Source organism: Aporhodopirellula sallentina SM41, assembly GCF_000346505.1.
GTDB classification, from domain to species: Bacteria; Planctomycetota; Planctomycetia; order Pirellulales; family Pirellulaceae; genus Rhodopirellula; species Rhodopirellula sallentina.
Window position 1 is genome coordinate 1 of sequence record NZ_ANOH01000334.1, and the last position, 57,671, is coordinate 57,671.

45 protein-coding genes and 2 pseudogenes (1 of these 47 running past the window's edge) are annotated in these 57,671 nt (G+C 58.2%); 20 read left to right on the plus strand and 27 right to left on the minus strand.

The features are described 5' to 3' along the window. The 6 genes from RSSM_RS21935 to RSSM_RS21965 form a co-directional block, all read right to left on the minus strand. Nucleotides 1-1,379 (minus strand): AMP-binding protein (locus RSSM_RS21935; RefSeq protein ID WP_044303264.1); only part of this gene is annotated, 1,379 nt, incomplete at its 3' end. Between the two features lie 394 nt (nucleotides 1,380-1,773). Continuing rightward, on the minus strand, nucleotides 1,774-2,799 hold the full coding sequence (locus RSSM_RS21945) for an alpha/beta hydrolase family protein (RefSeq protein ID WP_008684169.1): 1,026 nt from the start codon (nucleotides 2,797-2,799) through the stop codon (nucleotides 1,774-1,776). A 129-nt stretch (nucleotides 2,800-2,928) separates the two neighbouring features. Beyond that, nucleotides 2,929-3,660: an ABC transporter ATP-binding protein gene (locus RSSM_RS21950; protein WP_008684171.1), complete on the minus strand. Its 732-nt coding sequence runs from the start codon at nucleotides 3,658-3,660 to the stop codon at nucleotides 2,929-2,931. Next, entirely contained in the window at nucleotides 3,657-4,523 is an 867-nt protein-coding gene (locus RSSM_RS21955) for an ABC transporter permease (protein WP_008684173.1), read from the minus strand. The genes RSSM_RS21950 and RSSM_RS21955 overlap by 4 nt, the downstream gene beginning before the upstream one ends. Nucleotides 4,524-4,704: 181 nt before the next feature. Beyond that, a complete protein-coding gene (gene modA, locus RSSM_RS21960; protein WP_144060028.1) occupies nucleotides 4,705-5,568 on the minus strand; it encodes a molybdate ABC transporter substrate-binding protein in 864 nt (287 codons plus the stop codon). 256 nt (nucleotides 5,569-5,824) lie between these two features. Next, on the minus strand, nucleotides 5,825-7,033 hold the full coding sequence (locus RSSM_RS21965; RefSeq protein ID WP_008684179.1) for an exonuclease/endonuclease/phosphatase family protein: 1,209 nt from the start codon (nucleotides 7,031-7,033) through the stop codon (nucleotides 5,825-5,827). 259 nt (nucleotides 7,034-7,292) lie between these two features. On the opposite strand from RSSM_RS21965, the gene odhB reads away from it, so the two are divergent. After that, on the plus strand, nucleotides 7,293-8,636 hold the full coding sequence (gene odhB / locus RSSM_RS21975; protein WP_008684181.1) for a 2-oxoglutarate dehydrogenase complex dihydrolipoyllysine-residue succinyltransferase: 1,344 nt from the start codon (nucleotides 7,293-7,295) through the stop codon (nucleotides 8,634-8,636). Nucleotides 8,637-8,734: 98 nt separating this feature from the next. After that, complete coding sequence (locus tag RSSM_RS21980; RefSeq protein WP_008684184.1) at nucleotides 8,735-10,588, plus strand: arylsulfatase; 1,854 nt, start codon at nucleotides 8,735-8,737, stop codon at nucleotides 10,586-10,588. A gap of 106 nt (nucleotides 10,589-10,694) precedes the next feature. Here the strand turns inward: RSSM_RS21980 and RSSM_RS21985 are convergent, their stop codons facing one another. From RSSM_RS21985 to RSSM_RS22020, 8 genes are all read right to left on the minus strand, one after another. After that, nucleotides 10,695-12,494: a sulfatase-like hydrolase/transferase gene (locus RSSM_RS21985; protein WP_008684189.1), complete on the minus strand. Its 1,800-nt coding sequence runs from the start codon at nucleotides 12,492-12,494 to the stop codon at nucleotides 10,695-10,697. 207 nt (nucleotides 12,495-12,701) lie between these two features. Further along, a complete protein-coding gene (locus tag RSSM_RS21990) occupies nucleotides 12,702-12,998 on the minus strand; it encodes an FmdB family zinc ribbon protein (RefSeq protein WP_008684191.1) in 297 nt (98 codons plus the stop codon). Between the two features lie 84 nt (nucleotides 12,999-13,082). Then, nucleotides 13,083-13,691, minus strand: coding sequence for a nucleotide exchange factor GrpE (gene grpE, locus RSSM_RS21995; protein WP_008684193.1), 609 nt, complete (start codon nucleotides 13,689-13,691; stop codon nucleotides 13,083-13,085). Between the two features lie 2 nt (nucleotides 13,692-13,693). After that, entirely contained in the window at nucleotides 13,694-14,842 is a 1,149-nt protein-coding gene (gene dnaJ / locus RSSM_RS22000) for a molecular chaperone DnaJ (protein ID WP_008684196.1), read from the minus strand. 173 nt (nucleotides 14,843-15,015) lie between these two features. After that, nucleotides 15,016-16,638: a chaperonin GroEL gene (groL, locus tag RSSM_RS22005; protein ID WP_008684198.1), complete on the minus strand. Its 1,623-nt coding sequence runs from the start codon at nucleotides 16,636-16,638 to the stop codon at nucleotides 15,016-15,018. Nucleotides 16,639-16,690: 52 nt separating this feature from the next. Next, nucleotides 16,691-16,996, minus strand: coding sequence for a co-chaperone GroES (gene groES / locus RSSM_RS22010; protein WP_008684200.1), 306 nt, complete (start codon nucleotides 16,994-16,996; stop codon nucleotides 16,691-16,693). 177 nt (nucleotides 16,997-17,173) lie between these two features. After that, the gene (gene groL / locus RSSM_RS22015; RefSeq protein ID WP_008684202.1) at nucleotides 17,174-18,895 is read right to left on the minus strand and encodes a chaperonin GroEL; all 1,722 of its coding nucleotides are present in this window, start codon (nucleotides 18,893-18,895) and stop codon (nucleotides 17,174-17,176) included. Between the two features lie 667 nt (nucleotides 18,896-19,562). Next, the gene (locus tag RSSM_RS22020) at nucleotides 19,563-20,723 is read right to left on the minus strand and encodes a transposase (RefSeq protein ID WP_173403175.1); all 1,161 of its coding nucleotides are present in this window, start codon (nucleotides 20,721-20,723) and stop codon (nucleotides 19,563-19,565) included. A 155-nt stretch (nucleotides 20,724-20,878) separates the two neighbouring features. Here RSSM_RS22020 and RSSM_RS22025 point away from each other — a divergent pair. Beyond that, a pseudogene (locus tag RSSM_RS22025) lies at nucleotides 20,879-21,607 on the plus strand (ISAs1 family transposase); the annotation flags it as partial. Between the two features lie 202 nt (nucleotides 21,608-21,809). Here the strand turns inward: RSSM_RS22025 and hisG are convergent. The 4 genes from hisG to RSSM_RS22045 form a co-directional block, all read right to left on the minus strand. Then, complete coding sequence (gene hisG, locus RSSM_RS22030; protein WP_008684214.1) at nucleotides 21,810-22,670, minus strand: ATP phosphoribosyltransferase; 861 nt, start codon at nucleotides 22,668-22,670, stop codon at nucleotides 21,810-21,812. 24 nt (nucleotides 22,671-22,694) lie between these two features. Continuing rightward, nucleotides 22,695-23,033 carry a phosphoribosyl-ATP diphosphatase gene (gene hisE, locus RSSM_RS22035; protein WP_008684217.1) on the minus strand — a complete coding sequence of 113 codons (339 nt, stop codon included), beginning with the start codon at nucleotides 23,031-23,033 and terminating at the stop codon, nucleotides 22,695-22,697. Between the two features lie 140 nt (nucleotides 23,034-23,173). After that, the gene (gene mutM / locus RSSM_RS22040) at nucleotides 23,174-24,097 is read right to left on the minus strand and encodes a bifunctional DNA-formamidopyrimidine glycosylase/DNA-(apurinic or apyrimidinic site) lyase (RefSeq protein ID WP_008684219.1); all 924 of its coding nucleotides are present in this window, start codon (nucleotides 24,095-24,097) and stop codon (nucleotides 23,174-23,176) included. Then, nucleotides 24,097-25,173 carry a retropepsin-like aspartic protease family protein gene (locus RSSM_RS22045; RefSeq protein ID WP_044303266.1) on the minus strand — a complete coding sequence of 359 codons (1,077 nt, stop codon included), beginning with the start codon at nucleotides 25,171-25,173 and terminating at the stop codon, nucleotides 24,097-24,099. Before RSSM_RS22045 ends, mutM begins: the two co-directional genes overlap by 1 nt. Before the next feature lie 199 nt (nucleotides 25,174-25,372). Between RSSM_RS22045 and yacG the strand changes: the two genes are divergently transcribed. The 3 genes from yacG to RSSM_RS22060 all read left to right on the plus strand — a co-directional run bounded on the left by yacG (nucleotide 25,373) and on the right by RSSM_RS22060 (nucleotide 27,041). Then, nucleotides 25,373-25,579 carry a DNA gyrase inhibitor YacG gene (gene yacG, locus RSSM_RS22050; protein WP_044303275.1) on the plus strand — a complete coding sequence of 69 codons (207 nt, stop codon included), beginning with the start codon at nucleotides 25,373-25,375 and terminating at the stop codon, nucleotides 25,577-25,579. A 154-nt stretch (nucleotides 25,580-25,733) separates the two neighbouring features. Next, a complete protein-coding gene (greA, locus tag RSSM_RS22055; RefSeq protein ID WP_044303276.1) occupies nucleotides 25,734-26,213 on the plus strand; it encodes a transcription elongation factor GreA in 480 nt (159 codons plus the stop codon). Nucleotides 26,214-26,387: 174 nt separating this feature from the next. Beyond that, on the plus strand, nucleotides 26,388-27,041 hold the full coding sequence (locus RSSM_RS22060; RefSeq protein WP_008684228.1) for a hypothetical protein: 654 nt from the start codon (nucleotides 26,388-26,390) through the stop codon (nucleotides 27,039-27,041). An 881-nt stretch (nucleotides 27,042-27,922) separates the two neighbouring features. On the opposite strand, the gene queA is transcribed toward RSSM_RS22060, so the two are convergent. From queA to glgA, 3 genes are all read right to left on the minus strand, one after another. After that, nucleotides 27,923-29,026: a tRNA preQ1(34) S-adenosylmethionine ribosyltransferase-isomerase QueA gene (queA, locus tag RSSM_RS22065; RefSeq protein ID WP_008684229.1), complete on the minus strand. Its 1,104-nt coding sequence runs from the start codon at nucleotides 29,024-29,026 to the stop codon at nucleotides 27,923-27,925. Nucleotides 29,027-29,050: 24 nt separating this feature from the next. Further along, complete coding sequence (locus RSSM_RS22070) at nucleotides 29,051-30,865, minus strand: galactose-1-phosphate uridylyltransferase (RefSeq protein ID WP_008684231.1); 1,815 nt, start codon at nucleotides 30,863-30,865, stop codon at nucleotides 29,051-29,053. 152 nt (nucleotides 30,866-31,017) lie between these two features. Further along, the gene (gene glgA / locus RSSM_RS22075) at nucleotides 31,018-32,505 is read right to left on the minus strand and encodes a glycogen synthase GlgA (protein WP_008684233.1); all 1,488 of its coding nucleotides are present in this window, start codon (nucleotides 32,503-32,505) and stop codon (nucleotides 31,018-31,020) included. 477 nt (nucleotides 32,506-32,982) lie between these two features. Between glgA and RSSM_RS22080 the strand changes: the two genes are divergently transcribed. Continuing rightward, the gene (locus RSSM_RS22080; protein WP_008684237.1) at nucleotides 32,983-36,522 is read left to right on the plus strand and encodes a serine/threonine-protein kinase; all 3,540 of its coding nucleotides are present in this window, start codon (nucleotides 32,983-32,985) and stop codon (nucleotides 36,520-36,522) included. 688 nt (nucleotides 36,523-37,210) lie between these two features. Next, nucleotides 37,211-37,543 carry a HesB/IscA family protein gene (locus tag RSSM_RS22095; protein ID WP_008684243.1) on the plus strand — a complete coding sequence of 111 codons (333 nt, stop codon included), beginning with the start codon at nucleotides 37,211-37,213 and terminating at the stop codon, nucleotides 37,541-37,543. Nucleotides 37,544-37,864: 321 nt separating this feature from the next. Here RSSM_RS22095 and RSSM_RS22100 read toward each other — a convergent pair whose 3' ends face one another. Beyond that, entirely contained in the window at nucleotides 37,865-39,343 is a 1,479-nt protein-coding gene (locus tag RSSM_RS22100) for a DUF389 domain-containing protein (protein ID WP_044303277.1), read from the minus strand. Between the two features lie 93 nt (nucleotides 39,344-39,436). After that, the gene (locus tag RSSM_RS22105) at nucleotides 39,437-40,759 is read right to left on the minus strand and encodes a hypothetical protein (RefSeq protein WP_044303278.1); all 1,323 of its coding nucleotides are present in this window, start codon (nucleotides 40,757-40,759) and stop codon (nucleotides 39,437-39,439) included. Between the two features lie 202 nt (nucleotides 40,760-40,961). Here RSSM_RS22105 and RSSM_RS22110 point away from each other — a divergent pair, with 202 nt between their 5' ends. The 6 genes from RSSM_RS22110 to RSSM_RS22135 all read left to right on the plus strand — a co-directional run bounded on the left by RSSM_RS22110 (nucleotide 40,962) and on the right by RSSM_RS22135 (nucleotide 47,585). Then, nucleotides 40,962-42,191, plus strand: coding sequence for a M24 family metallopeptidase (locus RSSM_RS22110; RefSeq protein WP_008684252.1), 1,230 nt, complete (start codon nucleotides 40,962-40,964; stop codon nucleotides 42,189-42,191). 288 nt (nucleotides 42,192-42,479) lie between these two features. Beyond that, nucleotides 42,480-42,809, plus strand: coding sequence for a FliM/FliN family flagellar motor switch protein (locus RSSM_RS22115; RefSeq protein WP_008684254.1), 330 nt, complete (start codon nucleotides 42,480-42,482; stop codon nucleotides 42,807-42,809). A 180-nt stretch (nucleotides 42,810-42,989) separates the two neighbouring features. Continuing rightward, nucleotides 42,990-43,979, plus strand: a complete 990-nt coding sequence (locus tag RSSM_RS22120; RefSeq protein WP_008684256.1) for an adenosine kinase — start codon at nucleotides 42,990-42,992, stop codon at nucleotides 43,977-43,979. Between the two features lie 3 nt (nucleotides 43,980-43,982). Further along, nucleotides 43,983-44,366 carry a response regulator gene (locus tag RSSM_RS22125; RefSeq protein ID WP_008684258.1) on the plus strand — a complete coding sequence of 128 codons (384 nt, stop codon included), beginning with the start codon at nucleotides 43,983-43,985 and terminating at the stop codon, nucleotides 44,364-44,366. Beyond that, nucleotides 44,351-45,976: a TrkH family potassium uptake protein gene (locus RSSM_RS22130; protein ID WP_008684260.1), complete on the plus strand. Its 1,626-nt coding sequence runs from the start codon at nucleotides 44,351-44,353 to the stop codon at nucleotides 45,974-45,976. The genes RSSM_RS22125 and RSSM_RS22130 overlap by 16 nt, the downstream gene beginning before the upstream one ends. A gap of 1 nt (nucleotide 45,977) precedes the next feature. Further along, on the plus strand, nucleotides 45,978-47,585 hold the full coding sequence (locus tag RSSM_RS22135; RefSeq protein ID WP_008684262.1) for an NfeD family protein: 1,608 nt from the start codon (nucleotides 45,978-45,980) through the stop codon (nucleotides 47,583-47,585). A 54-nt stretch (nucleotides 47,586-47,639) separates the two neighbouring features. On the opposite strand, the gene RSSM_RS22140 is transcribed toward RSSM_RS22135, so the two are convergent. Continuing rightward, nucleotides 47,640-49,649 carry a leucine-rich repeat domain-containing protein gene (locus RSSM_RS22140; RefSeq protein WP_201767222.1) on the minus strand — a complete coding sequence of 670 codons (2,010 nt, stop codon included), beginning with the start codon at nucleotides 49,647-49,649 and terminating at the stop codon, nucleotides 47,640-47,642. Nucleotides 49,650-49,794: 145 nt separating this feature from the next. Between RSSM_RS22140 and RSSM_RS22145 the strand changes: the two genes are divergently transcribed. Beyond that, a complete protein-coding gene (locus tag RSSM_RS22145) occupies nucleotides 49,795-51,279 on the plus strand; it encodes a sulfatase family protein (protein WP_044303269.1) in 1,485 nt (494 codons plus the stop codon). Between the two features lie 52 nt (nucleotides 51,280-51,331). Here the strand turns inward: RSSM_RS22145 and RSSM_RS22150 are convergent, their stop codons facing one another. Further along, nucleotides 51,332-52,756: a DUF6666 family protein gene (locus RSSM_RS22150; RefSeq protein WP_008684268.1), complete on the minus strand. Its 1,425-nt coding sequence runs from the start codon at nucleotides 52,754-52,756 to the stop codon at nucleotides 51,332-51,334. A 362-nt stretch (nucleotides 52,757-53,118) separates the two neighbouring features. Here RSSM_RS22150 and RSSM_RS22155 point away from each other — a divergent pair, with 362 nt between their 5' ends. The 4 genes from RSSM_RS22155 to RSSM_RS22175 all read left to right on the plus strand — a co-directional run bounded on the left by RSSM_RS22155 (nucleotide 53,119) and on the right by RSSM_RS22175 (nucleotide 55,668). Next, complete coding sequence (locus tag RSSM_RS22155) at nucleotides 53,119-54,435, plus strand: hypothetical protein (RefSeq protein ID WP_008684271.1); 1,317 nt, start codon at nucleotides 53,119-53,121, stop codon at nucleotides 54,433-54,435. A gap of 290 nt (nucleotides 54,436-54,725) precedes the next feature. After that, nucleotides 54,726-54,893, plus strand: a complete 168-nt coding sequence (locus RSSM_RS32655; protein WP_044303270.1) for a DUF1328 domain-containing protein — start codon at nucleotides 54,726-54,728, stop codon at nucleotides 54,891-54,893. 78 nt (nucleotides 54,894-54,971) lie between these two features. Continuing rightward, entirely contained in the window at nucleotides 54,972-55,322 is a 351-nt protein-coding gene (locus tag RSSM_RS22170) for a hypothetical protein (protein WP_008684278.1), read from the plus strand. A gap of 46 nt (nucleotides 55,323-55,368) precedes the next feature. Continuing rightward, nucleotides 55,369-55,668, plus strand: a complete 300-nt coding sequence (locus RSSM_RS22175) for a Rho termination factor N-terminal domain-containing protein (protein WP_008684281.1) — start codon at nucleotides 55,369-55,371, stop codon at nucleotides 55,666-55,668. A gap of 25 nt (nucleotides 55,669-55,693) precedes the next feature. Here RSSM_RS22175 and RSSM_RS22180 read toward each other — a convergent pair whose 3' ends face one another. Together RSSM_RS22180 and RSSM_RS22185 are read right to left on the minus strand one after the other, a co-directional pair. Continuing rightward, complete coding sequence (locus tag RSSM_RS22180) at nucleotides 55,694-56,338, minus strand: hypothetical protein (protein ID WP_144060029.1); 645 nt, start codon at nucleotides 56,336-56,338, stop codon at nucleotides 55,694-55,696. A gap of 57 nt (nucleotides 56,339-56,395) precedes the next feature. Further along, a complete protein-coding gene (locus RSSM_RS22185) occupies nucleotides 56,396-57,286 on the minus strand; it encodes an SDR family oxidoreductase (protein WP_008684285.1) in 891 nt (296 codons plus the stop codon). 207 nt (nucleotides 57,287-57,493) lie between these two features. Between RSSM_RS22185 and RSSM_RS22190 the strand changes: the two are divergent. After that, nucleotides 57,494-57,671 (plus strand): annotated as a pseudogene (locus RSSM_RS22190) (alpha/beta hydrolase) (its annotated part continues 177 nt past the right edge of the window); the annotation flags it as partial.

Here is a 57,671-nt window from a genome sequence, read left to right on the forward strand (position 1 = left end):
TTCCAATAACCGAGCATCACCTGCGGGCCGCGAACGATCATTTCGCCAACCACGCCGCAGCCTAAATCGTCGAGTCCGCCGTGTTCATCAACGATCCGGCACTGCGTTTCCGGCAGTGGCAATCCGATCGTGCCATAACACGGTTCGTCGAAAAGGTCGCCGACATGAGTCACCGGGGAGGCTTCGGACAATCCGAAACCTTCGACAACTAAGGCGTCACTGTGTTGGGAGAAGGTTTCGGCGATTTGCGCGTCGAGCGGTGCACCGCCGGAGATCACCCATTTGAGCGAACTGAGATCACTCGGATACTCATTGAGACGATCGTTCATCGCCGACAGCATCGCGGGAACGGCGTGGAGCACCGTTGGTCGGTGTTGCACCATCAATGCGATTGCCTGTCGAACATTGAACCGATGGTGCAGGACCAAAGTCGCACCCATTGCGGCACCGCCCATCACCATCGCCGACACGCCGTAGCTGTGAAAGAACGGCAACACCGCGAGCATTGTGTCTTCGGCGAAACGGCGATCCGTCCACATCAATTGTTGCCACGCATTGGCGACCATATTCTCATGGCTCAACGTGACCGCTTTGGGGGCACCCGTCGTGCCTCCGGTGGGCAATATGTAGGCCGCATCGGTTTGAGGTGCGATCGGCACGGATCGCCATTCACGCCGCGTGATCGCGATTTCTTCACGCAACCAATGGTGGGCCGTGTCCGATGGTAGTGACCACGTGCCGACGCGTTGTTGCCGCATCCACAGGTAACCCAACTGTTTGAATGCGGGCAGGTGTTCTCGGATCGAAACGTAGAATGTGTGGTCGAGCTTCTCATGACTCGGCGCTAGCAAGTGCGCCAACATGTCGAGCGTGATGATTACTCGACATTCCGTTTCGTCGACGAGTTTGTCGATCTCGTTCGCGGCCGAAAGAGGGCTCAGCGCGACCACAATCGCGCCGGCCCTCCAGATCGCATTCACGGCTACGATGAACTCAGGAACGTTCGGCAGGAGGACACCGACACGGTCGCCCGGTTGGACGCCATAGCCCTGCAGCATCGCGGCGCAGCGAACGATGTCAAAGTTCAGCTCTTCGTACGTCCAACTCTTCTCGCCATAGACCACCGCCATTCGATGCGGAATGACTTCGGCGGCGTGGCGAACCAACCCGTAGGCGGGCAGACCTTTGTAATGTTCGATCGCGTTGGCGTTGGGTGCCGGTTCCACCGGAATCCCGTTGTCGGTTTGCGAACCGAAACGGATCGATGGTGGCGCGGCTGGACTGCGCAGACCCGATGCGGCAGTCGCATCGTGTGAACCGGTGATCGACGCCCCGTGCGAAGTTGGAGATGTGCTGGAAGCAGGAAGAACCTCACCCATCACTCGACTCCTTGTTGAAGCCAGGCTTAGATTTCCTCCGTGAAGTTATGCGGCCACCCGAGAGCGTCTTATCGATGCCCTGGTCCGCTCCTACGGTGGTGGCCGCAGGTTCGAAAACGGCCTGGTTCAATAGCGGGAAAGATAAAGAGTTCGCGGGCCACTTCGCAAAAAAAAAAGAGTGCGAAATCACCTCGCGGATCAGCAAACCGAACCGGATAAACCGAACCCTGTTGGTTCGATCGGCCGAACACCCAAGTATAGGTCGTGTTGCCTGTAAAGTGAAGTGATGTGCCTGTAAAAACTTTTAAGGGGTGATGGGGTTCCCTTGAGGGGTGTTTCTACTGCCGTTTTGCCAGGCCCGAGTCTTCGAGAGGGAAAGCCCGTTTGCCGGTGGTCATTTCGTCTGCCATCGATCGCGTGGCTCGAGAACGGCCTTCACCGAGTCGCTTTGCAGCCACGCCAACGCCTCTTTGCTCTGGTTCAGATAGGCGTCCCAGAACGCAGTGCTGATCGAAAGGATCGCGACGTGGTGATTCGGATTGCGTGGCAACTGATCCGAGGGAAGGCTCCGGTCACCGAACGCAGAATGTTCCGCTTTGTCGAGAACGAGTTCGTACTTGTCGCCTTCGGGAAGGTTCGGGAAAACCGCCAAACGTGATTCGACGGTTTGTCCGCCGATCGGTGCGCTATCGTGGGTACCCGTCATCAGCATCCACGGGATGGAGACATTCGAGAAGGCGGTTTTGGCGTTTCCGATCCGCGGCGAACTGGGGCTCATCATGAGTGCGGCTTTGATCCGCGTGTCGGTTGCGCGTGAGCGGAACCGGCCGGCCGACTGGCCCGCGACGGATTGCGTCGTGACCGCACCGAACGAGTGCCCTGACATCCCGACACGATCAAGGTCGAACTTTCCCGCGAGGGCGTCTGAGGCCTCTTTGTTGATCTGTTCGAGATGATCGAGAACGGCCCGCACGTCTCCGATGCGACTGAACAGGTTTTTTCCCGAGGCGGCTTCTTGCATCGCGGACATGCGATTGCGGATTGGTTGATCCTTCCATACCCCCGAGTCGCTGCCGGCGTGCTGCAGGAAGACCACCACGTAGCCGCGTGCGGCCCAGTGATTTCCCAAATACGGGTTTCCTTCGCGGTCACCTCCGAGTCCGTGGCTGAACAACACGACGGGTGCGGACGCATTGGAATCGGGTAGGTAGAGCTTGATCGGAATGTCGCGGTCTCGGTCGGAATCGTTGATCTTTCGCAGTATGGTTTTCGCTTTGAATCCATCCGAAACCGCCATCGGGTCGTAGTCGTCCGCACACAAGGGCGAGCCCAACGCGAAACAACAGAGCATCACGCCCGAGAGCAGTACGCGAATCGCCGGGAACGTTGGACGCATCGGAGTCGTTTGACGAGTGTTCATGGTCAACCTTGAAGAGAGCCGTGCGAGAGGAAGAGATTCGTTGGAACCCTGGCGGTCTAGCCAAGTTTCGGTTCGATGATCCCGAAACGCATATCCAATGGCTTTGCCGACCGAGTCAAACGACAGGGCCTAGTTGCACGACTTGGCGGGGACCTTCGAGGATCGCAGCGACTGGGATACATGCGACTGGGATACGTGTGATTGAGACGCCTGCGAAGAGGATGGCGGGCTCTGGATGACGGAATCGTCGAGTTGGTAGCGAAGGTCGGCGAGGCGGTCGGCTTCGTGACCGCTGTGGGTGACGTGCAGCGTCGTCATGCCGGTGATGACTTTGATCGATTGCAGCAGGTCGATCATTTCGTCGCGGGTGTCGTCGTCGAGAGCGCTGAGGGGTTCGTCGAGCAACAGCACCGACGGTTCGACCGCCAAGGCTCGCCCCAACGCAACTCGCTGCGCCTCGCCGCCGCTGAGTCCGGTGACGCCGCGAGCCAGCAAGTGGGTGATCCCGAGCATCTCTGCCGTCTCGTCGCGGCGTTGTTTGATTTGGTGCGGCGTGGCTCGGCGAAGCTTCAATCCGAACTCGAGATGTTCGGACACATTGAACGTCGGGAACAGTGCGACGTCCTGTGGCACGTAACCGATTTGTCTGTCACCGGGGGCGTAGTGCGTGACATCAACATCCTGCACCCAAACGGAACCGGCCGAGGTTTGTCGCAAACCACAGATGGTTTCCAAAATCGAGGTTTTCCCGCAACCGGTTTTTCCCATCAGGACCGCGTACTGTCCCTTCGGTATGAGGATGGAAATATTCGACAACTCGAAATTTCCTGCGCGGATCGAAACGTTGTCCAATCGGATCATCGGTGAAGGTCTCCGTTGAGTGGTCCCCGCTGACCGCGGCCTGTGCCCAACGCTCGCAACGCGAAGAGCACCGCCATCGCGATGGCGACCATGAGCAGCGAAACCGCAACAGCAGAGTTGAGATCGCCTACGCTCATTTCAAGAAAAACGGATGTCGAAAGAACTTCGGTGCGCATCCGTGTCGCACCGGCAAAAACTAAAATAGGGCCGAACTCGCCGAGAGACCGCGCCCATGCGATGGTCAGGGCCGCGATCATGCCACGGCCTGATTGGGGCAGTGCGACATGTAAAAACGCCTGCATCCGTGTGCAGCCGAGCGTCCTCGCGACGTCTTCGGCGCGTGGGTTGATTTGATCAAAGGTAACACCCATTGTTCGGACAGCGAATGCACAGGCGACGATGAATTGGGCGAGCACCACGGCAGGCCAACGATAAGTAACAGGAAAGCCGACATCGTTACTGAGCCAGGCTTCGAGTTCCCACCCGCTCCGGCCGATCGGCAGATGAAACAGGATGAGCAGACTCAGACCCAGCACCAACGGGGGTAAAACGATAGGGATGTCGACCAGCGTGTCAATTAGAAAATGTCCACGAAATCGAAACCGCGACAGCAGGTAGCCCAGCGGGATCGCCACCAACAGCGAAAGGATCGCTGAGACGCTGCACGAGAGCAGTGTCAGGCGGATCGAAGCGCGGATCTCCGGTTTCGATAAAACCTCGCGAAAATCGGCGACAGAAGTGAACGCGACATCGGCGGCGATCAACAGCACGACCAAAAGCAAAAAACACGAGGAAATCCCTCCCATCCAAAGAAAGAATGGGACGTCGCTGCGGCGGCGTGGCACGAGCGGTCGGGAGGACACGTGGCTGACGATTAGGTGTGGGCGAAAAGGGTGGGCGAAAAGGTGAGAGCGAAAAGGTGAGAGCGAAAAGGTACAGAGAAGATAAAATTGCCGAGATAGTGAAACGGCTCTGATCGAAAACCGACAGCGAGGGTAACGGCAGACGACACCGGTGAGATGTCCAGCGGCATCGGTACGTCAATCAATCCTCGGGGTTATTCGATCCTCTCGGTCCGTTGTCCGAGCGGTCCAGAGGGACGTCGAATCCGAACTCGCGATAGCGTTTTCGGCCGTGTTGGTCCGCGGTGAGGTATTCCACGAACCGTGCGGCCGATTGTTTTCGCGGCGAAGTGGAGATGATGCCGATTTCGACATTCGAAACCGCGTCGTCGAGTTCTGGCACGCTGACCGGGTGAAGGTCAGGATAGTCGTGCAGGATCGCATCGTAAACGATGCCCGCGTCGGCGGAACCGACCACGATGTCGTTGGCCACCTCCGTCACGTTGCCCCGGTACGCCGTCGTCGCCCTGTCGACTCGATTCCAGATTCCCAGGGCGTCCAATGCGGACCGCGTCAGGTGACCGATCCCCGCCGCGTCCGAGTTGGCCTGAACGAATCGGATTTGGGGTCGCAGGCAGTCGGCGAGTGAGCGGATGGCTTTCGGGTTGCCCGATGGCACGGCGATGACAGCTCGCATGCGGGCCACAGGGATCGTTTGTGATAACAAACCTTTCGATCGCGCAGCCTCGAGGAAGCTGGCGTCGGCGGGCATGAACAAATCGCCGGTGCGGCTGGCTTCGATTTGCGACAGAAGGCTCTGCGAAGATCCAAAGTTGACATACACCTCGCTGTCAAAATCTCGCCGGTAGTCTTCGACAATCTTCTGCACGACGGCTTGGTTGCTCGCGGCGCAGAACAGTGTGATCGCGCTGCGTCGTTCAGAAGTGGGATCCGTGTCGGCCAAAGAATCCCGCCCGGATTCGACCGAATCGGTTCTCGCGAGTTGGAGGAGCAGGATCGGCAGGGCGACGATCAGTGCAATCAATAAAACGAAAACGCGGTTCATGAACGTGTGCCGATCGGAAGCATTCGTTTGAGAGCGTCGCGGCGAAACGTTGCCGGCGGGCGCGGTGCCGGCGGACGCATCGCTAGTGGCCTGTTCAGTTAGTGGCCAGTTCCGCAAGTTGCCAGTTCCGCTAGTTCCAAGTTTGCTCGCGATGGCAAGTCGACTCACACGGCGAACGCGTGGGCGTAGGCGTAGGCGTAGGCGTAGGCGTAGGCGTAGCCGGGGCCGTGGCCGGGGCCGTGGATTCTAGCACGAATCAGTGTGGCGTCGTTGCCGGGGCAACCGCTTGGTGGACGAGAGCCGAACCTTCCAATGGAGTGAACTCCGCGTACACGGGCAGGTAGCTCGAGACGGCCTGCGCCTGTGCCACGCTGAGGTTGTAGACGCGCAGGAAATCGTACACGCCGCCGCGGCCGATGGCTTCGGCGGTGAGTTCGCGATCGTAGAGCACGTTGCTCGTTTGGTGTCGGCCGAAGATGTCCGTTGGTGTGCTCGTGACGGAGGCTCGCACGTTGGGGCCGGCGATGACGGGCAACAGGTACGCGTCGTCGGCTTGGAACAAACCGGCGAGCACAACGTCGTCCTCTCCACGTCCATCTTCACGCACGGACTTGAGCAATTGTCCGAGCAACGCGACCTCACGCGGGGCACGCGACAAATCGATTCGCACGTTGACCAAACTGAACGTCCACGCTTCGCTGACGGGCGGTTCGGCGGCGCGAAACCACGCCACGAGTGGGTCGTACGTCAATTGGTTATCGGGGTCCGCAACCGTGTAGGTTTGTGTCCGGTCGACACGCACGCGATCCGGATTGAACAGAATCGCCATCTGCTCGCCACGGTCTTCCGGGCCGGTCGGTGGTCCGAGGACGTAGTCATACAGCGGAGCGCCCCCGCCGAGCGAGCTTTCATTGATCGCGTCGACGATCCGCGGGACGAGGTCCATCTGCAACGAGGAGATCTGCTGCACGGCGATAATGTCGAACTGCCGCACGACGCGGACCAGGTTCTTCCGAGCCAGGTCGCTGGCGAGTTTCGTCGGCCCGAACCCGTCCAACGCCCACGCGGCGACGCGTAGGTGTGCCGGAGCGTACCGGGTCCGGCGGCCAAACTCCCCACTCGGGCTGCGTCGGTGGAGATCGCTCGGGCTGGAGATGATCGGATCGGCTTCAAAGTCGGGATCCGCTGGTCTCGCCGCGGTCAGGGACTCACCGGATGCGAACGGATCGCCCGCAAAGCCACCGGTGCCGGGCCGTTTGGATCCAGGGCTTTCGATGGTGGTCGACGATGTGAACGTGAAGGGATCGCCCATCTCGCCCAATCGGCTCTCGTGTTTCGGCGAAATCGAAACCCCGTCCAAGCCGTCGACGTTGTAATGACGAAAAAAATACCAGCCGCCCCCGACCAGACACAGCACGATCAGCCCAGCTTGAAGCGGGTGTCCTCCACTGGATTCTTGGGACATGGGATTGTTTGAACTTCCGTGTTCGGGGCAAATCTCAACACAGCAGCAGGGAAAACAAAAGGAATCATCCGATCTGTTTAAAGAAAACGGTTTTCCCGGCTATTCGACTTCATCGGCTCAAACACTCGCCGGTTTCAAACAATTTTCCGAAAACGCACGTTCCCGATCGGGTCCACTGACATGTGGACGCGCGATCGTTATCTTGGTGGTTCGTTTCCGCTACCTCGCAACACCCTCTTTTTAAGTAGAAAACGTTTCCGTGAGCGAAATCATTCCAGTCGATGTCCCGACCGTCGGTGAATCCATCAGCGAAGTCCAGATCGGCACTTGGCTGAAAAACGATGGCGATTGGGTGGAAAATGGTGAGGATCTGGTTGAGATCGAAACCGAGAAGGCATCGGTGCAGATCCCTGCCCCCTCGAGCGGCTTCCTGCAAGGGATCCTCAAACAAACCGAGGAGTTCGCGGAAGTCGGCGAAACCATTGCTAGCATTCGAGTCGGCGAAAAACCTGAGGGTGGTGGTGGCGGATCCAACGCGCCGGCGGCATCCAGCTCACCCGCACCGGCTCCGGCGGCCAGCACGCCGTCGCCTGCCGCGACTCCCGCCGCCAAGAACGGTGGCGGATCCGCGGCGTTCGTGATGCCCGCCGCACAACGTTTGCTCGATGAGCATTCTTTGTCCGCTTCGGATGTCCCGGCGACCGGACCAGGTGGACGATTGCTCAAGGAAGATGTGCTCGCTTACATTCGCAGCGGTGCGTCCCGGCCGGCTGCCCCTGTGGCGGCTCCTGCCCCGTCCGCTCCTGCTCCGGCACCATCTGCTCCTGCAACGCCTCCGCAAACCATGACGGCCCCGCCCGCGATGGACGCACCCCCGCATTCGTTGATGACCGAAGGCGCGTATCGCAGCGAAGAGGTCAAACCGATGAGCATGCTGCGGCGGACGATCGCCTCGCGACTCGTCCAAGCCCAGCAGACCGCGGCACTGCTGACAACGTTCAACGAAATCGACATGTCGCCGGTGATGAAAATCCGCGCGAAATACAAAGACGCGTTCGCCAAGAAGCACGGCGTGAAGCTCGGATTCATGTCGTTCTTCGCCAAGGCGGCCGTCGAAGCCCTGCGGCGATATCCGGCCGTCAACGCGGAAATTCGCGGTGACTCGATGGTTTATCGGAACTATCAAGACATCGGAATTGCGATCGGTGGCGGAAAAGGTTTGGTTGTCCCTGTTCTGCGGAACGTCGAACGCATGTCGTTCTCGCAGATTGAAGGCTCGATCGGCGAGTATGCCCGTTTGGCCGGGGAGAACCGGTTGCAGCCGAGCGATCTGATGGGCGGAACGTTCACGATCAGCAACGGCGGCATCTACGGTTCGTTGCTAAGCACCCCGATCGTCAATCCGCCCCAAAGCGGCATCCTCGGGTTGCATTCGATCCAAGAACGTCCGATCGCGGAGAACGGCGAAGTCGTGATTCGTCCGATGATGTACATCGCGTTGACCTACGATCACCGGATCGTCGACGGTCGTGAAGCGGTTGGCTTCTTGGTCACGATCAAAGAAACGATCGAAGACCCGGCTCGTCTGTTCTTAGAAGTTTAAAACCGACCCCGGCGGTTTTCTGACCGGATTTCTCTCATGCCGTTTCGCAGCGGCATTCTGATAGAGCCGGCTCTCTTTTCGGGTAGTGGATCTTGTGAATGATCCTCATGTGGCAGGATCTTTTACAAGATCCACTACCGCCTACCCGGCAACCAAACTGCGTCGGAATATTTGTCTGGTTCGAAAGGGCTGGCGTTCTTTGTGCGCAGTTTGTCGGCTTCGTGATCGAGCCGATCATGTTCGGAATGTTTGTGTTTGGCAACGCGATCAAGCGTTTGCATCTCACGCTTTTCCTGCATATCGTGAGAGCCCGTCCGGTTCATCCAGACGGTGATTGGATTGTCGATTCGATCCGCCGATTCGACAGCGTCTCTACCCCACGGATCTCTGCAGGCATCTTCGTGAATAACCCGTGTCGCCTCTTTGGCGTTTGTCTGGCCCTTTTGTTTGCGTTGTTGTTTGGTGACACGAACGCTCGCGCGGCGAGTGACGAGACACCCAATGTGATCTTGATTTTCGCCGACGACCTCGGTCCCGGGATGCTCGGTTGCTACGGGCAGCGCGTCGTCGAAACGCCCAACATCGATCGGTTGGCACGCGAAGGGATGAAGTTCAACAACTACTACGGTGGTGTTTATTGTGCGCCGGCAAGATGGACGTTGTTGACCGGTATGCATGACGGACGACGCGGCGGGTGGGCGCAGACTCGCGCGGGGGTGCCGATCTATCGCGACTCGGGACGAATTACTGAGGAACAGTACCAAAAACAACTCACCAAACTGAAAGCGGGCGCCAACCCGATCGCTCCCAACGAAGTGTTCCTTGCGCAAATCGCACAAAAAGCCGGTTACCAGACGGCTCAATTCGGGAAGCTCGATCGCGGCTTTCTGACCTGGCATGAACGCGTGAAGCGTTTCGGGTGGGATTTCTATGAAGGGTATTACGACCACCAGCGATGCCACGGTTTCTATCCGCCCTACCTGTGGCGAAACGGCGAACGATTTGATCTGCCCGGCAACGATCTGCCGGATTGCGGCAAGACGAGTGAGAAGGGAGATGAGCCCGTTGGCTATGGCGGCGAAACTTACTCGCAGAACGTGTTTATCAAAGGGATTTTGAAATACCTACGCGAGCACAAAGACGCCCCGTTCTTTCTCTACCACCCGACGCAATTGCCGCACGGTCCCGTCGCGATTCCGGAACTGCATCCTGATTTCGCCGATCACCCGACGATGTCGCTCGCGGAGAAGAAGTACGCGTCGATGGTGAAGATGCTCGATGATCATGTCGGGTTGATTATGTCCGAATTGCAGGAACTCGGTATCGATGAAAAGACGATGGTGGTCTTCACTTCGGACAACGGGCACGAGCTGTATTACGGTCCAAAGTCTCAGTTCAAACAGGGCCTACTTCCCAACGGGGAGAAGGTCAACGTGACGGACAAGAAGTGGCGAACGTCTGAGCATGGTGACGTCTTCGACGGTGCCGGTGGCCGCGCGGGATTGAAACGAAGTGGTTTCCAAGGCGGCATACAATGTCCGTTGATCGTGCGTTGGCCGGGACGGGTCGCGGCGGGCAGTGAAACCGATCTGCTAGCGGCGCATTACGATTTTCTAGCCACGCTCGCAGATCTCGTTGGCGTTGAAAAGCCAACGGGCAAAGACGGCGTGTCGTATCTGCCGACTCTGCTAGGGAAACCGCAAACAGAAACGCACGACTACGTGGTCGTGAACAATCGTTTTACGCAGATGGGCAGCAGTGCGTTAATCACCGGCGAAGGGATGAAACTCGTCGAAGCAGACCGGAAGCAAGGTTTGTATCAACTCTATGACATCGTCGCGGACAACGAGGAACGCAACGATTTGGCCGCCAAGTATCCCGAGAAGGTCGAGGTGCTCAAGCAAGCTCTGCAATCGCAACTCGACTCGCCACGACCTGATTTGGCCGAATAGGCGTAGTGGATCTTGTTGAAGATCCTGCTGCATGAGGATCTTTGACGAGATCCACTACCGGAAGAGATTTCACGTGTTCGATTCCTGTGGCTGATTGCGCGAGCGATCAGCGGACGGTGACGGAGATCGAGTCGGAATTCCCTGAACGTGAGAAGGTCTTGGGCGACTGATTGGCGACCGGGAACGCGTCGTCCCATGAGTAGACGGAAATCGTCGCTTTGCCGGGGCGATGTGCCGTGATCTCGCCGAATTTGTTGACCGAAACAACGGACGTGTCGCTCGACTCCCAAACCACGCCGTTGCGGGTTGCGTTGGAAGGGACAACGTCCACCGAGAGTTGGGCGGTCTCGCCTCGAGGAAGAACAACCGGCGGGGTGAGAACCTGCAATTCTTTCACCGCGACGTATTGGTGTTCAGCGAGGACCTTGCCGAGACGTTCGTAACCGGCCCGTTGCTCGTCGGTGAGTTCGTCGATCTTCAATCCGCTGTGATAGAACTTCTTCCAACCCGGCCCTTGAACTTTCGTGTCACCCATCTTTTCAAAAGGATCAACGCGAAGGTCAAAAAAGCGTCCGTCCGGGTAATAGCGGTCGGGTGCGTAGCGTTTGAAATGCTTGTCGAACGCGTAGGCGAGGACCTCCGACGGATCGGTCATCGGACGGTTGTGGTTGTACCAAACGTACGACGCGTCACGGTGTTCTTGGGAATCGCCGAGCATTTGTGACCAGAAACTGATTCCGTCGAGATCGTCCGCGTTGGGAATTTCGATTTGGGCCGCGTCGCAGAGTGTTGGATGAATGTCCGCTAGATCGACCAAGCCGTCGCAAACACGCGGATGGTCGGGTGTCCCGACGGGGACCGTTCCGGGGAGTGAAAGAATCAATGGGACGTGGGTTCCGTTGTCGGTTGTGCTGCCTTTTCCGCCTGGATATTGCGTCCCGTCAGGAAGGATGTGGGTGAACGGTTCTTTCGTTCCGTTGTCGCCCATGACCACGATCAGTGTGTTCTCACGGAGGCCGAGACGATCGACTTGGTCGATAACCTTGCCGATCAATTTATCGGTGTAGGCGATCATGTCGGGGAAATACTTCTTCTCGTCGTTGCGGCGTCCGTTTGGGGATCGGCTCATCGCGTCGAACTCATCGAACGCCGTGGCGGGAACCGTGTCGGGCGTCGGCATGTGTTCGTCATGGAGGAGCATCATTGGATAGTAGAGAAAGAACGGTTCGTTTTGATGTCGCTTGAGGAAGTCGAGTGCGAATCGGTTGCAGATATCCGGCCCGTACCAACGTCGACCGGTCTCGGGATCGATGTCACTTTTGTTGCCAAAGTTGATCACATCACCGTTGATCACCATGTTGGGATTGATGTATCGACGGCCTTCGGTGACGACATCAAAACAACAGTATTCGTCCCATCCGAATTCCGAGATGTAGCTTTCGCCGGGGATCTCAACGGTGCCGCGGGTTTGCTTCCATTTCCCGGTCATGCCGGTCGCGTATCCGGCGCGTTGAAACAGGTCGCCAAAGGTGATGTCGGACGCGTGTTGCCCTTTGCTGACGAGGTGGTTTCGGTTGTTGTACTTGCCACTCATCAGCGTCGTTCGGGTCGGCTCACACAGCGGGTAAGCAAACGCGTAGTCGCAACGGACGCCTTGGCGTGCGAGTTGGTCGATGCGTGGCGTTTCAAAGATGACGTTCTCGAAACCTGCGGCTTCGGACGAAATGCGGTTCGCCCCGTAAGCGGTCACGCCATAGTGGCTGAGGTCGTCGATCAAGATGAAGACGACGTTTCGGTGGGTGACGTCTGCTGCGGAGGCGGTTGAGACCGCAGTGAGTGTCGGCAGAGAAACGGCGACGAGTAGAAACGTCGCAAGCGGACGGAAGATAGCGGGCAGAAAGAACATTGGTGGGGCAGTGTTCGCGGAGAGTGGGGATGCCGGAACTTCGCTTCGCTCGGTCCGGCCTACAACTTGGTTCGGCCTACCACTTAACCCGGCCTACAACCTATTCCGGCCTGCAAGAGTGTGTTCTCTGCGTAGGCTGGATGAAGGAGGATTTGCGACGCGCATCCGGCAGCGGGACTGTCTGAAAACAGCCAATGCCCGATCGGCTCAGTCGGCTTTCTTGGCTGGTTTGCTGCTGGAGTCTTTGCTTTTGGATTTGTCCGATCCGGAGCTGGAGTCGGACTTCTTCGCGTCGGCTTTGGCACCTTTCTTGTAGCTCTCGCTACGGTAATCGGTTTGGTAGAAGCCGCTTCCTTTGAAGACGATCGCGGCGCCGGTTCCGAATTGCCGTTTCAGTTTCTTCTTTTTGCACTCAGGGCATTTCGTTTCGGGGTCGTCGTTAATGCCTTGGAAGATTTCAAGCTCGTGACCGCAGGCTTCACAAAGGTAATCGTAAGTTGGCATGGAAGTGGTTGCCGCAAGGATGTGAAAAAGGGACAGGGGAGATTGTTTGGTTGTTCCGGGACGCCGGTCGGAGGACGACCCGGGCTATGGTGCGCCGGTGCTGACGACGACTTGGGCGGGCCGGATCACTCGGCCGTGCATCGTGAAACCGCTGACGGCGACGTGAGCGACTTTGCCGGATTCGATTTCCGGATGCGGCATTTGCGAGATCGCTTCGTGGACGTTCGGATCGAATTCCTCTCCGTCGGCCGGAATCGGCTCAACACCGTACTTGCCGAGCGTATCGTCGAGTTGTTTGGCGACCATGGCGACGCCTTCGCGAAGGCCTTGGGCGGTGTCGGTGGACTCGCTCGCGTTGGCTGCTTCGATGGCCCGGTTGAGGTTGTCGCGGACTTCGAGAATATCGTTGACCAACGGCATTGCTGCGAATTTGAGTTGGTCTTCGTAGTCGCGACGCATCCGTTTGCGGAAGTTCTCTGCTTCGGCTTGTGCCTGCAGGACTCGTTTGTCAGCCGCCTCGACCTCGCCTCGCAGACGGATCATTTCTTCGTCGCGGGTTTCCGGAGCGTTTTGCTCGTTCGCCGCGTCGAGTGATTCGTGTGCTTGGTCAGCCGCTTCCTCAGCCGCACTGCGTGCCTCGGTTGCTTCTTCGCGTACGTCGTCGTTTTCAGGTTGAGAAGTAGTTTCGTTCATAATTATTTCGTTTCAGACTGGCTTTCCGGTTCGGGGTCGAAGAAATGCCTGAGCTTGTCGAGAAAGGAAGTTCGTTCGGGAAGGACGGCCTCGTGGTCGAGGTCGGCGAGTTGACGCAGTAGTTTTTCTTGGTCGGCGTTGAGCTTTTTGGGGACTTCGATAAACACCTGTACGAGCAAGTCGCCGTTGCGACCGCTGCGGTGATCGATGATCCCTTGTCCTCGCACGGTGAATACATCGCCGCTCTGTGTTCCGGCGGGAACGGTCAGTTGGTGAGGTCCGTTGAGGGTGGGGACTTCAATTTCGGAACCGAGTGCCGCCTGCGGATACGAGATCGGCAGTTGCAGGATGAGGTGCTTGCCGTCGCGTTTGAACAGTTCGTGAGGTTTGACCGAGATAAAGCAGTAGCAGTCCCCGGGAGGTCCGCCGTCAGGGCTCGGTTCGCCTTCGCCCTGCAGTCGGACCCGCATGCCGTCGTCGACGCCGGCGGGGATTTCGACGTTCAGTTCGGCTTTCTCGTTTTGCAGACCCGAGCCACGGCAATCGCCGCACGGTTGGCTGATCTGTTTGCCCGCACCTTGGCAGGTCGGGCAGGTGGTTTGGACGCGGAGGATACCGGCGGACTGGATGACTTGCCCTTGGCCGCCGCAGGTGGTGCAGGTGACCGGTTCGCTGCCGGGGGCGGCGCCACTGCCGGAGCAGGTTTCGCAGGCGACTCGCCGTCGGAACGCGATGTCTTTGTGGCAACCGCGGGCGGCTTCCTCGAGCGTCAGAGTGACGTCGCAGCGGATGTCCGCACCGGGGCGTACTCGGCGACGTCCGCCGCCGCGGCGACCTCCACCGAAGAAGTCACCAAAGCCACCACCGAAGAGATCCCCGAAGGCTTCGAAGATATCTTCGACGTCGCCGTATTGGTGAGTGGAACCTTCCACGCCGGCGTGGCCATACTGATCGTAGCGTGCGCGTTTGTTTTGGTCGCTGAGGACTTCGTAGGCCTCGGTTGCTTCTTTAAACCGCTCGACGGCGTCTTCGTTCTTGTTCGTATCGGGGTGATACTTGATGGCCAATTTGCGGTAGGCACGGTCGATCTGTTGCTTGGTCGAAGACCTCTCAACGTTGAGGATTTCGTAGTAGCAAGTCTTGGTGGCCATGGAACCGAATGTGTTGGGTGAGTCGTAATCGAAACGGGCCGTTCGCCGATAGCGAACGGCCCGTCGTGTGGAAAAGTGATCGAATGCCGAGGGCGGTTTGGCCCGGTGCGATCACCTCATCCGGATCGAAATCCTGATGAGGCGAAACGCGAGTTTGGCGTTCTGAACTCGGACTAGTTAATCACGCCTTCGACGGGGCGTTTGTCCTTGTCTTCTTGCTCGAAGTTGGTCACGAGTGCTTCGGTGGTCAACAACAAGCCGGCGATGCTGCTGGCGTTGATCAACGCGGTACGAACGACCTTCACGGGGTCGATGACGCCCGCTTTGATCATGTCGGTGTATTCGCCGGTGTGGGCGTTGTAACCGATCTTCGGATCGTTCTTCTGCAACACTTCGTCGACAACCACGCTGCCGTCGATTCCGCCGTTGTCGGCGATTTGACGCATTGGAGCGTCGAGTGCGCCGAGGACGATGTTGACACCAACCTTCTCGTCGCCACGAGCCTTCTTCAAGGCTGCTTCGACTGCTTCGCGGCAGTAAACCAGAGCCACGCCACCACCAGGCAGGATGCCTTCTTCGACGGCGGCACGGGTTGCGTGCAGGGCGTCTTCGAGGCGTGCCTTGGTTTGTTTCATCTCAGCTTCGGTTTCGGCACCGACGCTGATCACGGCAACACCACCGGCGAGTTTGGCAAGGCGTTCTTGGAACTTTTCCTTGTCGTAATCGCTGTCGGTTTGCTCGATCTGCGAACGGATTTGAGCGACTCGTTTGTCGATCTCTTCGCGTTTGCCGGAACCTTCGACGATGGTCGTGTGACCCTTGTCGATGGTGACCTTCTTGGCGCGGCCGAGTTGTTCGAGCGTGACGTTCTCGAGCTGGATGCCGAGGTCTTCGCTGATCAACGTTCCGCCGGTCAGCGTTGCGATGTCGCCGAGCATGGCTTTGCGGCGATCGCCGAAGCCAGGAGCCTTGACCGCACACACGTTGAGCGTGCCGCGGAGTTTGTTGACGACGAGCAGGGTGAGTGCTTCGGCGTCGACGTCTTCGGCGATGATCAACAGTGGTTGGCCGGTTTGAGCGGCTTTCTCGAGCAACGGCACGAGGTCGCGAATGTTGCTGATCTTCTTCTCATAGAGCAGCACCAACGCGTTCTCGAGGTCGGCTTCCATCGAGCCGGGGTCGGTGATGAAGTAAGGCGAGATGTAACCCTTGTCGAACTGCATTCCGTCGACGTAATCGACTTCCATGCTGCGACTCTTGCCTTCTTCGACGGTGATCACGCCGTCCTTACCAACACGCTCGAGGGCGTCGGCGAGGAGGCTACCGATCTCGTTATCGTTGTTAGCCGAGATGGCACCGACCTGAGCGACTTCTTCTTTGCCGCTGACGGGGCGTCCCATTTCGACGAGGCGAGCACATGCCGCGTCGACAGCCTTTTCGATACCGCGGCGAATCGCGGTCGGGTTGCTGCCGGCGACGATGTTCCGCAGGCCTTCTTTGAAGATCGCACGTGCGAGAACGGTCGCAGTGGTGGTTCCGTCGCCTGCGAGGTCGCTGGTTTTCTGAGCGACTTCGATGACGAGTTTCGCACCCATGTTTTCGAACCGGTCTTCTAGTTCGACTTCTTTGGCGACGGTGACACCGTCTTTGGTGACGGTCGGTCCGCCGAACGATTTATCGATGATCACGTTACGACCGGTCGGGCCCATCGTGACTGCAACTGCGTTGGCGAGTTTGTCCACGCCGGCGAGCATGCGGGTTCGGGCGTGGTCCTCAAATAGCAACTGTTTTGCCATGACTGAAGATTCCTAGGTAAATGGATGAAATGAAGCGAGAGGAACGAACGAACTAGCCAATCTTGGCCAAGATGTCGCTCTCACGAAGGATCTTCATCTCTTCGCCGTCGACTTCGATTTCGCTTCCGCCGTACTTGCCGTAGATCACGATGTCGCCGACGGCAACGCTGAGTTCGCCACGGTTGCCGCTATCGAGCAATTTGCCAGGGCCGACTGCGACAACGGTTCCGCGTTGTGGTTTCTCACGAGCCGAGTCGGGGAGGACGATTCCGCCCGCGGTGGTTTCTTCGGCTTCGTTAGGTTGAACGATGACGCGGTCGTCGAGTGGGCGAAGACTGATGGTTTTGGTCGCTGCCATGGGGAGAGTTCCTAAGTTGAAATTGAGTTAGTTGTGTTGGTTGCCACCGTCGACAAACGGTGGATCGAATTTTTTGTTAGGGAAACCACGCCCGCGATTGGGCGTGGCTGCTTTTGTCTCGAAAACGGACTCGTTGGGAGTGCGACGCCCCGGGAAAGGGGCGAGGCGGCTCGCGGTCTACATCATGCCGCCCATGCCGCCCATTCCTCCCATGCCGCCCATTCCAGGCATGCCGCCCATGCCACCCATGTCAGGCATTCCGCCGCCCATTCCGTGGTCATGGTGGTGATCGCCGCCGCCTTCTTCTTCCTCAACAGGAATGTCGACGATCAGCGATTCGGTGGTCAGCAACAGCGACGCGACCGAAGCAGCGTTGGTCAGCGAGGTGCGAACGACCTTGGCAGGGTCAACGATACCAGCCGCGATCAGGTCGCAATACTTGTCGGCGTTGGCGTCGTAGCCTTCGGTCTTGCCTTTGAGTTGCAAGACGCGGTTGACGACAACGGCTCCGTCGAGGCCGGCGTTGTTGGCGATGGCACGCATCGGTTGGTCGAGAACGTTGCGGATGATCTGGACGCCGAGCTTTTGATCGCCTTCGATCTCTTTCTCGAGTTTCTCGATCGCTTTGCGGCAGCGAAGCAGTGCGGTTCCGCCACCGGGGACGATGCCTTCTTCGAGTGCCGCTTGGGTGGCCGCACGGGCGTCGTCGATGAGAGCCTTGCGTTCTTTCATTTCGGTTTCGGTTGCCGCACCGACGTTGATTTGGGCAACACCACCGGCCAACTTCGCAAGACGTTCTTGCAGTTTTTCGCGATCGTAGTCGCTGTCGGTCGCTTCGATTTCGCGACGGATTTGCGTCACGCGGCCTTCGATGTCGGCCTTCTTGCCTGCGCCACCGACGATGGTGGTTGCTTCGCTGGTGATGCGAACTTGTTTGGCACGACCGAGGTCGGACAGCTTGACGCTTTCCAGATCGATGCCGAGGTCTTTGAAGATCGCCTTGCCGCCGGTGAGCACAGCGATGTCGCCGAGGATGGCTTTGCGACGGTCACCGTAACCAGGAGCCTTCACGGCACACACGTTGAGGATGCCACGCATCTTGTTGACGACGAGGGTCGCCAGGGCTTCGCCTTCGGTGTCTTCGGCGATGATCAAGAGAGGCTTCTTCGATTCGCTGATGGCTTCGAGAAGCGGGATCATTTTTTTGTTGTTGCTGATCTTTTCTTCGAAGAGCAACACGTAGCAGTCGTCGAGTTCGACCGACACTTCGTCTTGGTTGGTGACGAAGTGCGGCGACAGGAAGCCGCGATCGAACTGCATGCCTTCAACGACGTCGACGTAGGTTTCATTGGATCGGCCTTCTTCGACAGTGATGACGCCGTTCTTGCCAACTTTGGTGAACGCGTCGGCGAGGACGTCACCGATTTCGGAGTCGTTGTTTCCAGCGATGGTCGCGACTTGCTTGATGTCGGACTTGCTATTTTCTTTGATCGGGGTTGCCATTTTGGCGATTTGCTCGGTGCAGGCATCGACTGCTTTTTGGATGCCTCGGCTGAGTGCCATCGGGTCGGCGCCGGTGGCGACCATTTTCAGGCCTTCGCGGAAGATCGCTTCGCTGAGCACGGTCGCGGTCGTCGTTCCGTCACCGGCAACATCGTTGGTCTTGCTGGCAGCTTCTTTGACGAGTTGAGCACCGAGGTTTTCGAACGGGTCGTCGAGTTCGATGTCCTCAGCAACGGTCACGCCATCTTTGGTGACCTTGGGAGAGCCCCAGCCTTTGTCCAAAACGGCGTTGCGGCCACGAGGGCCGAGGGTGCTGCGAACGGCGCGAGCCAATTTGCTGACGCCAGCCAGCAAAGGGCCTCTCGCGTCATCGTCAAAAACGATTTGCTTTGCCACGGTGTGAATCTCCTGAGATTGGCGACAACCGAGATCCGCAGGGCGGGCAACTTCGACTCCGTTGCGGTCGTTCGCCCAACAGGAATCCCGGTGGAGCGACTGACAGCGAGGTTTCTTCTTCGATCGGGAGTGAGTGAGGCCGTGCGGATCCGGGCCATACGGCCGGAAAGGGAATGGGGAGTAATTGGATTGTCAAGCGAAGCAAGAACGGTCCCGTCGGTCAGACGGACAGAATCACCACGCGGTCACGTCCCATGAGCAATCGGCGTGCCGGACGCGAGTTCTGTTTTGTAAGTCTTTTAATGGCAGTGGGTTGCGTGTTTGGGTGCGGTCCCGGTCGAGAGGGCCTCCCGTCGCGACGTGTCACGCTGGCAGTGAGCCGATTCCGGAACGTTTCCGGCGAGCGGTAAGGGGGGCCGTTCGGGTCCCGCTCGGCCGTCCCGAATGCGGCGTCGCATCGGTCGGCGACAGTGACCTGGCGAGATTAGAGCGCGCCCCTGAATGGGGGCGGCACCGAAGGCGGATTGAGATCGCAGCCCGGCCGATTAGAGAGACGGCCTATCAAGGAGATAGGCCGTTTTGAAAGCGTTTCGGTCTGCGGTGTAGCTGCCGTCGCCAAGAACATGGCCATCTGTTGGGTGGTGCCGTTCGTCCTGTACGGACAGCCTCAAGTAAAGCAGGCTGATGCCGCCGCCTGACCTGAATAGTGATGCTTGCCACATCGCTCAGCATCCTGACGCATCGCTGCTGGAGACCCCACGCAGATCGATTTCCCAAAATACCTCTGCCACTCCCATACCAAATCTCGCCACATCGACGCGTCAATCCCGATCTGGCTCAGCGTCGTTGCGAGCGATTTCGGAAGCTTCTCCGACGCTTCGGCAATGCCCTGTTTCGCAGTCCAGCGGAGCAACCGAAGGTAGTCACGGATCGACACATGCAGAAACCCCTTGTCGCTCGCTCGCAGGCCATCACGATTCAATTCTGCGTCAGTGGACAGTTTTTCCGGCGATAGCGTCAAAGGCGCCAGCCAAGCATCACGGCGAATTCGCTTCCCCGTTGGATTCCGCTTCTTGGCCTTCAGCTTTTCGCGAAGCTCATCCACAGGCGTTTCACGTATTTGCTTTGCCGCCTCTTCGGTGGGAACTGCCTTAAGATCGAACGCAGCTGAGTCAATCTGCTTCCCGTGACCGGCTTGGATACGGTCGAACGCCGAGGTGTGCGGCGCCTTCTCTGGATCCGACGCCATCGCCGCACGCACCGGGTTCAAGTCGACGTACATGCTACACGCGAGCAATCCCGCCTCATCAACAATTCGTTGGGCCTTGAAACGCCCCTCCCAAAACCGACCGGTGCATTCATCTTGTTTGTTGGCCATCCGAGAAATCGGTTCCGCCAACGACCGCATGAACCAAGAAATATCTGACATTCGCTGTCGAATCTCCGCGATTCGCTCGGCGTTTCCTGCCAGCTTTTTGACCTCGTGCTCGGTCGGTTCGGCAAGATGCTCTTCCATCCTCCGGCCAGGAAACACTCGCAGCCAGCGAATCGCAACCTCCCCATCACTCCAGCTAGCCACAACGTCAGGTCGATTGCGCAAAATCACGTGCAAGTGATTGCTCATGACGGCGTAAGAAAGCACATCGATACCAAAAACCGACGCAAGGGCCTCCATTCGCCGGCGAATCCACTCCTTGCGGAAGGAATAATCCTTGCCTGACTCACGATCGACGCCAGCCAGAAACGCGCGGCGCACACACCTTTGAACCGCATGCACAATGCAAATTTCACTCGTTGCAAACTGCTCTTCTCGTTTCGGCCTGGGCATACGTCAAATTCCGAAAGGGTGTGCTGACTCCAAAACCAACCTAACCAAAAACCCACCACTGTCAACCATATGGTGGGTGGCACCGTTCGTCGCCGCACCGTTCGTCGCCTAGTTCGTCGTGGCGTATGGTGGGTGGCACCGTTCGTCGTGGCACTTGGGCAACGGCCAATCACCTCAGTCTCGGGCAGACCATCGTCGACCAGAAGAGCAATGAAATCACGGCGATCCCTAAATTGCTTGAGATCATCGAGGTTTCCGGTGGTTTGGTCACGATCGATGCGATGGGATGCCAAACCGAAATCGCTGCCAAGATCATCGACGAAGGAGCGGACTACTGTTTGGCCGTCAAAGGAAATCAGCCGACGCTTCACGAGGGGATCAAGGCGTTCTTCCTTTCCCACCTGGAAGATGACTTTGCAAGAGTGGATGTTGTAGAGCATCACACGAAAAAGACTGCTCATGGTCGAATCGACGAGCGAAGTTACTACTTGTGTGAGCTTCCTGAGGACCTGCCAGACGGCTCAAGGTGGAAGGGGTTGCAAGCCATCGGAATGTCGATCAACAACACTCAGCGTCGCAAAGGCGATGAGATCGCAGTTCGATACTACATCGTGAGTAAGATGCTGCCTGGTGAAGACTTCGCCGGTGCGGTTCGTGGACATTGGGGAATTGAAAACAGTTGCCACTGGCAACTTGATGTGACCTTCGGGGAAGACCAATGTCGAATCCGCAAGGGGCATGGGGATGAGAACTTCAGCACGCTGAGGCGAACCGCACTCAGTCTGCTGAAACAAGAGAAGACAGCCAAGTGTGGCGTGAAAAACAAACGCCTCACTACGGGATGGGGCGACAGCTACATGGAAAAAGTCGTTGTTAGCCCGTGATTCCCCGTGCAATCGCCCTGATGGTGGCCCGACAAGCTGGATGGGGCATCGTTCGGCGGCAAATGCAGTAAGGCGTCGGCCAAAAGTCTTGGGGGGGGCCTCGAAAATGTGGCTGGCAAGTGTGCTGTTCACTCCTCCCGCCCGACCGTGGTTACGTGCACTACCAGCGGGGACGCGGTGGTGCGAATGCAAGCGACTGTTGCTACAGGCGGCAGTTGTTGAGCGTCATTTCAAAGACGGCTGAGGCGCCGATTGCTTTGAGTTGATCCATTGCGTCGACAACATCGGCGCGGCGGACCATTACCTGGACGCTGCACCAATCAGCGTCTTCGAGCGAGTTGATCGTTGGCGAATTGAATCCCGGGGTGATCTTCTCGGCTTCGGAAATCTTTGATCGCGGGATGTTGTATTCGACGAGCGAGTAATCGCGAGCGATCACCACCCCTTCGAGTCGTTGCACCAACCGGTCCGCGATTTCGTTCAGGCGAGGTTTGCTGTTTTGGATCAGGACGGTTTCGTAGTGGCCGATCTCCTCGAGGATTCGCAGACGGTTTGCCGCGAGCGTGCTGCCGGTTTCGACCAAGTCGACAATCGCGTCGGCGACACCGAGCTGGATCATCGCCTCGACGCTGCCTGCGAGCGAAACCAGATGAGCGGTCGCGCCGCATTTGGCGAGGTATTCGCGGGTGACGTTTGGGAAACTCGTCGCGATCCGTTTGCCGTCGAGTTCGGCGGCGGAGGTGATCGGCGAATCGTCCGGGATGCAGAACGCGAGTCGGCATCGCCCGACGCCGAACTTCATGCGACCTTGGACGTCGGCTCCGGCTTCTTCGACGAGGTCGCTGCCGGTGATCCCCATGTCGATCGCGCCTTCGGCGCAGAGCGTTGGGATGTCATCGGTGCGGAGGTAGACCAGGTCGATGTTCATGCCGCTGACGCGTGCGAACAGTCCGCGGTTTTGTCGGCGGAATTTCAGCCCGGCCTGCGTCAACAGATCCGTCGCCAAGTCGCTGAGTCGTCCTTTGCTGGGGATGCCCAGTCGCAGGTGTGAATCGGAAATCAAGGCCGTGTCCTTATGTGTGCGGTGCTAGTTGTTTTTCCGGGAGGCTTTTTCGGCCAGACCCGAGGTGCCTTCGCGGCGGGCGAGTTCGGCGGCGACTTCGTCGAGGCTGATGCCTCGCCAAGCCAGCAGGACGAGGGTGTGATAGATCAGGTCGCCGGCTTCGTAAACGGTGTGTTCGCGGCCGGCGTCACCGGGCTCGTCCGCCGCTTCGATCAGCTCTTCGGCTTCCTCGCGGATCTTGGCCCCGATTGCTGCGGCGCCGCCGTTGAGCAATTTGGTCGTGTAGGACCCCTCGGGGCGGTCGGCCGCTCGTTGTGCGAGGGTGGACATCAGGCGATCGAGCGGTGCGAGTGATTCGGGCACGGCAGAGGGTGCTTTCGACGAGAGGAACGGGGTGTTTCCTGGGAACGCAGATCGTAGTCGGGGCGTCTCGGTTCGCCAACCGGCGAGCCTTTTTTGCCGCACCGGGCAGAGCCGGATTACGGGGCCAGCCGCGTGGCAATTCATGTGGTCGCCGTAGCATTTTTGCCGCGTGTTTGGCGGCCATCGGAAGGCAGGCTTGCGTGGACGCCCGAGCGACGCTGGCACACCGGGCAGAAAAACGTCGACCGCTGAGCCTGGACGATCCGCCGGACTGTACCGGTTTCGCATCGGCGGCAGGTTTCGTCTTCGCGGTCGTAAACCCGGTGCAGGTTTTGGTAGTTGCCCGATTGGTTCAGCGCGTTTCGGTAGGTGCCGTCGCTCAGCGTGCTGCCTTCGTTAGCGATCGCTTCATCGAGCACGACACGAATCGCCGCGTGCAAACGAGACCACTGCGGGCCGGTGAGTTTTTTGCAGGGCAACCGAGGGTCGATCCCGGCGACGAACAAAATCTCGGCCGCGTAGAGATTGCCGATACCCGCGACCGCGTTCTGGTCGAGCAAAGCGACCTTGATCGGCCGGTTGCTCGGCCTCAACCGCTGCGACAGTTCTTGTTGACTGATGTCGAGCGCGTCCTCGCCGAGACGTGCGTTGACGCGAGTTTCGTATTCGTCGTGGCTGAGCAATCGGATCGTCCCGAGCCCGCGTCGGTCCCACACCAGCAATTGCAGCGGACCGTCCGCGGACGTGTCGGTGTCCCCTTTCTCGAATTCGATCCGAAGACGCAGGTGATCGACGCCCGGCGGATCGGACAGCAATACCAATCCGCTCATGCGTGGCTCGATGACGATGCGGGCGTCGTTGTCAAACCGGATCATCACGCGTTTGCCACGCCGTTCGATCGCCGCGACCGTCCTGCCTGACAATCTCCGGTGCATGGTTTTGGCGCTCGGTTCGATCGTGCAGGGGCGGCACGCGCACGGGGGTTGTTCGATCCGGGTGACACGTTTGCCGGTGATCGGTCGGATGCCGCGGCACATGGTTTCGACTTCGGGGAGTTCCGGCATTAGGGCGTCTCGGCGTCCGTGTTGTCGATTCGCAGCAGGCCGAGTGTTCGTGAGGCGGAGTCGAGTTCGAATTTATATCGGTCGAGAAAACTCAGGCCGAGCAGCGGTTCGGCGTTCGCAGCGATCGGTTCGAGCACAACGGCGTCGACGTTTTTGGCTTCGAATTGGCCGACACGAACGGAGTCGAGTGTCACGCGGCGGCCATCGATTTTGCCACCGTTGGCGAGTACCAAAGAGATCACCGGGGCGTCGTCGGGCACGTTCACCTGTAATTTGGCAGCCGCGTCGGCGGGCAGCGTGACCAGGGTCGCGCCGCTGTCGATGACCATGCGGATGGCTTGTTGGTTGATGCTCACCATCGTGAACAGTGAACCGCCGGACGATACGTCGAGGGGGATCGATTCGCGAAAAACTTCTTTTTCAAAGTCACGCAGTCGGCTGTCGAGTGCTTTGACGATGGTTTCGGCATCAATTTCTTTGGCGACATCAAAGTTGGCGTTCATGACATCGATTGCGATCCGGACCTGGGAGTCCTGCAGGTTCTGCTGGATCGTTTGGGTCATTTCGTCGAGTTGTTTGCGAGCCTGGAACACCGATTCGGCGTAGGTCTCTTCGGCTTCGTTGATCTTTGCTCGGGCGAGTTGGACGACCTGTTTTTGTGCGGAGCGTCGTTTCCGCATCTCGGCGAGTTGGGTGCGGGTGGCGTTGATCAGCGCCACGATGCGGTTGTTGCTGGTGACGTCGAGTCCGGCGACGCGGGCGAGTTGCAGGTTGAGTTCGCCGTCCTGTCGGTTCAGTTGGCTGATCTCGGATTCGATCACGTCGAGTTTGGATTCGGATTCGGTAAACGCTTTTTGTTTCAGGCGCAGTTCCCTGCGGTCGCGGGTGATTCCGCTGAGGCGTCTGGAAAAGTCTGCCGCCTCGGTGCTCTGTAGGGCTTTGCCGCTCCTTCGCAGGCCGGCGTCCTTGAGGATCGCGTCGGCTTTGGCCACCACGGCTTGGGAATATGCTGGGCGTGCAGTATTGGGGGATTCGCCGTCATCGGCGATCGACATCGCCGCGGTTTGGACTGACATCCATACAAACAGCGTGCAGGTCAAAAAGGCGTGGATTTGCGTTGCATGGGGTGTGTGTGGCAACATGGCGATCCGTCAAAGGGTTCTCAGGCGTGCCGACTATTGTACGCTAAATAGTTGGCGTGGCTGAATCTGTCCGTAGCCCCATCTTTGCATCCTCGTTGCCCCGGTAAAGCCGTACCCGATGGACGTTTCGAAAATGAAGCCGATTCCCATGACCTGCCCCACGTGCGGTCGGAAATTTCTCTCTGATGAAACCCCGACACCCCCGTTTTGCACCTCGCGTTGCCAGTTGATTGACCTGGGAAGATGGTTCAACGAAGAGATCGGTGTTCCCTACGAAGGAGAGCCCGGTGATACTCCGGTCGAGTACCGTGACGAGACCTTGCCCGAGAGTGACGCCTAGTCCACAATGGGGTGTGAACCAAACTCGCATGCGCGAGCTCTCAGATTCATAACGAACAGCCTTTTTCAGTGTGCGTGGTCTCGGTCGATTCGGCGACCCGCCTGGTGAAAAAGGTTTCTTTTTTGAACAACGCAAATTTTTCAGGATGACAGGCATGGTTGAATCCGTCCCCATGACCCGTGAGGGCTACAACAAGATCAAAGCTGAGATTCATCGTCTTGAAAACGTCGAGATGCCGGCGGTGACGGAAAAGATCGCAGAGGCTCGCGAAGAAGGTGACTTGAAAGAGAACGCCGAGTATCACGCGCAGCGCGAAAACCAAGGCATGTTGATGGCCAAGATCAACGAGCTGAAGGACAAGGTCGCGCGTGCGACGATCATCGATCCATCGAAGTTGCCTAAAGATGAAGTCGTCTTTGGATGCACCGTCACGGTGGAAGATGTCGCCTACGGTGACGAAGAGGAGTTCACGCTCGTCGGTGCCGGGGATGAAGATTACGACGCCGGGAAGATTCTCGTGACCAGCCCGTTCGGTCAGGGCCTGCTCGGCAAGAAGGTCGGGGAGATCGCCGAGGTGGATGTGCCGGCCGGTAAGATCAAATTCAAAATCCTCAAAATCTCGCTGGATTTCTAGACGCCTACACGAGCACCTCGGTGGTCGAATTCTGGTTCCGGTGTTTTTGGATGCGATCGCAGGGCGCGGACCGTCCGCGTTGGCATTGCTTGCTCGGATGTTGGGAGCACGCGTAAGCTGGCAGCAAGCCGCATCCGGTGAGTTAACGCGGCACGTTTATTAGGGAGTTGATCAATGGCGAAGTCCGAACAGCAGCGACAAAAGAAGTTGGCTCGCAAGAAAGCAAAGGACCGGCAGAAGAAGCAGCAACTCGTGCGTGAGAAGCAGCAGCTTGTGTCTCTGTCGGGCAAAATGGCTGCGGCGGCGAGCGGACGAATTCTGAACGCGAGGATGGCTGAACCGAAGAGCGGTTTGGCGACCGTGCTGTTTGCTCGTCAGGCCCCCAATGGGCATGTCGCAGTGGTCGTGTTCCTGGTCGACACCTACTGTCTCGGTGTGAAGAATGTGATCGCGGGGTACCGCTCGATGACCGACTACCGGGAAATGCTCGAAGACCTGTCGGAGAAACATAGACTTCAGGAGAGGTCGCCGGGGACTCTACGAGGTTTCATCGAAGGTGCTGTCGCCTTTGCGGGCCGTTTTGGCCTTCCTCCGCACGCTGACTACCGCAAGGTTTCGCCAATTTGGGGTGACGTCGAGTCAGAGCCGACTGGTGACGCGTTTGAATTTGGTCGCGATGGCAAGCCTGTTTATGTACCGGGACCATTCGACGATGATGCGATGCGTCTGCTCGTGCTGTCGAGGTTGGGTGAGCATCTCGATGTGGGCGATTTTGAGGCCGCGGTAGTGGAAGTTGGGGGCGCAGACATGTTAGGCGAATCGCCTTAGCCGGGATTGGCAATTTCAGCGAGCAACCACGTCGCAAACGGTTAGTTGATTTACCAGCCCGCTGCGCTACGGGACTGTTGATTTATTCAAGAGTCAACCTGTCTTCGTTTAACCGGTAGCCGTAGGCGACGTTCAGTGGCGCGTAGGTCGCCTTTGGCTGCCCGTTAACCGCAATACCGTTCAATTTTCGTTTAACCCGTGCCCGAAGGGTAGGTTGTGTTCCGTCAAGCGTCGCCTACGGCTACCGGTTAAACGAAGACGCCACAACCCGGTGCTTCATTGAACGGTATTGCCGTTAAACGAATAAATCGACAGCCCGGCCAGCGAGGGATCACGCACAATTAGTCGCTTGCGCGTCGGGCGAATGCCCCATCGTTGGCCTTGGAGTTTCGCTTTGAGTCACCCTACCTCAAATCAGGCGTTGGCTGTGCCTGGCTGTTGCTTGCCAGTTTTCGCGGAACGTGGCCAACGGGATTTTGACGCCGGTGCTGCCAGGCAGGGGCTGGGTTCTCGCTGGCAGGCCTGGGGTTCCCGCAGGCAGCGACTGGGTTCTCGCAGGCAGGCCTGGGTTCTCGCAGGCAGGCCTGGGTTCTCGAGGGGGCGGTGCGGAAAGTGCGTTTTTTGGGGGTGAGCCAAACTCAGCTTTTTGCCGATTTCTTTCCAGAAAGTTGTCGTCTATCGGATTTCAACTGAAGGATCCAAGCATGACGGTCCGATACTACTGGTACCATGGATTGGGAGGGCGGAACGATCGGTGCCATCGTTCCAGCATTGACGGGGCCATGGTGAGGCAGGGAGGGCTTCACCATGGCCCTTCCCTTTTGCGCTGACAATTTTTCGCCGCATTTCAGGCGGTTGCTTCGATCGCGGCGGCTGACGTTTTACGTGATCAGCATCGCGTCGCCGTAGCTGAAGAACCGGTATTCGGATTCGATCGCTTGGCGGTAGGCTTCCATGATCAATTCGCGGCCTGCCAACGCACTGACGAGCACGAGCAGCGAGCTCTTGGGCAGGTGGAAATTGGTCATCAGTGCATCGACCGCACCGAATTGGTAAGGCGGTTTGATGAAGAGGTCGGTCGCACCGGTCCATTCTTTCAGCTCGCCCCCGTTTGCCGCGACGCTGCTTTCGAGCACCCGGACGCTGGTGGTGCCGACGGCGACGCATCGACCACCGGCGGCTCGGCGTGCCTGGATGTTCTGGCAGGTTTGCTCGTCGATCCGTCCCCACTCGTGGTGCATGTGGTGTTCGTCGATGTTGTCCGACTCGATCGGGCGGAAGGTGCCGATTCCCACATGCAGCGTGACCTCGTGGATCGCGGTTTGGCCTTTGCGGATGTTTGAGAGCAGGTTTTCGGTGAAGTGCAGCCCGGCGGTCGGCGCCGCGACGCTGGCTTTGTCTTCGTCCCGTTTGCTCGCGAACACGGTTTGGTAGTTCACGAGGTCGGCGTCGACCATTCGCCCGTCGCGGATGTACGGAGGAATCGGCACGCGGCCGAAGCGTTCGAGCCAGTGTGTCGGCGAGGTTTCGTGGCCGGCGAGGGAATCGTCGAGGTGAACGGATTCGGCGAGCGGTCGGACGAGGAGGTGGCCTTCGTCGTCGCGGCCGATGACTTCGAGTTGGCCGCCATCACGGGCGTCACGGTCTTGCAGCGTAATCGTCTCGCCTGTCTTCAGCGTGCCGCGAGTTTTTGTGAGCAGTTCCCAGACGCCGGATTCCTGATCGCTGCGAAGGAACAGGCCCTGCCATCGTCCCCTGGTGCGGGTGCGGTAACCGATCAGCCGAGCAGGCACGACGCGGGAGTTATTGAGGACGAGTGAATCTTCCGCCCGGAGCAGTTCGGGAAGGTCGCGGACGTGGTGATGTTCGATCGTTCCTTTGGCTCGATCGATGATCATCAGCCGCGCGTCGACGCGATTGCGGAGTGGTTCTTGCGCGATCAGTTCACGCGGAAGCGTGTAGTCGTAGAGGTTGAGTGAATGCATGCCCTAAGGTAACACACGCATGCCCTAGCGTAACACATAGCGTGGGTCGCTAAGTCTCGCTTGCGCCCGGTAGGCTTTGGCAGCGGTTTCGGGATAGATCGGATTAATCATCGCACCGGTGGCGAGTTCAAAACCGGCCAACCGGGAAATCCGCGGGAAGATGTCGATCGCCCAGTGCTGTGACTCCATCGCGCCTTGGAAGTTGACCGGGCACGTGTGCACGAGCATGTTGTACGCGGTTTGAGGCCGCAGGGCTTCGAGCCACCGGACGACTCTCAGGGCGAGCCGTGCCAGTTCCGCGAGCGGGCGTTCGTGAAGTTGGCTGAAGCACGGCATGTGCTCTTTCGATGTCAGTCGCACCTGCATCGGGAAGCGACTGGCGAAGGGGCAGTAAGCGACGAACGAATCGGTTTGGCTGACGATTCGAGTCTTGTCTTCCAGTTCGCTGCGAATCAAATCGCACTGCAGGCACGAACCGTTTCGAGCGTGGTGGGCCTGCAGTCGCCGGGTGACCTGTTGGACGACAGCGGGGACGCGGTTGGTCGCGATCAGTTGGCTGTGGCTGTGTTGCAGCGAGGCGCCGGCGTCGCGTCCGACGTTCTTGAAGATGCTGACGTGTTGCACGCCCGGCACGCTTCGCCAGTAACGGATTCGATCCGCGTATGCGGTGAACACGAGTGCGATCTCCGACGTGTTCAGCTCGCCGAGTGATTCGGTGTGCCGCGGGGCCTCGATGATGACTTCGTGTCCGCCCATCGCGGCTTCGGACGGGAACAGTTTGCTCGAGTCGGAACGTTTGTTTAATGCGGAGTGTTGTTTGTAGATCGCTTGAGCGTGGCTACATGAGGTGAACGCCCCGCTCGAGCGATGTCGGCGTGCGGATGCGGGCATCGCCTCTTTTTCGGCTCGCTGATCGTTGGCGTCTTGGTTGGGCGGGATCGCGACTCCGGCGTCTTCGAGACGGCTGACCGCCGGGTAGAGGTTCGGGACGACGCGGACTGACCAGTCGCTGGCATCACCGCTTTGTTGGATCGCCGGGGTGTTGTGAGGGTTGTCATCGTTGTCGACACTCGCGACCCAAACCGGGTTGGGCGTTCGGTGTTCTTCGCCGGCGCAGAACGGGCAGTCAATGTCTGCGGTCGGTTTTACCACGACGTTGCCGAATTGGTCGGGACGCTGGGAACGTGTCGTTGCGAACCAGGTCCACTCTCCGGTGATCAGATCCAAACGAGACTGGCCGACCTTCGGGTCGTTCGTTGTGGAGGCGTCGTGTGAGTGGTCGTCGGCATGTTCGTGAGCGTGGGCTTCGCGGCGGACGTTGGTGTCCGGTGTGAAGTGCATGTGCAGACCACGTTCAACGCCGATCGGTTGATCCGTCGGGGCGGATTCGGTTTGGGTGGCGTTGAGGTCTCCGTTGCTATTGCTCTCGTCGGCCGGTTGGGTCGGGTTGGTGAGAGCCGAGTCGATCGGCGACGCGTCGGCTTTGCGAGCGTGGACCGCGTGGGGCCGGTCGGAAGTTTTTTCGGGGGTTTGGGATGGGTGGGACGGCGAGGTGTTTGTGCCCGAAAAAACCGCCTTCAGGTCATAGAGTTGGCTGTCTTGCGCGTCGATACGTTGACGACGGATTGACTGCGGCGAGTGAGATTCGGACATCGGCGCGTCCTTGTCCGAATCGGGGTTGGCAACATTGGGGCGAGGAGTCTGCTGCGTTTCGGCAGCCGCATTGGCGAGGGTGTCCCCGTCGGTCAATCGCTTGTCTCGGTTACTCGCACGCAGCTTGCTGTTATCGCGTCGGCGCCGTAGACGGTCGGCGTTCAGTTCGACGCGAGTAATAGCCATGAGAGCTTCCGGTGTTAGTTGCTGAGCCGGGTAGGGTGCGTCGAGTCGGGCACCCGACCGCGCATGAGCGTCCCGTCATTCTACGGAATTTTTTCGCCATGCTAGGGGGTAAAATGGTGGCATTTCTTCGCAGTTTCTTTCCATAGCAATTTCTATTTTCCGACACGTCGTTTAAGGGAAATCGTCCGCGCGTAGAGGTCAATGTATTGGAACGCACTTTTCCGCCACGACCAGTCGCGCGTCATCCCCTGGTTGACAATTTTTTTCCAAATTTCTTTTTCGTGGAAACGCAAACGAAGAGCGTCGCCGATCGCGCGGTCCAAGGACGCGGCGTCGTACGAGCGGAGGTGGAAACCGGTTGCTGTACCGTTGTTAATGGTTTCCTCGGTTGTGTCGACGATCGTGTCGGCGAGGCCGCCGGTGGCGGTGACGATGCAGACCGTTCCGTAGCGCAGGCTGTAAAGTTGATTTAATCCGCAAGGTTCATATCGGCTCGGCATCAGGAAGAGATCGCTCGAGGCTTCGATCCGGTGGGCGAGCGGATCGCTAAACCCGATGTGTGCGGCGATTTGATCTGGGTGTTCCTCTTTGAGCCATTGCAGTTCGCTCTCGATGACCGGATCGCCACTGCCGAGAACCGCCCACTGCGTCGGTCGCCCTTCGCGTAAGTGTTCTCGCATGACAGGCAGGATCAGGTCCCAACCTTTTTGCTCGGCGAGTCGCCCGACCAGACCGATCAGAGGAACGTCCGGGTCACTGGGCAGACCCATTTCAGCCTGCAGCGAAAGTTTGTTTTCGAGTTTGCCGCTCTCCCAAGTTTCCACGTCGTAGTTTCGTACCACGTGGACGTCTTTCGCCGGGTTCCAAATCTCCGTGTCAATGCCGTTGATGATTCCGCTGACCCGGTCGCCGAGGCTGCGGAGGATCGGATCGAGACCGCATCCGTGTACGGGGGTTTTGATTTCTCTCGCGTAAGTCGGGCTGACCGTGCAGACGTGATCCGCCGACACGATACCTGTCTTGAGAAAATTCATTCCGCCATAGAACTCAAACGACTCACTGCGAAACTCATCCCACGGCAGTCCGGTTAACGGGAAGGCTTCGGCGGAGAACGAACCCTGGTAGGCGAGGTTGTGGATCGAGAGGACGGTCGGGGTGTCGACCGGCAGGCCGCCGCATCCGCTTTGGATCAACGCCGGGACGATCGCCGATTGCCAATCGTTGCACTGAATCAAGTCGACGCGTTTGCCGAGTCGTTTCATGACCTCGATCGCAGCCCGACTGTAGAAGATGAATCGCTCGGCGTTGTCGCGGTAGTCACCGTGTTTGTCGCCATAAAGATACGGCCGCGAGTAGTACATCGGTTGGTCGATGAAGTACACCGGCACATTGCCCGCCGGCAGCGTGCTCTTGAGGACGCGGCCACCGACGATTCGGTCGCCGGGCATGTCGATGGCAAAGCTGATATCGGTTCGCTCGATCGGAATGCCCGCCCGGCGGATGCTGTCGAACGCCGGCATGATGACCGAGCATTGGTGACCAGCCGAGGCGACCACGCTAGGAAGTGTGCCGCACACGTCGGCGAGCCCGCCGGTTTTCGCGAAGGGGACCGATTCCGTGGTGAGGTAGACGATGTTCAAGGTAACACCGGGGGTAGCAATGAAATTTGACAGGGATGATTCAGCAAGGATGCAATAACTCTCGGTCGTCCGGCGACCCGAGCGGCCCAAAATAGACTTCGGGGGACAGAAAATAATGTTTTTCCTGTTCCCGATTCGATCCGGCGCCGCAAAACCGCAACTCACACAATAAACTAAGGTGCTATCCGAAAACTTCGGTAATTTGATTTGCCGGCGGGCGATGGCCCGGATGTCCCGTGCAACCACGGTGAACACCATTCGGCTGATGCGTTTTTGGATAGGTCCTAAGAACCTAGCCGAAAACTTCCGTGAATCGATAAGTGGTCGGGCATTGGTTCGTCTTTTTTCGTAGAAACCACGGTAAATGACGACCGACGCATGAGTTCTCGGATAGGTTCTCAAAGAAACATAGGACGGGATGGTGTACCGAGATGACTCCCGTCGTTGCCCCTTTAAACGTTCCCCCAAACGCTTTTGATGCCGCTTTCGCTCGTTGATTTCTGGAAACGCTTGATTCAAAGCGGGCTGGCGGATGCCAGGGTTCCCAAGCAGTGGGCTGCTGAATTTGCCGATGAGCACGAGTCGAAGCCGCCGTCGGACCCGATGGCGTTGACGCAGTGGTTGGTGAGGAAAGGAAAACTGTCGCGGCTGCACGCCAAATGTCTGCTCGCCGAAGCGGACCCGTCGGGCCTATCGGATTCCTCTGACCCGTCGGATTCCTCAGACCCGTCGATGCGTTTTCCGGTTCTGCGGATCGCACCTTTTGTTCAGGCGGCCGATCAGGCACCGGCGCCGTTCTCGCGTTGGACTCCGGTTGTCCATGATTCCTATCCGGATGATGCCGGCGTTCTGCTGCAGATCGTGCCTTCCCAATTAACGCCGGCCGACGGTGATTGTTTGCGGACGATCGCGGGACTCACCGGACCGGGCGTTCCCGACATGGAATTGGCAGCGTTGCCGGGCGGGCCGCTGGGGACGAAGCCGACGACGATTCCGTTGGACGAGTCGCTCGACGTGGTGGGGCTGTATGCGAAGTTGCCAACCGGAAAAATGTTGAGCGACCCAATGCGGTCCGGAGCCGAGCCCGCTTCGGCGACCAAATGGACGGTTGCCGATATCGCGTTGTTAATCGACGCGCTGAGCAAGACGTTGTCGGCGTTTGCCGCGCAGGCCGATGGAGAATTGGCGTTCCCGCCGATGCCTTCGCCCGAACGTATCTGGGTTTCCGAGAGCGATCCCGACACGCCATTGTTGTGGATCGACCCGACTGACTTTCTTTCATCCGAGGCACTCGGTTCACAACCAACGATCGCCACCGCCGAGTCGAGACTGCTCTACGCCGCACCGGAAGTCGTTGACAACGTCACGGGTGCCGGCGGCGCGGCCGAGCAACCCGTTGCGGCGAACCGTCAATCGTTCGAACGACAGGCGGTGTACGCGCTGGGGTGTTTGGCGTATCGGTTGCGGTTCGGTCAACACGCCTTCGCGGCGGCCAAAGAAGAACAGATTCGTTCGCGGCAGTTGCGGTTCGAACCGCCCGAGTTGACCGAGGCGGTATCCAAGGGGGCCGCGGGGGATCCGTTGCTGCGGGTGCTCGCGTATGCCCTGGCAAAAGACCCGGACGAGCGGTTCCCTTCCCTCGACGCGTTCGCTACCGCACTCAACGCTGCGGTTCGCGTAGTGAAGGAACCGGCCGAAGCGAAACGGCCCGCTCAACCGGCAACCGAGAGGAAGAACCATTCCGCTGCGCCGAAAAAAGACCTGCCCGTTCCGGCGGCAACACCGGCCCAAACGCCGAAGGTGACGGACAAGTCTCAAACCAAGCCGGTCGCAACGAAGGAAACCGCCGCGCCACCGAAGAATACACCGAAGAGCACGCAGAAAAGTAAAACGAAGAAGGCGGACACCACTCAGAAACCGGACGCTGCGAGTGAGCCAGACGCTGCGAGCAAACCAGACGCTGGGAAGACGGAACCGTCGCCGCCGGTTATCGAAGAGCGTCAACAGAGAAACGAGCCGGCCGGCTCAACGCAGTCGTCGACTGATCAGGCCACCGGATCCGAAAAGGCGAATGTCCAAGAGGCTCCAGCCGAAACTCCGGTCGGTGTTCCTTCGCCGCAGCAAACCGCAGCGGCTACTGTGTCGGCTCATACCGCGTCGACTCATGTCTCGGTACCGCCGCGATCTCGTGCGGTGCGTGTCCGCTCCGGTCGCCGGCGGACCGCGTGGTATGTGCTCGGCAGCATGTGGGTGCCGATCTTTTTGTTGATCCTCGCGCTCGCTTTCCAAGATCCCAACGAACCGCCCCGCGTGGTCAAGCGAACTCGGCCGCCGATTCCGGCGGTGATCCCTTCGGTGACCGGGCGCCGTCCGACTCCGCCGACACGGTCAACTTCGCCCACTCGTCGACCGCCGCGTGACTCCCAACGCGATAACGGGACAATCGAATTGGTTTCGGATCCCGCAATGTTGTGGGCGTCCCCTTCTGTGGTCATGGGCGAAACGAAGTCGGATGCGACGTTACCGCCAACGGCCTTGTTGCCTCCCGGGCCCGCGGCGGTGCTGACGTTTGACATCAATCGTTTGTCGGCGACCGGGCTGCGGGATGTGTTTGATCCCGAGCTCGCTCCGTTGATCGAACAATTCGAAAAACGAACCTCGATCCCACTGGGCGACGTTCGCATGTTGTCGATGGCATGGTTTCCTGGCAAAGGCGGTGTCCCGGAGGTCGCGATGGCCGTGCATCTGCGAACGCCGCAACCGATCGATCAGCTCACCGAAGCGTGGGATGTTTCGATCGCACAGTTGCCCGGCGGCATCAAATTGTACGCGGGCGACGATCCTGAAAGCGACGCGTTCTATCCGCACTTTGTGTCAGAGGCAGGCGAGTCAGAACCGCAAACGGACGGTGACGAAAACGCGGGAACCGGTGAGGCGCCGGCGAGTGATCGGGTCGACGCGTTCGCCATCGGTTCGATCGCGCGAACCAAAGAAGTCGCCGAGGTCGAAGGGGCCCCGGTCCTGCTGCCGAGATTGCTCGAAGAGTTGTGGGAGTCTGCGGAACCGACCGACGCGATCACTTTGTTGACCCAGCCGAACTTCTTGATCGCCGATGCGCGGACTTGGGTGGACGGGACGGCGCCGACTCTTTTGTCATGGGTGCAGTCGACATTGATTCCCGAGTGTGGAGGAATTTTGGTCAGGGTCGCGTCTGTTCCCCCGTCAGACGCTGGCGTGGAATCGTCGGACACGTTCGCGCCGGGCACGCACGGCAGTTTCCTCGAAGTACATCTGGCGGCCGCGCCGAGCATGGACCCGGAAAAACTGAAGTCGAAAGTGCGGGCACGCCTCGAGGAAGCCCCGTCGGCGGCCGAAGATTTTTTGGTGACGCGAGAGGTCGATCCGTCGTGGCGATTGTTGGCCGCTCGTCTGCCGAGCATGTGGGCGTTCGTGGGCGAGCAGACTCGTTCGGCGTCGATCAAACGGGAGGTGATCTTCAATACTTATCTGCCGCCACTCGCGTTACCGCAGGTCGCCTTGGGAACCTTGTTGGCTGCCAATACGACAACGACGTCGGCAATGTCCGCGGCGACGGAGAATATGGAAAAACTGACGCTCGCGGAGATGCTCGATCGTCCGATGTCGGTCAGTTTCGGCCAAGAGTCCCTGCAATTCGCGGTGGATACCATCATCAACGAGTTCGCCGCGGACCTGCCCAAAGGCAATTCGCCGCCCAAAGTTGAGATCATCGGTGGCGATCTGCAGTTGATGGGGATCACTCAAAACCAACAGGTGCGAGATTTTGCAAAAGACAACCTGCCGCTGCGGAAAGTGTTGACCGATCTCGTGCTCGGGGCGAACCCGGACCGGACCGCGACCGGACCGAATGACCCGAAACAGGCATTGATGTGGGTCGTCGTTGGCGAAGGGGATGAAGCGGAAATTCGCATTACGACTCGCGAGGCGGCCGCAAACAAGGGCTACACGTTGCCCGAAGAATTCAAATTGGATCAGTAGGCGAAGCCGTGGGAATGCCGCGGGGCCGCCGCCCTGCCCCGGGGGGTTGAGTGTTCGTCGTTGGTCTCAGCTCTCGTTTCCCGTAGCGGATTTTGGTGGAAATCCTCCTGCCGCAGCGTCTTCAACGGCATCCACGCCCCCTACCCGAGAACCAAGCCGCGTCGGAATACTCGAGCATCTTGAATTTGCACGTGTCCGATCCCCGTAGATGGATTCACCGGAATTCAGCCCTCCAAGGTCTCGCGATCCAGGCGGCATCACTCTGGAAACGCGTCGGCGGGGCTCGCGTGCCGGTCTGGCTCAGTTTGCGGTAGGGCTCACTTGCCTGTCCTTCATAGTGAACCTGGAGTACAATACCGAACGCCTCGGGCGCGATGCAGATCGTTTGCGAGTTCCGCCAAAATGGCAGCCAAATGCGTTTGGCAAGCGAATTGCTAGATTTGCTGTTGATCCGGGCGTGGATTTCGACCCACACTATTTGTGAGCATGCATCGTGTGCCGTTCGAGCCTGGGTTCCAGACAACCGAATCCGTTTCGTTCGCACCGAACGACTAGTAGCAACTCAGAGACATCTAGCGACTTAAACAAGTAGCGACTCAGACAAGTAGCGACCCAGATTGGCCTGCGAATCAGGTTCGATCCGTACCAAACATTTCCGACCCCTCCTTCCTGGGAGTTCATCTCAACGATGGCCATTAAACTTACCGAACGTGCTGCAGAAGAAGTCAAGCGATTCCGCAAAGAGCACAACTTTGACGACTCGATGTTGCTTCGGATTGGCGTTGCCGGCGGTGGCTGCAGCGGTTTCAACTACACGCTGAACTTTGACGATAACTTCGATGAGAAGTCCGACAGCAAGTACGAGCACCATGGCGTGGCCGTCGTCGTCGACAAGAAGAGCGCCCTGTACCTCGATGGCACCGAAGTCGATTGGTTCGACAGTCTCGAGAAACAAGGGTTCACGTTCAACAACCCCAACGCGGTGAAGAGCTGCGGTTGCGGTAGCTCGTTCCAAGCGTAGCCGCCGGTCGTTAAGACGACTCGTATCGCATCGGTGAAACGTCGATGCGAGAGGTTGATGAGAAAAACATACAGACCGACGCGAACGCAGGGATTCATTCCTGGCCGACGCGTCGGTTTTTTGATGCGCGCTCAGTCGCTGGGGACGCGATGTCTGGCAAGATCGGCGACATCGTTCTTTGAAGAGGCCTGGTGTTCGGGGTACGGCCAAATTTTCAGGTAGTGAAACTCGCCAATCGTTTTGGAGGGGCTCTTGAATCGCCGAAAGTCTTGGCAACTTTCGCTACGGCGTTCACTCTTATTGGATAGCTGTAGCAATCCGCTAGAAGAGGAACCGTTCGAGGTGCATCATCCAAACGAGGACCAACAGGACGAGCGTCACCAGTGAAACGGTCGTCCGCGTGGCCCATTTGTTGTTGGTCTGTTTGCCCGATCCATTTTGAGTGCGACTCGGGACCGACGTGTCGATCCGTAGGCCTCGTGCGTACAGCACAAACGATGTCCCGATCATGATCGTCAACACGTTGACACCGACGAGGATCAACGGGCCGAACACGGGCCATCCTTGATCGGTTGATTGAAATACACCAAACGCCGTTTGCAATCCCGCCGTTGCGATTGGCGGAACCAGGGCCGCCGCGATGGCTGCTCCGGCGAGTGCTGAGGAGAGGTGGCTGCGGGTTCGGGCGTACGACGCGGCCATCCCGCCGACCAACCCGACACAGAAATCCAGCGGCGACGGATTGCACCGGCTCCACATCTCCGGTGTAACAACTGGTTCTTGCACGATCCGGACGAGCAACCCGAAAAGAAAACTCGAAACAAACGCACCGAGGAACCCGATCCCGATCGTCAGCCAAGACATCCGGAACAACGGACGGTTTCCATGAGCGAGTGACAAGCCTGCTCCCATGATCGGCGTCATCAACGGCGCGATCAACATCGCGCCGATAATGACCGCGGCGGAGTTCTGCAGCAGACCGAAGGCGGCTAACATCGCGGCCGCGGAAATCAACCCGAGAAACTCCAGGTTCGGCTGCGAGCCCTCGTGGAGCGTGTTGGCAAGTTCCAACCTCGCGTCACGATTCATCGGCTCGGCGACGTGGCTGGCCCAGTACCGGACACGCGATAACAGCGAACGGTCCCAACCTTCTTTGCTGCTGACCAACCCGATGGACGCGTTGGAAGATTCCGATAACAACGCACGAGCGAGGGCGTAGTGTTGTTCTTGTGATGGCGACGAGCCGAAGGGAATCCAGATCAAGTCTCCCTCGTCGCATCGTTGTCGTTCCAAACGTTTTGCTTTCTCGACGAGCGTTTGTGGATCTTCGCCCTCATTGTCTAACCAAACGTGGTCGAGTTGCAGCGAGCTGCGCGTTTGAAGCAGGCGACGCGAGATCAGGTTGGTTGTCTCGGTGAACGCGTCATCGATCGAGAAAATGTGTTGGTCGCTGTCCGGCGGCGTGGACTTCACACTGAGCCAAACCGCTTTCATGCCACAACGTTCGAACAGTGAGGCTTGGAAGCGATCGTCATCGACGTCGTCGATCATCACCAACAATCGGCAGCGGTCGGCGGTGAGTTTGGCGACCACCGTGTCGATGTCGGCTTCGACCAATTCGACCGGGCCTCGGTGTCCCTGATCATCCAATTCCGCTTCGGTCATCCTTGCGAGTGCTCGGTGATCGGTCCCGAGCACCAACGCGCCGAGCGAGTATCCGGTGGACCTAGCAAAACGGATCAACCACGGAAGCCCTTCGGAGAGTTGCTTCTGAGATCCGACGAGAAGAGTGACGTTCATTCGCGAGTGCGGTGTTTGCGGCCAGTAGGTCATGCTCCGCATGACACTCGGTGCGCTTTTTTGTTGTGTGGCTGTCATGCAGAGCATGACCTACTAGCGTGGTTGTTTAACGAATCGCCAATCGGGGACTTCGGCGACGCGTGCTTGTGGTTGCGAGATTGGTTGAAACGCGCGGTGCCGCGAGGTTGACTCGGATCGCTGGGCAGGAGCGTTCAGGTTCAGTTGTGTCTGTCGCAGCGATTCAGGTCGGATCGAATCGAATCGATCGAGTTGTTCGCCGAGACCGGGTGGAATGTCTTCGATGTCAGGAGTCGACTCGCTAGGGGCCCGTTCGAGCGGCGTCGAATTTCCCCGGCGTCGTTGTTCGTCTTGCCGGAGTTCTTCCTCGCGTGGGAACGGGGGCAGGAGATCATCCATCGGCGTCGATTGCGTCTGGTCGCTCGGGCTGGTGAGGTCGGCATCGAGACGGCTCTCGAGATCGAGGTCGCTCTCGAGGTCGGTGGTGTTGCCAACGTCTTCTGCGGATCCCGGGGTGTTCACGTAGGGCTGTTGTTGCATTTGTTGTTGGCGTCGATTCGCTTCGATCTGCGCCCGGAGCCGTTCGATCTTGGCTTCGTCGAGTTTGCGTCGTTCTTGCGAACCGACCGGTGGGCCGCCGAAGGTTTGCGACGGCTCAATGTCTTCAGGGCCGATGAGATACTTTTCGATCTTCTTTCGCTCACGCTGCTCGGCTTGATACTGTCGGAATTCTTCGAGTTCCTGGACGCTCATCGCAGGTGCCGCGGGGCTGCCGTCCGCGGTCGCGTTGACGGATGAATTGGTCCCGGACGGCGTGGTCGGCATCACGCTGTCGCCGGATCCGGCACGTGGAAGGTATCGGTTGCGAGGAACGTACGAACGGTCCGAGGGATCTTCGTAGTTGTTCATCCCTGCGCCGAACTCAGGGTCGGTGATCGGGGTAACGGGCCCGCGGTTCGCGTGAGCCTCGCGGTGACTGACCTGAGCGGCGTATTGATCAAAGCGATGGTAAAACGTTTCCGGACCGCGCGGTGAGGTGATCGGATCCACACCGGGCAACGGGCGTGGACGGCAGGTCGGGCAGCCCGCGATCCGTTCCGCGGGGGTACCCGTTCGTGCCGCATAGGAACGTGGCGGCAGATCGGCGAGGGGCCGAACACCGCTGCTGTGACACGCGTGGTAACCGTCACCCCAACCGCACCCGCAAAGCCGTCCGCTACGTTGGATCGTTTCCGGGAATCCGGCCATGGCGATCGAGTTCACCGAATGGATGCTCAAGGGCGCGCAGGCCGCCGCGAGGGGGCCGATCAACGCTGCGGCGATGAACGCCCGGCGCGAGAACCCATCACGAGATAGCAAGGTGCGACGTTGGCGTTTGGTTTGGGGCAGCCTGGTCATGAGCGGAATGTCGTCACGGGAGTTGCTGATGGGAACACGTGTCCGATTGCACGGTCGGCGCAGGAACGTTTGTTCCCACGAGTGCAACGGGCTCAACCGTTACGATCGGATGTTTGGTTGAAATCGTTGCCATCGAGCTTGCGTTTCTTCTTTGAGTTGTCGGTGCCTCGGCAGGGTCGGTTCGGTCAGGTAACTTGTAGGGATGATTCACCAAACATTGATTCAAACAGCGGCGACTTCATCCGATTCCGATTCCTCCTCGGAGGGCTACGCAACTTTGTTTGCGGGGCTGGCCGATCGGAACCCCAACCTATTCCGACGGATCGGTTTACCTCTCGGTGATCCGGTGGCGTGGATCGAATTGCCGACCGGAAACAAAATTCGAATCGTCCGCGATCTGGAGATGGATCGCACGCGAGCGGCGGGCACTGACGAAGGCAGCGATCGTGTTGCGATCGAGTTGGGCAGTGTTTTTTGTCCGGCCGACTTTCCTCCCAACGAAGGCGAGTTGAGCGCCGACCGTGAAACCGCGACCGCGCAGGCGGTAACGTCGTGTCTGCTTAAGGAAGGCGTGAGCCGAGTTCGAGCCGATCGAACGTTGCCGTTGATTTACGCGTGGCACGTTGCGGCTGCCGGGATTCAAATCGACTATGACGATCAACTCGGTGTGATGGACCGACGAGTGAAGACCGCCGATGAGATTGCGTCGCTGCGTCAAGCTCAACACGTGACCGAACAGGTGATGCTGCAAATTTGCAAACGAATCGCCAGTGCGTCCGTTGACGACGATGGTCACTTGATCGACGAAGCCTATCTGTTGACGAGTGAACGGATCCGCGCGTTCGCCGCGAGGTTGTTTATGGATCGCGGGTTCACCATGTCACACGGTGCGATCGTGGCGTCTGCACCGTATTCGGCGGACTGTCACCACGCCGGAACGGGGCCACTGTCGACCGGCGTTCCGATCATTGTCGACCTTTATCCACGTGATGAGTCGACGCGTTACAACGGTGACTGCACGCGAACGGTCGTTCACGGCACACCCAACGAAGAAACCCTGCGGATGCATGCGGCGGTGGTCGCGTCCAAAGCGGCCGGTGAGGCGGAAATGTATCCCGGTCGGACTGCCGATGCGGTTCATAAAGCGGTCATTCGCGAACTCGAGGCGGCCGGTTACAAACAGCACCGTGGCGAGCTGACGGACGAGGCGTCGATCCAGCACGGGACGGGACACGGGATCGGTTTGGAAGTTCACGAACCAATCTTGCTCGACGACGGTGGCGGTGAATTGTTTGCCAACGAGGTCTTCACAGTGGAGCCAGGACTTTATGGCCGTCTGACCGGTGGTGTTCGGGTAGAGGACATGGTGGTCGTCACCGAAAACGGGCCGGAAATTCTCAACGAGCTACCGATGGGATTGGATTGGCTCTAGTATCCCGACGCAGCCTGGTTTTCAGAGACGCCTGGTTTCCGGGGAGGCGGTAGTTGATCTTGTCAATGATCCTGCCGCATGAGGATCTTTGACAAGATCCACTACCTGAACGAGAGCTGACAGAAACGACGAGTACGGCGTGTTTTGTTGGCTTTCGGTTGCTGAGAGCTGGCCGGGAATACCAGGTTGTTCGCTGAAGTCTGGGCGATTCCGGTCACGGTGTTCATGAAAGGCGGCAAAGCGAGCACAATCGCTTAAGTTGCATGGGCTTCCGGTTCGATACCTGATGTGAAGGAATCGACGGAAAAAATGACCCAAACCGAACCATCCTCATTACCGAACGACGAGGCTGCGGCCACTGCAACGATGCAGCCGCAGTACCGGGAGCGTCTGCTTAAAATCAAGACGCCCGTCACGGTCACGTTGGCCGAGCGCAAAGAGACGCTCCGCAACATTCTTTCATTGGTACCGGGGTCCATGCTGACCTTCGATACGCATTGTGACCAGCCGCTCGAGCTGTCCGTGGGTGGTCATCCGATCGCGACCGGCGAAACCGTCAAAATTGGCGACAAGTTTGGTATCCGGATCCGCGAAATCGGCGTTCCGAAGGCAGACTGAAAATGCCAGGGGTGGGAAATCGGGAGGCTCCGCAGTGGCTTCTGACGCGTTCCTCGCCGTTCCCCTACTTGCTCAGACGAGCCGAAGACCGCATTCTGGGGCACGCCGCGTGCGAACCTTGCCGGGTTGCAACGCTCATAACCTATGCGCCTTTGAATCCATTGCTCCTGAATCCACCCCATGAATCACGACGTCTATGCCGTCGGCAACGCTCTTGTCGACATCCAAGCTCAAGTCAGCGACGATTTGCTCGCCAAGCTCGCCTTTGACAAGGGCATCATGACACTGGTGGATGATGAGCGGCAGGCTGGCGTGCTGGCTAATTTTGACGTGCCGACGTTGAACAGGTGTGCCGGCGGATCGGCTGCCAACACGATCGCCGCGGTGGCCGACTTCGGGGGCAAGGCGTCTTTTGTCGGCAAAATCGGGAACGATGAAACCGGTCAGTTCTTCACGCAGGACCTGCGAAACCTGGGCGTGACGATTGACGTTGATCCGCTCGAAGGGAATCCGACCGGCACGTGCGCGATCTTGATCACCGACGATGCCGAGCGGACGATGCTGACGAATCTCGGTGCGTCGGTTCACCTATCGGTGGACGATATTGACGAAGCCGCGATCGCAGCAGCGCAGTACATTTACATTGAAGGCTATCTCCTCACCGGCGACACCGCGAAAGCGGCAGCGTACCGGGCGATGGAACTCGCCAAGAAGAACAACGTCAAAGTCGCGTTCACGGCGTCGGATCCGTTTTTGGTGAACATGCTCCGCGATGAGATTTGGGACTTGATTCGCGGCCCCGTCGATTTGTTCTTCTGCAACGAAGAGGAAGCGCAGAGTCTGACCGGGCTGACCGATCCGATCGCATGTGCGAGCAAGATTCACGAGACCGCCGAGAACGTCGCGATGACGCTCGGCGAGAAAGGATCGATCCTGATGCACGGCGGTGAGGCGATTCCGATCGAAGGCGTCAGCGTCGATGCGATCGATACAACCGGAGCAGGTGACATGTACGCCGGTGGTGTTTTGTACGGTATTACAAATGGATTATCATGGAAGCAGGCCGGTCACCTCGGCTCGCACGCCGCCGCCCGCGTTGTCGCGCAACTCGGGGCCCGGTTGGCGACCCCGTTCACCAAGGATGAAGTCCAAGAGCTAACCAACGTGTGATCCATGATTGCAAACGTTCTAATCACCGACGACGATGCCGATTACCGCGAGACCCTTTGCGATGCTCTATCGCGTCGGGGGCTCAGTCTGCATCAGGCTCGCGACGGTGATGAGGCGTTGGAGGTCATCGAGCGAGAGCCGATCCACCTCGCACTGCTCGACGTGCACATGCCACGCGTCACGGGACTCGAGGTCATTCGTGTCTTGTCGGAGCGTTCGGCACCGATGCCGTATATCTTGATGAGCGCGATGATGGACGAAGAAATCGAACGAGAAGCGGCGAGGATGCGAGCTTACAAAATTCTTCATAAACCGATCCGGCTGAAGGTTCTCCGGGACATCGTCTGCGGCGGACTGGCCGAGACGTATGGGTGGCGTCCCTCTTGAATTATCCATTGCTGCTCCGATTCCTCGGAACCATCTGTTTGCTGATCGGCGGATCGATGGGCTTTAGCCTGCCGTTCGCGTTCCCTCAGTTTGCAGAGCGGACGCATCTGCCTCCGGCGGCCGAGTTTGAACAGGCCGGTGCGTACGGATTGCTGGCCAGCATGATGGTTTGCTTTGTCGTCGGGCTGCTGTTCCGCTTCTTCGGCCGGTCCTACCGCCATGGCGGTCAACTGTTTCGAAAAGAAGCGATGGCGATCGTGGGGTTGTCGTGGGTCAGTGCCACCGTGCTCGGTGCGTTGCCGTATTACTTCAGCGGAACGCAAACGACGGCGGAGAACCCGATCACGTTTATCGAAGCGATGTTCGAGTCGCAGTCCGGCTTCAGCACGACGGGAGCGACCGTGCTGACGGATTTGGAATCGCCCGGCATGGTGCCTCACTGCATTCTGTTTTGGCGGTCCTGGACGCACTTCCTAGGCGGGTTGGGGATTGTGGTTCTGTTTGTCGCGATCCTCGGTCAAGGCTCGGCCGGGAAAGCTATGATGCGGGCGGAGATGCCGGGGCCAACCAAAGACGGCAGCATGCCGCGGATGCAGCACACCGCACTGGTTTTCGCGGCGATCTATTTGGGGCTGAACGTTCTCTTAACGTTCGTGTACTTCTTCGAAGGTATGAGCATGTTTGACGCCATGTGTCACGCCTTTGGCACGATGGCGACAGGAGGATTCAGCACGTACAACCGATCTCTCGGTGGATTTGACAGTCCATTGATCGAATCGACCACGATCTTCTTCATGGTCCTCGCCGGGACGAACTTCACGCTTCTGTATCTGACAATGATCAGTGGGCCGCGGCGGTTGATCCGGGATGTCGAGTTTCGAGCTTACCTGGTCATCATCGGGCTGGTGACCGCAGGAGTCGTCTTCTTTGGGATGAAGGCCGGGGATGTCGGGTTCGAGTCCCTTGCCACGGCCAGTCGCAACGGATTGTTCCAAGTCGTTTCGGTGATGACGACGACGGGCTACGGCACCGCTGATTTTGACCGATGGAACAACTTCGGTCGTGGTATTTTGTTGCTGTTGATGTTCGTCGGCGGTTGTGCGGGCAGCACGGGTGGCGGTCTGAAAGTGATCCGGCACGTTTTGTTCTACAAAATCCTGCATCTGGAAATTGAGCGCGCCCACCGCCCGCGCGTAATCCGGCCTCTAAGGATTAGCGGCCAGGCGGTGGATGATCCGCTGCTGGCACATAATATTTTGCTGTACTTTTGTTTGATTCTGGCCATCTTCGTTTTCTCATGGCTCGCGTTGATCACTTTCGAACCGAACTCCACCTGGGGTGTGGTCGAAAGCGACGTGGCTCAACAGAGCGAAGTCGGAAAAGAGTTGCTCAAAGGCACGCTCGACGACAAACTGCTAGATAGTGCCAGCGCCGTTGCGGCGACGCTAAACAATATCGGTCCAGGGCTCGGGGTGGTCGGAGCGACACGCAACTATGCCGAGTTCAGCCAAGGTGCGAAGCTGCTATTCGTTTGGTTGATGATGCTCGGACGCGTTGAAATCTTCAGCGTGTTGTTGCTGTTCGTGCCGTCGTTCTGGCGAAGGGTGTGACATGACGAATCTAAAACTTACGCAAACGACGTTGTTGCTGATCGGCTGCATCGTCGGCGGTATGGCGTTCGTCACGCCGCAACTCGTTCGCGCCGATACCACTGCCGACACGGTGGAACTCGGTGTCGAAAACGATCTCGCAGAGAACGATCCGGCGGCCGATGATCTCGCTGCAGACGCCAGGAACGAACGCAAACAAGAATCGGGAAAGCGAACCGCGGTCATTCTGCCACTCAAGGAAGACATCAATCCGCTCAGCGGCGCGCTGTTGAAACGCAAGTTCGAAGCGGCCGTGGATTCAGGTGTCGATGTGATCATTCTCGACATTCATTCCCCCGGCGGGTTCACGTCGGTGACGTTCGAGCTGATGGACATGGTGCTCGATGCGAAGGACGTCGAAACGGTAGCTTACATCGAGAAAGATGCGATCAGCGGTGCGGCGTTGTTGGCGTTGGCAACGGATACCATCTTGATGAAGCCCGATGCCCGGATGGGCGATGCCGGTGAAATTGTGATGGGAGAGGACGGAGCGTTCCGCTATACCGAAGCAAAGAGTCGCAGCGTGCTCGCGCAGAAGGCTCGAGATACCGCTCAAGCAACGGGCCGGTCCCTCGCCCTCGCGGAGAAAATGACCGACAAGGACATGGTTGTTTACCGGGCAACCAATACTCGCACCGGAGAAGAACGTTTTCTCTCGGACAAAGAACACGCCGCACTCGCCGATGCGGATGACTGGGAACTCGGAACACCGATTCGCGAGGCCGGCAAAGACATGTTCTTCATTGCTAACGGTCGCCGCGCGGTCGAACTCGGAATGGCGGACCAAACCGTCTCCGGGAAAGATCAACTCGCGCGAGTACTCAACGTCCAGGCACCGATACCGGAGGTGCAACGCAGCTGGGTGGATACGCTCGTGTTGATCTTGAACATGAAATTCTTCACGTTCCTACTGCTGTTGATCGGTTTGGTAGCGTTGGCAGTGGAGTTGAGTGCTCCCGGAATCGGCGTGGGAGGATTGGTCAGTTGTTTGTGCTTCGGGCTGTTCTTCTGGAGTCGGTTTCTCGGCGGGACGTCTGGTTGGCTCGAAGTGATGTTGTTCGTGATGGGATTGTTGTTCATCGCGGCCGAGGTGTTTGTGATTCCAGGTTTTGGTGTCGCGGGCATCATGGGATTGGCGTTAACGCTCGGGTCGCTCGTGATGGCGTCGCGGCGATTCTCAATGACCGATGGCGGTGTTGATTGGACTTCGCTGAGCAACGACGTGGCTCTCGTTTTGGGGGCGTTTCTCGCGTTTCTCGTCGCCGCGATCTTCCTGACCAGCTACATGGGACAGATCCCCGGTCTGAGTCGGTTGACCTTGCAGGCCGAGGTTGCGCCGGACTCGTTCGTCGTCTCTGATTCCACGCCTGCGTGGCAGAAAGTCCAAATCGGACAAACCGGGACAACCGTCTCGCCGCTGAGACCGGGTGGGCGAATCGAGATAGACGACATGATGCTCGACGTTGTAACCGAAGGTGATTATGTCGGTCCGGGGAACCCCGTTCGCGTGATCGCCAAACAGGGAACACGCGTGGTCGTGCGACTGATCGACGATTCCGCCAACGTGTGAGTCGGGTTCCAAATGTCGTGCAAACACATGCAACTTCTCGCGTTGATCGTCTGGCTATGGTGCTAGCTGCAACGGATTGAGATCCAGGTTAGGGATTGCCGACCGTAGTCTTTGCAAACCGGAATCACTGATGCGGGTTCGTTGCACGTCGGTCGTTTGAAGGTTCTTGAATTGCGTCAGTTTACCGATCGCCGCATCGGTCGCGCCGGTTCCGGTCAACCAAAGTGTCTCGATGACCGAGTCCGCTACGATCGAACGGATGGTGGTGTCGTCGATCGCTGTCCAACTCAGATCGAGTTCGCGAAGTCGGTTGGCTTTTGCGAGCGTGCTGCCGATCCCCGTCGTGATCTTGGTGGCTTCCAAACTGAGTTGATCGAGGGAGGCAGCGTCGCCGATGATCCGTTGAACTTGTTCGTCATCGATCGGTGTTCGTGACGCGTCAAACCAACGGACATTGGGAAGCGTGGGGAGTGTTTTCCATCCCTCTTGAGTCACCTCGCAACCGGACAAGCAAATTGCGGTTGCGGCACCTGGAATCGGATGCGCGATCAGATGTTTGTCGTCGACACGCAGGAAGCGATCGACACGCGAGTTGTCAAAACTCACATCATCGCCTTGATCACGCAGGCACGGGAAATCCGTGATGTCGACGTTATAGATGTCCGCGAGCAATCGATACACCTGCGCTCGCATCGCGGGTCGTTGGCCGGCGTCAATCGCGCAGTGCGTTTGCAAGATTGCATACGAGTACCATCTCGATAAGTCCGAACGGCGTTGGATAGCGAGACGATTGCCGCGCAGTTCGGTGACCGACGCGATCGGTTGTCTCGCAATCAATGTTTGATAACGGGCGAATTGCAATCGGTTGCTATCCCAACCGCCGATGCACGCCAAACGGTCTCCCATCTGAATCGATTCAAAATGTCCGGCGATGCCTTCGACGAGCCAAAACTCATCGGTATCGAGAGTAATTCGGCGAGACCTTTTCCGGTCGCTCGCCTCTTGAAACAATTGATGACATGTTTCGTGGGCCATCCCAGAAGTGTCTTCCTGTGGGAAGAAAAAGGACGTCTCGAGCGAGTCGCTGTAAAAGCCTGCGGATGCGGCAACGGTCGAAGGACGGCCTGCTGCGATTTGCGAGTGTGAGATCGTCATTTGGTAGGAACGTTCATCGGGCAGCAACACAACCCGGTGTCGTTGGCGAAGACTAAGCCGTGAGGACGCGTTGCGGCTGAGGAAATCGTCGGCAGATTCGGTTTGAGGATTCCAATCAGACAAGCGTATCGCGACTTGGTCACGGCCTGTCCAAAGCGGGAAAAACATTTGTGTCCACGTCCAATAAAATCTCTCGAGGTCCCGAGCGACGTGGTGCGATGTTTCGCGGTCGGCTCGCGTCAGTATTTCGAAGTGTGGCGTTTGGACGACCGCGAATGAGCCAGCCCGCCATGGAAGAAATTTAGGCGAGACACGTCCACGACGACTCGTGATCTGAACGTCGCCATTTTGAGGCAGCCCCAACCATCGACGGATCGATTGAGATTGGGGTGTTTGGCAGTGAGCGTTCCACACGGCGAGGTACCGTAGCCAATCGGTGTCGCTGCCTTGCGATGATTGGTCGATCCCAAACGCTTCGGTGGGAGACACTCCGGACGCCATGATCGCACGGTCGGTTGGAGATAGGTTGGCAGTAGGGGATAGTTGGTCGGCCGGGGGGAGATTCTCGGCCGCGGCTAAATGGTCGGCGTCCGCCGGCGTTGTCGCCGAATCCTCGTCCGCGTCGATCGGGAGAAAACACCGTGTGCGATCCGCCGCCTCGGCGCGTGAAGCGGGGCCGACCGTGAGGCTGACGAAGGCAATTGGCCCGGCGAAGGGGGCGGATGTTGTGATCGCCCCGGCCAACACGATCAACACTCTGCCGACCTGTTTCATTAAACTGCGACGGAACGATGCTTCATGCTCAACCGGCTGAAAATTAGCTGGCTGCAAATCCGTCGATTGGGATTCCGCTCGATGTTCATATCGCCGGCGTTCATTCGTAGAAGATGTGCTCGCGATATTGCGCATGACGTTTATCCGTTGGATCCTGTGATCTCGTTTCCCTTCCCCGCACACGTTTTGGATGTTCAAAATTATGTCTGTTTCCATTCTACGGTCATCGATCCGCCGCGGATGCTGGGCGTCGGTGGCGGTTGGATTTTTCGTATGCGTCATGGCGGGGGGCTCAGTGGACGTCAACGCGGCCGAACGCAATGTGTTGTTTATCATTACTGATGACGAAAGTCCCACGCTCGGTTGCTACGGGGATTCCTGCGCGGTCACGCCGGCGATCGATGCGGTCGCCGCCGACGGGGTGGTTTTCCAAAACGCATTTGCAACGACGGCATCGTGTAGTGCCAGTCGCAGTGTCGTGATGAGCGGGATTCACAACCATCGTAACGGACAATTCGGACACCAACATCATTATCACAAGTTTGCATCCTTCCAGGATGTAATCGGGCTTTCTCTGCCGCGTGTCATGCAACGGGCGGGGTATCGTACCGGTCATATCGGTAAGTACCACGTTGCGCCGGAGGAGATCTACCATTTCGAAACTTACCTGAAAGGCAACGGACGAAACGCGGTGGAAATGGCGGAGAAGTCTCGGGCCTTTCTCACTCAAAACGATGATCGTCCGTTTTTTCTCTACTTCGCGACCTCGGACCCACACCGGGGTGGCGGGGTCGACAAGACCTCTGATTTGGATTTGAAACCAAACCTGTTCGGCAATCGTCCGCGGCGGAGTTCACACGATGGCATTGATGAGGTGTTCTTTGATCCGGCCGACGTCATCGTCCCACCGTTTTTACCTGACACGCCCGAGACCCGCAGCGAATTGGCACAGTACTATCAATCGTGCAGTCGCATCGATCAGGGGGTGGCTCGGTTGGTACAGATTTTGAAAGACGCGGAACTGTACGACAAAACACTGATCGTTTTCACCTCTGATCACGGGATGGCGTTCGCCGGAGGGAAAACAACCGTCTACGAAGGTGGGCTGCGCGTTCCGATGGTCGTGCGTGACCCGTATCAAAGCGAACGCGGTACCGAGAGCGAGGCGTTGATCAGCCACATCGACATTACACCGACGCTATTGGATTTTGCCGGTGGACTCGACCGGGAGACCAACGCTCCGAAAGAGATGCTCGACGTCAAGAAGTATTGGAAAGAACGCGGCGTTTCACCGATGGACAACCTCAACGGTGGGAAACCGTTTGCCCGCTATCACGGTCGATCCTGGTTGAACATTCTCGGTGATCCGTCGCGTTCCCATCACGACGAAATTTTTGCGTCACACACGTTTCACGAGATTCAGATGTACTACCCGATGCGAGTGATCCGTGACGACCAGTACAAACTGATTTGGAACATCGCTCACCCGTTGCCGTATCCGTTCGCCAGCGACCTGTGGGCCGCGAGCAGTTGGCAGGCACAACTCGCCAAAGGCCCCGACGCTCCGTACGGAAACACGACCGTGGACGGTTACGTGCAACGGCCTGAATTCGAGCTGTTTGATATCGACGCCGATCCCGACGAAACGACCAACCTCGCGGACAGTTCAGGTCACCAGGAGGTGCTGAAGAAGTATCAGCGGAAGCTCAAGGCGGCCCAGGAGCGGTATGACGACCCCTGGATTATGAAATGGGAGTACGAGTAGCGTGCCAAGTTGCAGATAACCAGTCGCTGGTTTTGCGATCTGTTGTCTGGTCTTATCTGAACACGAAGAACGTTCCGTTGTCGGCCACGTCAAACAGCGGTCGGCAGTAGCGGCTCGAACGTTTGCCGAAGCCCGGGCGGTACGTCATGCTGATTCCCATGTTCCAGCCTTCGGCCTGATGATCCGGAATCACCGAGTCGTCGCCTGGCGAGAAGTAGGTCGATGTCAAACGCATCGACAAACCGTTCTTCAAAGGCATTGTCATATCCGATCCGATCAAGAAGTGTTCGTCGTCGGTACCGCCGATGTACGAAGTCCACTCACCGGTCGAGCCGAACGAGTACCGATAGAACGCACGGTATTGGTTGGTCGCCTCGAGTGTTTCCGATCCGTTGAAGACCGCACCGGACTCGTCGAGGACGGTGGTCGTCACCGTGTCATCGCTGACGCCGCCCATCCAATGAAAACCGAATCCGTGGCAGGCGGACCACTTCCAACTCAACTCGCCACGCAGTTGCAGGAGGTCGGTTTGGTAGTACCAATCTTCATTGAGGTAGTCCAGCACGACGCCGTACTGCAGACCGTAGTCGACTCGGCGGAACAGACCGCCGGTCAAGAAAATTTGGTTCCGTTGCTCATCGGTGAAATCTTCGCCTTGCAGGTTGCTTTGGGTGGCTCGCAGTCCGAACTGTGCGGCGAGGTCGAGTCCGATCCATGGACGCAGATTGCGACCTTCGTTGAATCCTTGTTGGAAGCCAAAGCTGCCACTGTCGGTGCTCGATGCGGCACCAGTTGCCGGGTCGTTCATTGGGTTGTGATAGGCTTGGTTTCCCATGAAGAACTCAAATCGATTCCAATCAATATGAAGAATCGGTAGGAACAGCGGGAAGCAATCCACGCGGCATGACGGGGCACACGCGTAGCCGTCGCAACTGCCAATGCCTGATGTGCAGGCGTCGCAACCGGACGCGTCACCGTAGACTTCCATTCCGCATGCCGGTTCGAAACCGCAACCGGGCTCCAAACCGCAACCGGGTTCGATCCCGCATCCCGGTTCGAGTCCGCATCCCGGTTCGAGTCCGCATCCCGGTTCAACCACGTAGCCGCCTTCGAGGCCGCAGCCAGGGTCCTGCATCATGGGACCCGAGCACTCGCCACAGTCACATACCGGACCGCACGCGCCGTAGTCTTCCAAGAAACCGACTTGGCGGACATCTCCGTTGCTCGATCGTGAACGTGATTGGCTTGACGATGCCCGTCGGACCGTTTGGGTGGGTTGGGTGGTGTCTGCCGAAGCGTCCGCGTCCACTCGTGACGGTGACCAACTCGTTCGGCTGGTCGGTTTCGTGCGGAGGATCCGGACGGGACCTTCAGCGGAGACGACGGTGGCAAATCCCGGTGCGATCAACAACGCAATGCCGAGCACGAGCTGCTTGGCGGCAATCGAAGTAAAACGCTGTGTTTTCGTGACTGGCATGGAGTAGTTCCCGATTCGCGAGTCAGGCGGATATCGCCCAAATCACTGTAGGTGAATTCGATATCACTGCTTATCGGATCCCTAGGGTCGGCTTCATTAGGAAAACTTGCGTAACCCGCAAAGCTTGTCTAACCGGAGTCGTGAGGACGAGTTTCACGGAGGTTTCCAGTGAGATAATCGGCACAACCCGACTCCGGTTGTGAATGCTGTTTCGGTTGCTCCGTTCCTACCGAAAGAGACTGCCACAGGCAATTTCGCGTCAGGGAAGACTGCGGATGCCTGTCGCCGGTCGCGTTTGCCACCGCCGGTGATTGCACGTTAGAGATGTCTCGTTTTGTTGGACAGGGAGGTCGACAAATCGCATGAGCAAATATCGCCGATACGGTTTGTTGTTCCTGCTCGCGATAGTGATCCCGAGTCTGGGATGGCGTTACTTGTCGCCCAACACGGCCCAGGCTCTCGGCGTGCCGCTGAGTTGGGTCGGGCTCTCCGACGCTGCGGTCGCGTCCGATTCGACGTCGCTCGATTTCGGCGACTCGGTTGAGACGCTGTCTTTGGACGGGGAAGTCGTCGAGACTCTGCCGGTCCCCGCCGGTGCAGACGGATCGTTTGCTATTTCGGAATCCGGAATGACGGTTGAGCACGCGGTCGCATCACCTGCGATGTACACGCAGAATCAAGTCATGCGGTGGGCGTACGACCGGTCACCGGAAGCTGCGTTGATCGAAGCCGAAGTCGATGCGGTGCTCCGCGGGATCGATCCCAAAGATCCGGACGCGTGCTGTTCGGCTCGGTTGATCCGGAATGTTTTGCGTGAGGTCGCGTTGGCTCGTCGATACGACGATGCCACGCATGCGGTAGTTGCCTATCACAAATTGATTGCGGCAACGCAGGCGGTTGAGATTGCCGAGCAGGCGATTCAGACGGCCGATCAGTTGATCTCGATGGCCGATCAAGCCGAGCGGTTGGAACTGCCCGATGGAGATCCCATTCATCTGCGGCAAACGCGGTTGGATTTGGTCACGATCAAGACCGAGCAGTCGTTCAATACGTTGAAGCTCCGCCAGGAGCTATCTCGTTTGACCGGTCGCGAGGAAGCCGAGGTCGCCCACGCAATCATGATGGATGCGTTACCCGTTGACGCTCCCACGATCATTGCCGGCGAAGCCGTTGCAGTCGCACTCGTGCAGCGTCGTGACTTGCGAGCCGTTCAGGTTCTTTGTCGCGAACTACGGAGTTGCAATGTCGATGCGGCTCGGTTGCTGATGGGGATCGTCAGTCCCGGCGTTGGTTTGTCACTGGCGACGGCTAGCAAAGGTTTGTTCCAGTGTCTCAAGGAAGATCGCTCGGACGATGACCTACACGCACGACGTCGGCAATGCTCGCAGCTCTGCCGATCGCTCGAGGTCGTCATCCGCAACGAGACCCTGCAGGCAGTCTTGGACGTGCGGAGTGCCGCGGCGCGGTTGAAGTTGGTTGATCAGCAAATCGATTTGGCCCATCAACGTCTCGAAGAAGCACGCGGTCGGATCGAGATTGACGAGGAGACGCCGGGAACCGATCTCGCGCTCGAACTCGAAATCTTTGAGTACCAAGCGAAGCGGATCGCGTTGCAGAAAGATCTAGCGTTGGCTCTCGATGATCTCGATCACGCCCGCAGCATGCCGATCGGTCAGTAGTCAGTAGCAGTTTGTATACGGCGGTTCGTTTCCGCGACCCGCGTTTCGAAACGCGTTCTTCGAAAAGTTACCGCGATGGCGTGGTTGACCGATTTCCGGCCAAGGTGACTTCCCTTTGGCCGTCCTGCGAGAGTTGAGAGAGCAAAAACGATCGTTTTTGATTCTTTCCTGTTCCGCAGACGCATTGTCTCGCGATTGGCACACGAATCGCTTTTCCTGGTTCTGAACAATCGCGTTAGACGTGACGCTCACGCCTACGTGACGATTACATTTTCAACTAGGAGATTGCCATGTTAGGCTGGGCTTTGACTTTTCTGATTATCGCGTTGATCGCAGGTGTTTTGGGGTTCGGCGTTGTTGCCGGAACCGCCGCGACGATTGCAAAGGTTCTCTTCTTCGTATTCCTGGTCCTTTTCGTGATCGGGTTGCTGATGGGACGTCGCGGACCTGTTGCTTAGTCCGCGCCACCGATTGGACTTAAAGCGGCGTGTCTTTAGGCATGCCGCTGCTTTGTTGCGCTAACACGAGGTCTGAAAATGCGCGAAACCAACCCGCAAATCGAATCGGCTCTGAACGAGATATCGGAACTGGTCTGTCAATCTCTCATGAAGGAAGGTGGTCAATTGACGGATCGCCGGGACGGATTGCTCCGGACACTGCTTATGAGCGGCTACAAAACGACGCACGATCGATGCTTGATGACCGACGTTGAGAGTCGCGTGAAGCAGAAGTGTGGCGAATGTGCGATGCACCGCGGCGGGGCACTGTCTTCGATCACGAGTGATCTGAGTAACAAATTCAATGTGCTGGCGAAGTGGGAGGCTCATTCTCCGTCCGACGAGAGCCCGTCAAAGCCAGCAAACATCAGTTCGGCAACAGACGCCTAGGGTAACCGACGCGTCTGCGGCCGACGATTCACAAAGAGGTCAAGCGATGGCTGAGTGGACAGACAAAGACGAGCGGCAATACGAACACATCAAGGAAAGCCAGCTCGAGGACGGGATGTCGGAAGACGATGCGCAAGAGATCGCCGCGCGAACCGTCAACAAGCAACGTCGTCAAGAAGAGCGTACGCCCAATAAGACGACCCAAGGAACGGGCAACCCGAATGCGTCTCTCGAGGACCGTACCGTGGACGAGTTGCACAACCGGGCTGCGGAACTGGATATCCCCGGACGAAGTAAGATGAACAAATCTGAATTGGTCGACGCGATTCGCGATGCCAATTCATGATGGGGCCAACGCATGTTGCGCTGCTTTAGGCAGGCTCATCTGCCGTTTGGCAGGATTCTATTGTTCGTCGTCTCAGCCACTCGGGATACGATTCGTTCGGTGGGATCGTTGCTGAGGTAAAGCCCGCATGTCTTAAAATAAGGCGTAACGAATCGGTTGCTTCTCGGTACGCGTGTTGGTGGCGACTGTTGTTCGAGTTAGTCGGTATTTTTATTTGCCGCTCAAGGGCGAACGTGAAGAAGGTCTGACCCGCGACGACCACTTCCGCCGCTTCTGCTTGAGTCGGCGGATCATGAATTTCGTCGTTGCCTTCTTCGTCGATCTCATCTGGTTCAATGCGGAGACCGTTCGAGTCGAAGTATCGAAGAGATCGGCGTTTCGTGACTGCGATCCAATTTTCTCTGGCCGCTCGAACAGTTGCGTCGCACTCGGCTTCGGCTACCGGACAAGATAGCTTTGTCCAGATCTGCATTTCATCATGAACCGACACGAGGTGTTTTGTCTCTAGGCGAGCGTCACCATTGCTGCCGCGGATCTTCACACTCGAACGGTTGCTCGCGATGGATGCGTAGTAGTCCGTGCGTGTTTCCTCCCTGTCCATCCAATCGCGAAGGTTCGAAAACGCGTCGGGCGAAAACACGCGATACTCCATGGTTGTCGTGCAGGTCATCGCTGTCGAGAATTGGTGAGTGATGTCATGACTTCTGTGCTCGATCCCGCGCATCGGCTATCCGTTAATGATCTCGCCGCCGTTGGGATGCATGACTTGACCGGTGATGTAAGAAGCGTCATCGCTCGCGAGAAACACGTAGCATGCTCCGCATTCATAGGGCTGGCCAGCGCGGCCAATGGGGGCATCGGTGCCAAACTCGGCGACTCGGTCTTTGGGAAAGGTAGCCGGGATCAGCGGTGTCCAGATGGGGCCTGGTGCGACCGCGTTAACACGCACGCCAGACTCCACGAGGTTCTGAGAAAGCGAGCGGGTAAAACTCACGATCGCACCCTTGGTAGCGGAGTAGTCCAGCAATCCCGGGCTGCCTCGGTAGGCGGTCACGGACGTGGTGTTGATGATCGAGCTGCCTTTCTGTTTCTTCAGATGAGGTTCGGCCGCTTGGCAAAAGTAGAACATCGAGAAAATGTTCGTTCGAAACGTGCTGACGAGCTGTTCTTCGGTGATCTTCTCGATCTCTTTTTGAGGGTGTTGTTCGGCTGCGTTGTTGATCAAAACGTCCAGCCGGCCAAATGTATCGACGGTCTTCTCAACCGCCTCCTCGCAGAACGATTGGTCGCCGATGTCTCCCGAGAGCAGCAGGCACTTCTGCCCTTCATTCTCGACCAAACGTTTCGTTTCTTGCGCGTCGTCGTCTTCGTTGAGGTAGACGATCGCCACGCTCACACCTTCGCGTGCAAATAGCGTCGCGACGCTTCGTCCGATTCCGCTGTCGCCGCCACTGATCAGGGCGACCTTGCTCTTCAGCCTGCCGCTGCCGACGTAGTCTTCGCGAATGCTGATCGGTTGAGGATGCATCTCACTTTGAATCCCCGGCTGGCTGGATTGGGACTGTGGTGGTTTGCCGTCGTTGTCTGAGCTTCCCCGTTTCTTAGATTTGTTCGCCATGGAAGGTCTCCGTTGATGTTGCTCGTCGCTTGTTCAGTTCAGGGTGATTGCCGGGCAGATCGCATCGGCTCCGTTTGCAATCTCGGCAAAACCACGTTGCGAACCGTGTGCCATGTCGATCGGCGGAGGCGGAGCAGGAGAGGTGAGTTTCGTCACCCGAGCAGCTATGATGGCGACGCCTCAAATCTTTGGAGAGAAAGTGACGTTATGAATACCAAGATCGCTGCTCTGCTTTTGTTCTTCTTGTTCAGTTCGATGGGTTTTGCCGATTCGAACCGTGAACAACTGCGGGAGCAATTGGCAAACTACGAGACAATCGAGAACATCGTTTACAAGACCGTCGATGGTCGCCGTCTCGACATGTTGATCTTTCTGCCGGACAAAA

What these genes read in the sequence shown, in the direction of transcription:
- RSSM_RS22060 (WP_008684228.1), top strand. Translation starts at nt 26,388, where the DNA reads ATGGCGAAGTCCGAACAGCAGCGACAAAAGAAGTTGGCTCGCAAGAAA.
- dnaJ (WP_008684196.1), bottom strand. Translation starts at nt 14,842, where the DNA reads ATGGCCACCAAGACTTGCTACTACGAAATCCTCAACGTTGAGAGGTCT.
- RSSM_RS22150 (WP_008684268.1), bottom strand. Translation starts at nt 52,756, where the DNA reads ATGCCAGTCACGAAAACACAGCGTTTTACTTCGATTGCCGCCAAGCAG.
- RSSM_RS22045 (WP_044303266.1), bottom strand. Translation starts at nt 25,173, where the DNA reads ATGTCAGTCCAAACCGCGGCGATGTCGATCGCCGATGACGGCGAATCC.
- RSSM_RS22105 (WP_044303278.1), bottom strand. Translation starts at nt 40,759, where the DNA reads ATGACCAGGCTGCCCCAAACCAAACGCCAACGTCGCACCTTGCTATCT.
- RSSM_RS22175 (WP_008684281.1), top strand. Translation starts at nt 55,369, where the DNA reads ATGGCTGAGTGGACAGACAAAGACGAGCGGCAATACGAACACATCAAG.
- groL (WP_008684198.1), bottom strand. Translation starts at nt 16,638, where the DNA reads ATGGCAAAACAGTTGCTATTTGAGGACCACGCCCGAACCCGCATGCTC.
- RSSM_RS22100 (WP_044303277.1), bottom strand. Translation starts at nt 39,343, where the DNA reads ATGAACGTCACTCTTCTCGTCGGATCTCAGAAGCAACTCTCCGAAGGG.
- greA (WP_044303276.1), top strand. Translation starts at nt 25,734, where the DNA reads ATGGTTGAATCCGTCCCCATGACCCGTGAGGGCTACAACAAGATCAAA.
- yacG (WP_044303275.1), top strand. Translation starts at nt 25,373, where the DNA reads ATGAAGCCGATTCCCATGACCTGCCCCACGTGCGGTCGGAAATTTCTC.
- mutM (WP_008684219.1), bottom strand. Translation starts at nt 24,097, where the DNA reads ATGCCGGAACTCCCCGAAGTCGAAACCATGTGCCGCGGCATCCGACCG.
- modA (WP_144060028.1), bottom strand. Translation starts at nt 5,568, where the DNA reads ATGAACCGCGTTTTCGTTTTATTGATTGCACTGATCGTCGCCCTGCCG.
- RSSM_RS22095 (WP_008684243.1), top strand. Translation starts at nt 37,211, where the DNA reads ATGGCCATTAAACTTACCGAACGTGCTGCAGAAGAAGTCAAGCGATTC.
- RSSM_RS22155 (WP_008684271.1), top strand. Translation starts at nt 53,119, where the DNA reads ATGAGCAAATATCGCCGATACGGTTTGTTGTTCCTGCTCGCGATAGTG.
- RSSM_RS21945 (WP_008684169.1), bottom strand. Translation starts at nt 2,799, where the DNA reads ATGAACACTCGTCAAACGACTCCGATGCGTCCAACGTTCCCGGCGATT.
- RSSM_RS22180 (WP_144060029.1), bottom strand. Translation starts at nt 56,338, where the DNA reads ATGACCTGCACGACAACCATGGAGTATCGCGTGTTTTCGCCCGACGCG.
- RSSM_RS22125 (WP_008684258.1), top strand. Translation starts at nt 43,983, where the DNA reads ATGATTGCAAACGTTCTAATCACCGACGACGATGCCGATTACCGCGAG.
- RSSM_RS22020 (WP_173403175.1), bottom strand. Translation starts at nt 20,723, where the DNA reads ATGCCCAGGCCGAAACGAGAAGAGCAGTTTGCAACGAGTGAAATTTGC.
- RSSM_RS22110 (WP_008684252.1), top strand. Translation starts at nt 40,962, where the DNA reads ATGATTCACCAAACATTGATTCAAACAGCGGCGACTTCATCCGATTCC.
- queA (WP_008684229.1), bottom strand. Translation starts at nt 29,026, where the DNA reads ATGCATTCACTCAACCTCTACGACTACACGCTTCCGCGTGAACTGATC.
- RSSM_RS32655 (WP_044303270.1), top strand. Translation starts at nt 54,726, where the DNA reads ATGTTAGGCTGGGCTTTGACTTTTCTGATTATCGCGTTGATCGCAGGT.
- RSSM_RS21990 (WP_008684191.1), bottom strand. Translation starts at nt 12,998, where the DNA reads ATGCCAACTTACGATTACCTTTGTGAAGCCTGCGGTCACGAGCTTGAA.
- RSSM_RS22140 (WP_201767222.1), bottom strand. Translation starts at nt 49,649, where the DNA reads ATGCGCAATATCGCGAGCACATCTTCTACGAATGAACGCCGGCGATAT.
- RSSM_RS22145 (WP_044303269.1), top strand. Translation starts at nt 49,795, where the DNA reads ATGGCGGGGGGCTCAGTGGACGTCAACGCGGCCGAACGCAATGTGTTG.
- RSSM_RS22120 (WP_008684256.1), top strand. Translation starts at nt 42,990, where the DNA reads ATGAATCACGACGTCTATGCCGTCGGCAACGCTCTTGTCGACATCCAA.
- groES (WP_008684200.1), bottom strand. Translation starts at nt 16,996, where the DNA reads ATGGCAGCGACCAAAACCATCAGTCTTCGCCCACTCGACGACCGCGTC.
- RSSM_RS22070 (WP_008684231.1), bottom strand. Translation starts at nt 30,865, where the DNA reads ATGGCTATTACTCGCGTCGAACTGAACGCCGACCGTCTACGGCGCCGA.
- grpE (WP_008684193.1), bottom strand. Translation starts at nt 13,691, where the DNA reads ATGAACGAAACTACTTCTCAACCTGAAAACGACGACGTACGCGAAGAA.
- RSSM_RS22185 (WP_008684285.1), bottom strand. Translation starts at nt 57,286, where the DNA reads ATGGCGAACAAATCTAAGAAACGGGGAAGCTCAGACAACGACGGCAAA.
- RSSM_RS21980 (WP_008684184.1), top strand. Translation starts at nt 8,735, where the DNA reads ATGATCCTCATGTGGCAGGATCTTTTACAAGATCCACTACCGCCTACC.
- RSSM_RS22170 (WP_008684278.1), top strand. Translation starts at nt 54,972, where the DNA reads ATGCGCGAAACCAACCCGCAAATCGAATCGGCTCTGAACGAGATATCG.
- RSSM_RS22135 (WP_008684262.1), top strand. Translation starts at nt 45,978, where the DNA reads ATGACGAATCTAAAACTTACGCAAACGACGTTGTTGCTGATCGGCTGC.
- RSSM_RS21985 (WP_008684189.1), bottom strand. Translation starts at nt 12,494, where the DNA reads ATGTTCTTTCTGCCCGCTATCTTCCGTCCGCTTGCGACGTTTCTACTC.
- RSSM_RS22080 (WP_008684237.1), top strand. Translation starts at nt 32,983, where the DNA reads ATGCCGCTTTCGCTCGTTGATTTCTGGAAACGCTTGATTCAAAGCGGG.
- RSSM_RS21965 (WP_008684179.1), bottom strand. Translation starts at nt 7,033, where the DNA reads ATGTCCCAAGAATCCAGTGGAGGACACCCGCTTCAAGCTGGGCTGATC.
- RSSM_RS21950 (WP_008684171.1), bottom strand. Translation starts at nt 3,660, where the DNA reads ATGATCCGATTGGACAACGTTTCGATCCGCGCAGGAAATTTCGAGTTG.